At 65.7% G+C, this 55,734-nt stretch carries 55 protein-coding genes, 1 pseudogene and 1 riboswitch (2 of these 57 only partly in view); of the genes and pseudogenes, 22 read left to right on the top strand and 34 right to left on the bottom strand.

The window, feature by feature from the left end; translation table 11 throughout:
- A protein-coding gene (gene pxpA, locus OKW38_RS19590; protein WP_090802577.1) for a 5-oxoprolinase subunit PxpA crosses the window boundary here: on the top strand, positions 1-256 show its final stretch. The gene continues 497 nt to the left of window position 1, outside the view; the window shows 256 of its 753 coding nt (coding positions 498-753); the start codon falls outside the window, past its left edge; its stop codon occupies positions 254-256.
- 184 nt (positions 257-440) lie between these two features.
- On the opposite strand, the pseudogene OKW38_RS19585 reads toward pxpA, so the two are convergent.
- The 13 genes and pseudogenes from OKW38_RS19585 to OKW38_RS19525 all read right to left on the bottom strand — a co-directional run.
- Positions 441-563 (bottom strand): annotated as a pseudogene (locus OKW38_RS19585) (tlde1 domain-containing protein); the annotation flags it as partial.
- Between the two features lie 198 nt (positions 564-761).
- Positions 762-2,012 carry a TraB/GumN family protein gene (locus OKW38_RS19580; protein ID WP_090802570.1) on the bottom strand — a complete coding sequence of 417 codons (1,251 nt, stop codon included), beginning with the start codon at positions 2,010-2,012 and terminating at the stop codon, positions 762-764.
- Positions 2,005-3,024 (bottom strand): peptide ABC transporter ATP-binding protein, encoded by a 1,020-nt coding sequence (locus OKW38_RS19575; protein WP_429362763.1) that lies wholly within the window; start codon positions 3,022-3,024, stop codon positions 2,005-2,007. Before OKW38_RS19575 ends, OKW38_RS19580 begins: the two co-directional genes overlap by 8 nt.
- Positions 3,021-4,025: an ABC transporter ATP-binding protein gene (locus tag OKW38_RS19570; RefSeq protein ID WP_090802567.1), complete on the bottom strand. Its 1,005-nt coding sequence runs from the start codon at positions 4,023-4,025 to the stop codon at positions 3,021-3,023. Before OKW38_RS19570 ends, OKW38_RS19575 begins: the two co-directional genes overlap by 4 nt.
- 2 nt (positions 4,026-4,027) lie before the next feature.
- Positions 4,028-4,945: an ABC transporter permease subunit gene (locus OKW38_RS19565; protein ID WP_429362761.1), complete on the bottom strand. Its 918-nt coding sequence runs from the start codon at positions 4,943-4,945 to the stop codon at positions 4,028-4,030.
- 6 nt (positions 4,946-4,951) lie between these two features.
- Positions 4,952-5,962, bottom strand: coding sequence for an ABC transporter permease subunit (locus OKW38_RS19560; RefSeq protein ID WP_090802564.1), 1,011 nt, complete (start codon positions 5,960-5,962; stop codon positions 4,952-4,954).
- A 155-nt stretch (positions 5,963-6,117) separates the two neighbouring features.
- Positions 6,118-7,749, bottom strand: coding sequence for an ABC transporter substrate-binding protein (locus OKW38_RS19555; protein WP_429335444.1), 1,632 nt, complete (start codon positions 7,747-7,749; stop codon positions 6,118-6,120).
- Positions 7,750-7,954: 205 nt separating this feature from the next.
- Positions 7,955-9,613, bottom strand: a complete 1,659-nt coding sequence (locus OKW38_RS19550; protein WP_429362759.1) for an ABC transporter substrate-binding protein — start codon at positions 9,611-9,613, stop codon at positions 7,955-7,957.
- Positions 9,614-9,771: 158 nt separating this feature from the next.
- On the bottom strand, positions 9,772-10,602 hold the full coding sequence (metF, locus tag OKW38_RS19545; protein ID WP_176078847.1) for a methylenetetrahydrofolate reductase [NAD(P)H]: 831 nt from the start codon (positions 10,600-10,602) through the stop codon (positions 9,772-9,774).
- Between the two features lie 11 nt (positions 10,603-10,613).
- Positions 10,614-10,967 carry a phage holin family protein gene (locus OKW38_RS19540; RefSeq protein ID WP_090805530.1) on the bottom strand — a complete coding sequence of 118 codons (354 nt, stop codon included), beginning with the start codon at positions 10,965-10,967 and terminating at the stop codon, positions 10,614-10,616.
- Between the two features lie 173 nt (positions 10,968-11,140).
- A complete protein-coding gene (gene ahcY / locus OKW38_RS19535) occupies positions 11,141-12,559 on the bottom strand; it encodes an adenosylhomocysteinase (protein WP_090802559.1) in 1,419 nt (472 codons plus the stop codon).
- 33 nt (positions 12,560-12,592) lie between these two features.
- A riboswitch (S-adenosyl-L-homocysteine riboswitch) is annotated at positions 12,593-12,726 on the bottom strand.
- A gap of 65 nt (positions 12,727-12,791) precedes the next feature.
- Entirely contained in the window at positions 12,792-13,517 is a 726-nt protein-coding gene (locus tag OKW38_RS19530; RefSeq protein ID WP_429362757.1) for an LrgB family protein, read from the bottom strand.
- On the bottom strand, positions 13,514-14,005 hold the full coding sequence (locus OKW38_RS19525; protein WP_429362755.1) for a CidA/LrgA family protein: 492 nt from the start codon (positions 14,003-14,005) through the stop codon (positions 13,514-13,516). The genes OKW38_RS19530 and OKW38_RS19525 overlap by 4 nt, the downstream gene beginning before the upstream one ends.
- A gap of 112 nt (positions 14,006-14,117) precedes the next feature.
- Between OKW38_RS19525 and OKW38_RS19520 the strand changes: the two genes are divergently transcribed.
- Positions 14,118-15,086 (top strand): LysR substrate-binding domain-containing protein, encoded by a 969-nt coding sequence (locus tag OKW38_RS19520; RefSeq protein ID WP_429362753.1) that lies wholly within the window; start codon positions 14,118-14,120, stop codon positions 15,084-15,086.
- A 66-nt stretch (positions 15,087-15,152) separates the two neighbouring features.
- On the opposite strand, the gene OKW38_RS19515 is transcribed toward OKW38_RS19520, so the two are convergent.
- Entirely contained in the window at positions 15,153-16,814 is a 1,662-nt protein-coding gene (locus OKW38_RS19515) for a GMC family oxidoreductase (protein ID WP_429362751.1), read from the bottom strand.
- A gap of 313 nt (positions 16,815-17,127) precedes the next feature.
- Between OKW38_RS19515 and OKW38_RS19510 the strand changes: the two genes are divergently transcribed.
- On the top strand, positions 17,128-18,816 hold the full coding sequence (locus OKW38_RS19510; protein WP_429362749.1) for an isovaleryl-CoA dehydrogenase: 1,689 nt from the start codon (positions 17,128-17,130) through the stop codon (positions 18,814-18,816).
- 109 nt (positions 18,817-18,925) lie between these two features.
- Complete coding sequence (locus OKW38_RS19505; protein ID WP_429362747.1) at positions 18,926-20,344, top strand: coniferyl aldehyde dehydrogenase; 1,419 nt, start codon at positions 18,926-18,928, stop codon at positions 20,342-20,344.
- Positions 20,345-21,016: 672 nt separating this feature from the next.
- On the opposite strand, the gene OKW38_RS19500 is transcribed toward OKW38_RS19505, so the two are convergent.
- The 5 genes from OKW38_RS19500 to fliE all read right to left on the bottom strand — a co-directional run bounded on the left by OKW38_RS19500 (position 21,017) and on the right by fliE (position 24,196).
- Positions 21,017-21,376, bottom strand: a complete 360-nt coding sequence (locus tag OKW38_RS19500; RefSeq protein ID WP_429362745.1) for an EscU/YscU/HrcU family type III secretion system export apparatus switch protein — start codon at positions 21,374-21,376, stop codon at positions 21,017-21,019.
- Positions 21,376-22,791 (bottom strand): flagellar hook-length control protein FliK, encoded by a 1,416-nt coding sequence (locus tag OKW38_RS19495; RefSeq protein WP_429362743.1) that lies wholly within the window; start codon positions 22,789-22,791, stop codon positions 21,376-21,378. Before OKW38_RS19495 ends, OKW38_RS19500 begins: the two co-directional genes overlap by 1 nt.
- 106 nt (positions 22,792-22,897) lie before the next feature.
- Positions 22,898-23,224, bottom strand: coding sequence for a flagellar protein FliT (locus OKW38_RS19490; protein WP_090802544.1), 327 nt, complete (start codon positions 23,222-23,224; stop codon positions 22,898-22,900).
- Positions 23,221-23,655 (bottom strand): flagellar export chaperone FliS, encoded by a 435-nt coding sequence (gene fliS, locus OKW38_RS19485; protein WP_090802543.1) that lies wholly within the window; start codon positions 23,653-23,655, stop codon positions 23,221-23,223. The genes OKW38_RS19490 and fliS overlap by 4 nt, the downstream gene beginning before the upstream one ends.
- A gap of 205 nt (positions 23,656-23,860) precedes the next feature.
- Positions 23,861-24,196, bottom strand: coding sequence for a flagellar hook-basal body complex protein FliE (gene fliE / locus OKW38_RS19480; protein ID WP_090802541.1), 336 nt, complete (start codon positions 24,194-24,196; stop codon positions 23,861-23,863).
- Between the two features lie 236 nt (positions 24,197-24,432).
- On the opposite strand from fliE, the gene fliF reads away from it, so the two are divergent.
- From fliF to fliR, 13 genes are all read left to right on the top strand, one after another.
- Positions 24,433-26,229, top strand: coding sequence for a flagellar basal-body MS-ring/collar protein FliF (fliF, locus tag OKW38_RS19475; RefSeq protein WP_429362741.1), 1,797 nt, complete (start codon positions 24,433-24,435; stop codon positions 26,227-26,229).
- Positions 26,219-27,214 carry a flagellar motor switch protein FliG gene (fliG, locus tag OKW38_RS19470; RefSeq protein ID WP_018418745.1) on the top strand — a complete coding sequence of 332 codons (996 nt, stop codon included), beginning with the start codon at positions 26,219-26,221 and terminating at the stop codon, positions 27,212-27,214. The genes fliF and fliG overlap by 11 nt, the downstream gene beginning before the upstream one ends.
- On the top strand, positions 27,207-27,890 hold the full coding sequence (gene fliH, locus OKW38_RS19465; RefSeq protein WP_429335453.1) for a flagellar assembly protein FliH: 684 nt from the start codon (positions 27,207-27,209) through the stop codon (positions 27,888-27,890). Before fliG ends, fliH begins: the two co-directional genes overlap by 8 nt.
- The gene (gene fliI / locus OKW38_RS19460) at positions 27,884-29,527 is read left to right on the top strand and encodes a flagellar protein export ATPase FliI (RefSeq protein ID WP_429362739.1); all 1,644 of its coding nucleotides are present in this window, start codon (positions 27,884-27,886) and stop codon (positions 29,525-29,527) included. The genes fliH and fliI overlap by 7 nt, the downstream gene beginning before the upstream one ends.
- Before the next feature lie 17 nt (positions 29,528-29,544).
- The gene (gene fliJ / locus OKW38_RS19455) at positions 29,545-29,994 is read left to right on the top strand and encodes a flagellar export protein FliJ (RefSeq protein ID WP_018418748.1); all 450 of its coding nucleotides are present in this window, start codon (positions 29,545-29,547) and stop codon (positions 29,992-29,994) included.
- Between the two features lie 61 nt (positions 29,995-30,055).
- Positions 30,056-31,582: a flagellar hook-length control protein FliK gene (locus OKW38_RS19450; protein WP_429362737.1), complete on the top strand. Its 1,527-nt coding sequence runs from the start codon at positions 30,056-30,058 to the stop codon at positions 31,580-31,582.
- Between the two features lie 756 nt (positions 31,583-32,338).
- Positions 32,339-32,839, top strand: a complete 501-nt coding sequence (gene fliL, locus OKW38_RS19445; RefSeq protein WP_090802533.1) for a flagellar basal body-associated protein FliL — start codon at positions 32,339-32,341, stop codon at positions 32,837-32,839.
- Between the two features lie 58 nt (positions 32,840-32,897).
- Entirely contained in the window at positions 32,898-33,896 is a 999-nt protein-coding gene (gene fliM / locus OKW38_RS19440) for a flagellar motor switch protein FliM (protein ID WP_090802531.1), read from the top strand.
- Positions 33,889-34,353 (top strand): flagellar motor switch protein FliN, encoded by a 465-nt coding sequence (fliN, locus tag OKW38_RS19435; RefSeq protein WP_090802529.1) that lies wholly within the window; start codon positions 33,889-33,891, stop codon positions 34,351-34,353. Before fliM ends, fliN begins: the two co-directional genes overlap by 8 nt.
- On the top strand, positions 34,350-34,877 hold the full coding sequence (fliO, locus tag OKW38_RS19430) for a flagellar biosynthetic protein FliO (protein ID WP_429362735.1): 528 nt from the start codon (positions 34,350-34,352) through the stop codon (positions 34,875-34,877). The genes fliN and fliO overlap by 4 nt, the downstream gene beginning before the upstream one ends.
- Positions 34,877-35,686, top strand: a complete 810-nt coding sequence (fliP, locus tag OKW38_RS19425) for a flagellar type III secretion system pore protein FliP (protein WP_429362733.1) — start codon at positions 34,877-34,879, stop codon at positions 35,684-35,686. The genes fliO and fliP overlap by 1 nt, the downstream gene beginning before the upstream one ends.
- 34 nt (positions 35,687-35,720) lie before the next feature.
- The gene (gene fliQ / locus OKW38_RS19420; protein WP_429335459.1) at positions 35,721-35,990 is read left to right on the top strand and encodes a flagellar biosynthesis protein FliQ; all 270 of its coding nucleotides are present in this window, start codon (positions 35,721-35,723) and stop codon (positions 35,988-35,990) included.
- Between the two features lie 31 nt (positions 35,991-36,021).
- Complete coding sequence (gene fliR / locus OKW38_RS19415) at positions 36,022-36,804, top strand: flagellar biosynthetic protein FliR (RefSeq protein ID WP_184051828.1); 783 nt, start codon at positions 36,022-36,024, stop codon at positions 36,802-36,804.
- A gap of 68 nt (positions 36,805-36,872) precedes the next feature.
- On the opposite strand, the gene flgL is transcribed toward fliR, so the two are convergent.
- The 12 genes from flgL to flgB all read right to left on the bottom strand — a co-directional run bounded on the left by flgL (position 36,873) and on the right by flgB (position 49,409).
- A complete protein-coding gene (gene flgL / locus OKW38_RS19410) occupies positions 36,873-38,099 on the bottom strand; it encodes a flagellar hook-associated protein FlgL (protein WP_429362731.1) in 1,227 nt (408 codons plus the stop codon).
- A 9-nt stretch (positions 38,100-38,108) separates the two neighbouring features.
- Complete coding sequence (flgK, locus tag OKW38_RS19405; RefSeq protein ID WP_429362729.1) at positions 38,109-40,103, bottom strand: flagellar hook-associated protein FlgK; 1,995 nt, start codon at positions 40,101-40,103, stop codon at positions 38,109-38,111.
- A 233-nt stretch (positions 40,104-40,336) separates the two neighbouring features.
- Positions 40,337-41,110 (bottom strand): flagellar brake protein, encoded by a 774-nt coding sequence (locus OKW38_RS19400; protein WP_176078843.1) that lies wholly within the window; start codon positions 41,108-41,110, stop codon positions 40,337-40,339.
- A 355-nt stretch (positions 41,111-41,465) separates the two neighbouring features.
- Entirely contained in the window at positions 41,466-42,470 is a 1,005-nt protein-coding gene (gene flgJ, locus OKW38_RS19395; protein ID WP_429362727.1) for a flagellar assembly peptidoglycan hydrolase FlgJ, read from the bottom strand.
- A 12-nt stretch (positions 42,471-42,482) separates the two neighbouring features.
- A complete protein-coding gene (locus OKW38_RS19390; protein WP_429347383.1) occupies positions 42,483-43,652 on the bottom strand; it encodes a flagellar basal body P-ring protein FlgI in 1,170 nt (389 codons plus the stop codon).
- 2 nt (positions 43,653-43,654) lie between these two features.
- Entirely contained in the window at positions 43,655-44,353 is a 699-nt protein-coding gene (gene flgH, locus OKW38_RS19385) for a flagellar basal body L-ring protein FlgH (protein ID WP_090805528.1), read from the bottom strand.
- Between the two features lie 29 nt (positions 44,354-44,382).
- The gene (gene flgG / locus OKW38_RS19380) at positions 44,383-45,171 is read right to left on the bottom strand and encodes a flagellar basal-body rod protein FlgG (RefSeq protein ID WP_187612742.1); all 789 of its coding nucleotides are present in this window, start codon (positions 45,169-45,171) and stop codon (positions 44,383-44,385) included.
- 104 nt (positions 45,172-45,275) lie between these two features.
- Positions 45,276-46,034 carry a flagellar basal-body rod protein FlgF gene (gene flgF, locus OKW38_RS19375; protein ID WP_090802512.1) on the bottom strand — a complete coding sequence of 253 codons (759 nt, stop codon included), beginning with the start codon at positions 46,032-46,034 and terminating at the stop codon, positions 45,276-45,278.
- Positions 46,035-46,051: 17 nt separating this feature from the next.
- Positions 46,052-47,566, bottom strand: a complete 1,515-nt coding sequence (locus OKW38_RS19370; RefSeq protein ID WP_429362725.1) for a flagellar hook protein FlgE — start codon at positions 47,564-47,566, stop codon at positions 46,052-46,054.
- A 43-nt stretch (positions 47,567-47,609) separates the two neighbouring features.
- The gene (locus OKW38_RS19365; protein ID WP_090802508.1) at positions 47,610-48,344 is read right to left on the bottom strand and encodes a flagellar hook assembly protein FlgD; all 735 of its coding nucleotides are present in this window, start codon (positions 48,342-48,344) and stop codon (positions 47,610-47,612) included.
- 10 nt (positions 48,345-48,354) lie between these two features.
- The gene (flgC, locus tag OKW38_RS19360; RefSeq protein ID WP_090802507.1) at positions 48,355-48,780 is read right to left on the bottom strand and encodes a flagellar basal body rod protein FlgC; all 426 of its coding nucleotides are present in this window, start codon (positions 48,778-48,780) and stop codon (positions 48,355-48,357) included.
- Between the two features lie 128 nt (positions 48,781-48,908).
- The gene (gene flgB / locus OKW38_RS19355) at positions 48,909-49,409 is read right to left on the bottom strand and encodes a flagellar basal body rod protein FlgB (RefSeq protein WP_090802505.1); all 501 of its coding nucleotides are present in this window, start codon (positions 49,407-49,409) and stop codon (positions 48,909-48,911) included.
- 218 nt (positions 49,410-49,627) lie between these two features.
- On the opposite strand from flgB, the gene flgA reads away from it, so the two are divergent.
- The 5 genes from flgA to OKW38_RS19330 all read left to right on the top strand — a co-directional run bounded on the left by flgA (position 49,628) and on the right by OKW38_RS19330 (position 53,061).
- The gene (gene flgA, locus OKW38_RS19350) at positions 49,628-51,103 is read left to right on the top strand and encodes a flagellar basal body P-ring formation chaperone FlgA (protein ID WP_429362723.1); all 1,476 of its coding nucleotides are present in this window, start codon (positions 49,628-49,630) and stop codon (positions 51,101-51,103) included.
- 177 nt (positions 51,104-51,280) lie between these two features.
- Positions 51,281-51,640, top strand: a complete 360-nt coding sequence (gene flgM / locus OKW38_RS19345; protein ID WP_090802502.1) for a flagellar biosynthesis anti-sigma factor FlgM — start codon at positions 51,281-51,283, stop codon at positions 51,638-51,640.
- Positions 51,641-51,734: 94 nt separating this feature from the next.
- Complete coding sequence (locus OKW38_RS19340; RefSeq protein ID WP_018418771.1) at positions 51,735-52,181, top strand: flagella synthesis protein FlgN; 447 nt, start codon at positions 51,735-51,737, stop codon at positions 52,179-52,181.
- Positions 52,182-52,471: 290 nt separating this feature from the next.
- A complete protein-coding gene (locus tag OKW38_RS19335; RefSeq protein ID WP_013090886.1) occupies positions 52,472-52,654 on the top strand; it encodes a type II toxin-antitoxin system HicA family toxin in 183 nt (60 codons plus the stop codon).
- Positions 52,651-53,061 (top strand): type II toxin-antitoxin system HicB family antitoxin, encoded by a 411-nt coding sequence (locus OKW38_RS19330; protein WP_090802498.1) that lies wholly within the window; start codon positions 52,651-52,653, stop codon positions 53,059-53,061. The genes OKW38_RS19335 and OKW38_RS19330 overlap by 4 nt, the downstream gene beginning before the upstream one ends.
- 93 nt (positions 53,062-53,154) lie before the next feature.
- Here OKW38_RS19330 and OKW38_RS19325 read toward each other — a convergent pair whose 3' ends face one another.
- The 3 genes in view from OKW38_RS19325 to flhF are tightly spaced (at most 30 nt apart) and all read right to left on the bottom strand, a layout consistent with a single transcriptional unit that may run on beyond the window.
- Complete coding sequence (locus OKW38_RS19325; protein ID WP_429335464.1) at positions 53,155-53,889, bottom strand: RNA polymerase sigma factor FliA; 735 nt, start codon at positions 53,887-53,889, stop codon at positions 53,155-53,157.
- A 30-nt stretch (positions 53,890-53,919) separates the two neighbouring features.
- Complete coding sequence (locus OKW38_RS19320; RefSeq protein ID WP_429335465.1) at positions 53,920-54,789, bottom strand: MinD/ParA family ATP-binding protein; 870 nt, start codon at positions 54,787-54,789, stop codon at positions 53,920-53,922.
- Positions 54,782-55,734, bottom strand: the end of a protein-coding gene (gene flhF / locus OKW38_RS19315) for a flagellar biosynthesis protein FlhF (protein ID WP_429362721.1). 1,087 nt of this gene lie beyond the right edge of the window; the window shows 953 of its 2,040 coding nt (coding positions 1,088-2,040); the start codon falls outside the window, past its right edge — the gene reads right to left on this strand; it ends in the stop codon at positions 54,782-54,784. Before flhF ends, OKW38_RS19320 begins: the two co-directional genes overlap by 8 nt.

The raw sequence follows: 55,734 nt of genomic DNA, 5'->3' as shown, positions 1-55,734 counted from the left end.
CGCCGACGGCTCGCTCGTGCCGCGCAAGGAGCCGGGCGCGCTGCTCGACGACGAGGACGAAGTGCTCGCGCGCACGCTCGCGATGATCCGCGAGCATCGCGTGAAAGCCGTCGACGGACAGTGGGTGCCGTTGAACGCGCAGACCATCTGCCTGCACGGCGACGGCCCGCATGCGCTGGCGTTCGCGCGACGCATTCGCGGCGCGCTCGCCGACGCAGGCATCGAAGTGCATGCGGCGGCCGCCGCGCGCGTCTGAGCGTTCGCATCACCGTCGTCCCCGCCGCACGCCGATCCGATCCGGCGGTTCCTTTCATATCGACGAGGTGCTGGCCATCTGACGCAGTACCTCGTCGTCCGAAAGCTGCTGCTGTCCAATCAACGGTGGCGCGTCCGACGCAAATGACTAACGATCGCTAACAGAGCGACCGCCAATATCAACGATCTCCGAATCGTCCTACCGGGTGCAATCGCAAGCTACCGCGTCGCACACCGTCCACGAACATCCAGTCATCAATGTGTTGGTCGATGTGGTAAAGAGCAAACCATTGCGCGCGGTGCGTGTCCGCCAATAGGATCTCCTAAAAGTTCTGACGAAGCTAACAGCCACAGGATGCAACACGACTCGGACGCCGCCGAGAAATGCGCCAGAGATTCACGGCGCTGATCGCGATGGCCTGGCTCAGCACGGCGATCGCGCTATACGGTGGTCTGCAGTTGCCTTCTGATCGATCCCGCCGCTACGGCCGCAGTCTCGAACCGACTCAACCCGCCTCAACCACGAAGCCGTGCTGCCGCAACAACTGCAGCACGCCCTTCGGCCCACCCAGATGCAGCGCGCCGATCGCGACGAACAGCGGCTTGTTCGGCGCGGCGATCTGCAACATTCTCGCGACGAAGCGGCGATTGCGCTCGTAGACGATCCGGTTGTCGATCGAATTGGAGACGCGCAGGTCGCGCGCGAGCTTCTCCGATTTGGCAGCCTGCCACGCGGCGATCGCATCGGCATCGCCGACCCGCCACAGCCGGTGCAGCGTGCGCACGTCCTCGACGTTCTGCGCGGGCGTCTGCACCAGATCCTGCGCGAGCATCTCCCGCTGCTGCGCGGCCGACAGTCCGGTGAACGCGCGCATCTGTTGCGCGAGCGTTTCGAGTCCGACGATCTTGCCGCGCGTCTTCAGATAGACGTTCTGCAATTGCGCTTCGGTCCCGTATTCCGTTTGCAGCCCCGCGGACAGCGAGTCGTAGGTCTCGACCACCAGCGACGCGAGCCACGGCCGCATCTTTTTGATCGCATCGAGCGCGGCCGGGTTGCCGCGCAGCCGCAATGCGAGCTTGTGCCACAGCGGCTCGGGCAGCAGACCCGGCAGGCAGTCGTGCTTGCATACGCCGTACTTCGACACGTCGTCCTGCGACACCAGCAGCTCGTCGGGCGACAGTTCGAGCGCGAGCGTCGGCGACGCGGCGAGCGCCGCGAGAATCGGCGCGCGGAACGGCTGCCCCGCCGGATAGTCGGCGGGATCGCCGACGTGCAGCGTGCCGAGCACGTAGATCGTCGTACTGCCGCGCGTCGCGACATAGAACGGCATGCGCGCCGGTTGCTGGCGCACCGGGCCGCTCGCCGTGGTGCCGGGGACCGGGGGCGGCGCAATTGACGGCGGTGGCGGCCTTGGCGCCGTGACGGCAGGACGGGCCGCCTGGGCTGGCGCCTTGGCCGCCGCGCCGGCCGCGTGAGCGATGCAGGGTACGGCCGCGCCGACCGACAGCGCGCAGCCTACACGAAATAAAGCGGACAGCGACGCGGGAAGAAATACGGAGAAAAAGGCGCGCGCGAGCGCATGAACAAACGCGCAGAGAAACGTGCGAAAAAACTTGCCGGCGAACCTTCCAGCAAATGCGCCGCAGGGCGCGGCGCCTCCCAGCGCACGCGCCCCGCGGCGCCGCGCGAAGGCGGCTATCCAGCCGCCCTCACACAAGCGGCGCGCAAGACGACGCGCCGCCACCACATCAGGCATCCACGTCCCCCACCTCTTCAGCGCGGTGACAGGAGACCAGGCGGCCATCCACTTCTCGCAGCTTCGGCTCCTCGCTGCGGCAGCGGTCGATCACGTACGGGCAGCGCTGATGGAAGGTACAGCCCGACGGCGGATTCAGCGGCGACGGCATTTCGCCTTGCAGCTTGATCTTGATCGTGCGGTCGGCCTCGAAGATCGACGGGGTCGCCGACATCAGCGCGCGCGTGTACGGATGGCGCGGCTTCGAGAAGATGCGCTGCTTGTCGCCGAGTTCAGCGACGCCGCCGAAGTACATGACCATCACGTCGTCGGCGATATGCGCGACCACCGACAGGTTGTGCGAGATGAACACGTAGCTCGTCTTGAACTCGTCCTGCAGGTCCATGAACAGGTTCAGGATCTGCGCCTGGATCGAGACGTCGAGCGCCGAGACCGGTTCGTCGGCGACCACGATCTGCGGATCGAGGATCATCGCGCGCGCGATCGCGACACGCTGACGCTGGCCGCCGGAGAACATGTGCGGATAGCGCTTCGCGTGCTCGGGCCGCAGGCCGACCGTGCGCATCATCTGCGCGATGCGCTCGGCGCGCTCGGTCGCGCTCATCTGCGTGTTGATCGCGAGCGGTTCGCCGAGCGTCTGCTCGACAGTCTTGCGCGGATTGAGCGACGCAAACGGATTCTGGAACACCATCTGCACGCGGCGCCTGAGCGCCGCGATCTTCTCGTGATTCGCGCCGGCCACGTCCTCGCCGTCGATCAGCAGGCGGCCCGCGCTCGGCGTTTCGATCATCGTCAGCTGACGCGCGAGCGTCGACTTGCCGCAGCCGGACTCGCCGACTACCGCCAGCGTCTTTCCGCGCTCGAGCGCGAACGACACGCCGTTCAGCGCCTTCACCGTGCCGTGCGCGAACATGCCGCGCTTGACCGTGTAGTAGCGCGCGAGCTGGTCGGCGACGAGCACGTGATCGCCAGTACGATCCGACTGGCGACGGGTTTCGGGTACTGCGCTCATCGGGCGCCTCCTTGCGTGTGAACGTTGGCGTCCTTCTCGAGGTTCAGCGGCTTGATGCAGCGCACGCGCGTGAGCTCGGCGTGCGCGGGCAGCGGCGCGAGCGCGGGGCGGGCCTTCATGCAGTCGTCGACCACGTATTTGCAGCGCGGCGCGAAGAGGCACCCCTTGGGCCGGTCGTCGCGGCCCGGCACCATGCCCGGCAGCGCCGCGAGCCGCACCGCGCCGACGTTGTGCTCGGGAATCGCGGCCAACAGCGCTTCCGTGTACGGATGATGAGGCGCGGCGAAGATGTCCGGCACCTTGTTCGTCTCGATCACCTCGCCCGCATACATCACGGCGACGCGCTGCGCGACCTCGGACACCACGGCCAGATCGTGCGAAATCAGCACGAGCGCCATGCCGCGTTCCTTCTGCAGGCGCATCAGCAATTCCATGATCTGCGCCTGGATCGTCACGTCGAGCGCGGTGGTCGGCTCGTCAGCGATCAGCAGCTTCGGGTTGCAGGCGATCGCCATCGCGATCATCACGCGCTGGTTCATGCCGCCCGACATCTGATGCGGAAACGAGCCGATACGGTTCTTCGCGTCCGGAATGCCGACCTGATCGAGCAGTTCGAGCGCGCGTTTGTCCAGCGCGCTGCCGCGCAGGCCCTCGTGCAGCTTCAGCACTTCCTTGATCTGATAGCCGACCGTGTAGCTCGGGTTCAGGCTCGTCAGCGCGTCCTGGAACACCATCGCGATGTCCTTGCCGATGATCTTGCGGCGTTCCCTCGCGGAAGCCTTCAGCAGGTTCTTGCCGTCGAACGTGATTTCGTCGGCGGAGACCTTGCCGGGCGCGTCGATCAGGCCCATCAGCGCCATCATCGTCACGCTCTTGCCCGAGCCCGATTCGCCGACCACGCCGACCACTTCACCGGCCGCAACGTCGAGATTGATGCGGTCGACCGCCGGCAGGCCACCGAAGTTGACCGCGAGATTGCGGATGGTCAGTAAGTTGCTCATGGTCAGGCCATCCGTTTCAGTTTGGGGTCGAGCGCGTCACGCAGCCCGTCGCCGAGCAGGTTGATCGCAAGCACCGAGATCAGGATGGACAGACCGGGCATCGTGACGATCCACCATGCGCTGTCGATGTAATCGCGCGCCGACGCGAGCATCGCGCCCCACTCCGCCGACGGCGGCTGCACGCCGAGGCCGAGGAAGCCGAGCGCGGCGGCATCGAGAATCGCCGACGAAAAGCCAAGGGTTGCCTGCACGATCAGCGGCGCGGTGCAGTTCGGCAGCACCTGCGAGAACATCAGCCGCAACGTGCTCGCACCCGCGACGCGTGAAGCGGTCACATACTCCTTCTGCAACTCGCCCTGGGCGGACGCGCGCGTCAGACGCACATAGCCCGGCAGCGCGACGATCGCGATCGCGAGCATCGTGTTGACGAGACCCGGACCGATGATCGCGACCACTGCGACCGCGAGCAGCAGCGACGGCAGCGCGAGCAGCACGTCCATGATGCGCATGATCGGCGTGTCGGCCCATTTCTCGAAGAACGCGGCGACGAGGCCGAGCACGACGCCCGGAATCAGCGCGAGGACCACCGAGACGAAGCCGATCCAGAACGACAGCCGCGCGCCGTACATCAGACGCGAAAGGATGTCGCGGCCCGCTTCGTCGGTGCCGAGAATGAACTTCCAGTTGCCGCCGTCGAGCCACGCCGGCGGGATCTTCACGGTGTCGCGGTATTGCTCGATCGGGCTGTGTGGCGCGATCAGCGGCGCGAAGATCGCGATGAAGACCAGCACCAGCACGATGATGCCCGCGCCGACCGCACCGCGGTTGCGCGAGAAGTTCGCCCAGAATTCGCGTGCCGCGATGCCGCGGCCGCTCGGCGGGGTAACCGCTTGGGGGACGGTGTTTTGAATGTCAGCCATCGTGATTTACCTCGTATGGCGAATGCGCGGGTTGAGCACGCCGTACAGCAGATCGACGACGAGGTTCACGACGATCACCAGCGTGGCGATCAACAGGATACCGCCCTGCACGACCGGATAATCGCGCCGGCCGATCGCGTCGATCAGCCACTTGCCGATGCCCGGCCATGAAAACAGCGTTTCGGTCAGCACCGCGCCCGCAAGCAGTGTGCCGACCTGCAGGCCGATCACGGTGACGACCGGAATCAGCGCATTGCGCAGCGCATGCACGACGATCACGCGTCCCGGCGACAGCCCCTTCGCGCGCGCGGTGCGGATGTAGTCCTCGCGCAGCACTTCGAGCATCGACGAGCGCGTCATGCGCGCGACGACCGCGAGCGGAATCGTGCCGAGCACGATCGCGGGCAGGATCAGGTGACTGAGCGCGGATTTGAACGCGCCTTCGTCGGTGGACATCAGCGAGTCGATCAGCATGAAGCCGGTCACGTGCGGAATGTCGTATTCGACCGCGATGCGGCCCGACACCGGCGTCAAGCCGAGCTTGACCGAGAACACCATGATGAGGATCAAGCCCCACCAGAAGATCGGCATCGAGTAGCCGGTCAGGGCGGTGCCCATCACGCCGTGATCGACCACCGTGCCGCGCCTCAGCGCCGCGAACACGCCCGCCGGCAGGCCGACGATCAGCGCGAACAGCATCGCGCAGAACGACAGTTCGACGGTGGCGGGAAAGCGCGCGAGGAATTCGCCCATCACGCTCGTGTTGGTGATGATCGACGTGCCGAGGTCGCCGTGCACGGCGCGCACGATGTAGTGGAAGTACTGCATTGGCAAGGGCTCGTCGAGCCCGAGGCGGTGCATCGCGGCCGCATGCATGGCCGGATCGACGCCGCGCTCGCCCATCATCACTTCGATGGGGTCGCCCGGGATCAGGTGAATCAGCGCGAACGCGAGGATCGTGATGCCGATAAACGTCGGTATCACCATGCCGATGCGGCGCAAAACGAAGCGGAACATGGTTCGCTCCCATGGTACTGGTGATGAAAAAACGCAACCGGCGACGAGGGCTCGTGACCCCGGTCGCCGGACCATTTCGACCAGTTTTCTAACCGTGCGAAAAGTGTACTGTGTTGCGGCGTACTGTATTGCGGCCTACTGCGCGAACTTTACGATTACTTGACGCTGACGCCGTCGAAGCGCGCGTAGCCGAGCGGTTCGATGCGCATGTCGACCACCTTCTTGCTGACCGGCTGATAGACGGTCGAGTGCGCGATCGGCGAGAACGGCAGTTGCTGCGCGAAAATATATTGCGCTTCGCCGTAGATCTTCGTGCGCGTCGCCACGTCCGAAGTCGTGCGGCCCTTCTGGATCAGATCGTCGAACGGCTTGTAGCACCACTTCGAGAAGTTGTTGCCGTTGATCGCCTCGCAGCCGAGCAGCGTGCCGAGCCAGTTGTCCGGATCGCCGTTGTCGCCGGTCCAGCCGATCAGCATCGTGTCGTCTTCGCCCGCGTGCGCGCGCTTGATGTACTCACCCCACTCGTACGTGACGATCTTCGCCTTGACGCCGATCTTCGCCCAGTCCGCCTGGATCATTTCCGCCATCAGACGCGCGTTCGGGTTGTACGCGCGCTGCACCGGCATCGCCCACAGCGTGATCTCGAAGCCGTTCGGGTAGCCGGCCTTCGCGAGCAGATCCTTCGCCTTGGCCGGATCGTACGAGGCGGCCGGCAGGTTCTTGACGTACGACCATTGCGTCGGCGGCATCGGGTTCGTGGCCAACTGGCCCGCGCCCTGGTAGACCGACTCGATGATCGCCTTCTTGTTGATCGCCATGTCGAGCGCCTGACGCACTTCGAGCTTGTCGACCGGCTTGTGCGTCACGTTGTACGCGAGGTAGCCCAGGTTGAAGCCCGGCTGCGACGGCATGTCGATGTTCGGCTCGGCCTTCAGCGGCGCGATGTCGGCCGGGCGCGGATAGCTCATCACCTGGCATTCGTCGCGCTTGATCTTCTGCACGCGCACGCCGGCGTCCGGCGTGATCGAAAAGATCAGCTTCGAGATCTTCACCGCGCCCGGCTTCCAGTAGTCGGGATTGCCGTCGAAGCGGATCGTCGCGTCCTTCGTGTAGCTGCGGAAGATGAACGGACCGGTGCCGACCGGGTACTGATTGATGTCGGCGGCCTTGCCTGCCTTGAGCAGCTGATCCGCATATTCAGCCGACAGGATCGACGCGTATTCCATCGCCAGATTCTGGATGAACGGCGCGTTGACTTCCTTCAGCGTGAACTTGACCGTGTACGGGTCGACTTTCTCGACGCTCGTGATCAGCTTGTCGAGGCCCATGTCGGTGAAGTACGGGAACTGCACCGGATACGCCTTGCGGAACGGCTGGTTCGGGTCGAGCATGCGCTGGAACGAGAAGACCACGTCGTCCGCGTTGAATTCGCGCGTCGGCTTGAAGAACGAGGTGGTCTGGAACTTCACGCCATGACGCAGATGGAACGTGTAGGTCTTGCCATCGGGCGACACGTCCCACTTCTCCGCGAGGCCGGGCTCGACCTTGGTGCCGCCGCGTTCGAACTCGACGAGGCGGTTATAGACGGTGAACGTGTTGGCCGTGAAGTCGACGCCCGTCGTGTATTGGGCCGGATCGAAACCCGCGGGACTGCCTTCCGAGCAGTAAACGAGGGTTTTGTTCGGGATCCCAGCGGCCTGCGCGCTCGTGACGCCAAGCAGGGATGCCGCTGCGGCAGCGACGAGCGTGGACCTACGCGCGACGCGCAACAGATTGTTTTGCTTCATGTTTCCTCCAGGTTCAGGGCCGGCTTGCGCCGGCGTAGCGGGATATTACTTGAGCTTGGGCCGGCTACCAAGCGGAGCAAAATCCCTCTGTTGACGACAGGAAACACTTCGTGCAAACGTTTTGCCACGGTTTTGTCACGGGCCGGGCGGGCTCATTCGAGCCGCCCGGCGACGAATGCGGCGCAAAAAAGCGCGCCGCGCCCGCTTATTTCACCCCAACCCCCAGGAATTGCGTCGGCCCGAACGGATCGATCTTGAAGCCCGTCACGTTCTTGCTGATCGGCTGATAGACGGTCGAATGCGCGATCGGTGTGAACGGCACCTGGTCCTTGAAGATCTCCTGCGCCTGCGTATAGGCCTTGGTGCGATCGGCCATGTTGGTGGTGCTGCGGCCCTGCTTGATCAGATCGTCGTAAGGCTTGTAGCACCACTTCGAGAAGTTGCTGCCGTTGACCGCGTCGCAGCCGAGCAACACGCCGAGCCAGTTGTCAGGGTCGCCGTAGTCACCCGTCCAGCCGATCAGCATCGCCTGATGCTCGCCGGCGTGCGCGCGGCGAATGTACTCGCCCCATTCGTACGTGACGATATTCACCTTGACGCCGATCTTCGCCCAGTCCGCCTGCAGCATTTCGGCCATCAGGCGTGCATTCGGGTTATACGGGCGCTGTACCGGCATCGCCCACAGCGTCAGCTCGAAGCCGTCGGGGTAGCCCGCCTGCTTCAGCAGCGCTTTCGCTTTGTCGACGTCGTAGGGCGCGTCCTTCAGGTTCTTGTCGTAACCCCATTGCGTCGGCGGCATCGGGTTCGTCGCGAGCTGGCCCGCGCCCTGGTAGACCGCTTCGATGATCGCCTTCTTGTTGACCGACATGTCGAGCGCGCGGCGCACGAGCACGTTGTCGAGCGGCTTTTTGGTCGTGTTGTACGCGATATAGCCGAGGTTGAAGCCCACTTCGCTTGGCATCGCGAGCGACGCATCGGCCTTCACGGTGGGGATGTCGGCCGGGCGCGGATAGGACATCACCTGGCATTCGCCGCGCTTCAACTTTTGCAGGCGCACGGCCGGATCGACCGTGATCGCGAAGATCAGCTTGCCGAGCTTCGCGACGCCCGGCTTCCAGTAGTCGGGATTGCCGTCGAAGCGGATCGTGTCGTCCTTCGTATAGCTGCGGAAGATGAACGGACCGGTGCCGACCGGGTACTGGTTGATGTCGGACGCCTTGCCCGCCTTGAGCAGCTGATCCGTGTATTCAGCCGACAGGATCGACGCGAACGGCATCGCGATCTGCTGCAGGAACGGCGCGTCGACTTCCTTCAGCGTGAAGCGCACCGTGTACGGATCGACCTTCTCGATTTTGGCGATGTTCTTCGCGAGACCGAGGTCGTTGAAATACGGGAAATTGACCGGATACGCCTTGCGGAACGGGTTCTCGGGATCGAGCATGCGTTCATAGGTGAACACGACGTCGTCCGCGTTGAATTCGCGGGTCGGCTTGAAGTACGACGTGGTCTGGAATTTGACGCCGTGGCGCAGATGGAACGTATAGGTGAGGCCGTCGGGCGACACGTCCCACTTTTCGGCGAGTCCTGGCTCGATGTCCGTGCTGCCGTGCGCAAATTCGACGAGCCGGTTATAGACCGTGTACGAGCCGGCGCTGAATTCGACGCTGGTCGTGTATTGCGCGGTATCGAAACCCGCCGGGCTGCCTTCGGAGCAGAACACCAGCGTCTTGTCGGGCAGCGTGGCCGCCTGCGACGCGGCGGGCGCGAGGCCGCTCGTGGCGACCGCGAGCGCGGCGAGCGCCGGCAGGCAGAACTGGTGAAACGCGAACAGCCGGTGTGTCGCAGTCTTTCTTGTCACTGTCATATCGTCCTCCGCACAGCAGCCGGGTTAGCTGCGTTTCGATGATAGACAGCCCAAAAATGAGCTTCAACAGGGACTTACCACGCTATTTGGGACAAATTTGCGACCCATGCCAGACTGGCGGGGACCGCGCGGCCGTTGCGGCCGCGCGGGCATCGCAGTTACACGGCGAGCCGTTCGCAGATCGCCTTGGTCGACGCGGCCGCGTTCAGCGTATAGAAGTGCAGACCGGGCACCTTCGCATCGACGAGCCGTTGACACAGAGCCGTCACCACGTCGAGCCCGAACGCGCGGATCGACTCGCGGTCGTCGCCGAAGCTCTCTAGCCGGCGCGCGATCCAGCGCGGCACTTCGGCGCCGCACATTTCGGAGAAGCGCATCAGCTGCGAGAAGTTCGTGATCGGCATGATGCCGGGCACGATCGGCACGTCGACGCCGAGCTGGCGCGCATCGTCGACGAAACGGAAGTACGCGTCCGCGTTGAAGAAGTACTGCGTGATCGCCGAGTTCGCGCCGGCTTTCACCTTGCGCGCGAAGTTTTCGAGATCGTGACGCGGCGAGCGCGACTGCGGATGGTATTCCGGATAACCCGCCACCTCGATCCAGAACCAGTCGCCGAACTCGGCACGGATGAAGCTGACGAGCTCCGATGCATAGCGCAGCTCGCCGACCGCGCCCATGCCCGAGGGCAGATCGCCGCGCAGCGCGACGATATGGCGGATGCCGTACGCGCGGTACTCGTTGAGGATCGCACGCAGGCTGTCCTTCGACGAGCCGATGCACGACAGATGCGGCGCCGCCTCGAGCCCTTCCTTCGCCATGTCGACGACGGTATCGAGCGTGCCTTGCTGGGTCGAGCCGCCGGCGCCGAACGTGACGGACACGAACTTCGGTTTGAGCGACACGAGTTCCGCGCGCGTCGCGCGCAGTTTGTCGATGCCTTCCTGCGTTTTCGGCGGGAAGAATTCGAATGAGAGTTCGATCGGATTCATAGTCAAAAAGGTCAACCGAGACTGCGGTTGCCGAAAATGAGCGCGGACAGTAGCCACGACACGATGCTGTACAGGATCGAGCCGAAGAACGCCGACCAGAAGCCCGACACCTCGAAGCCCTTCAGCAGCGACGCGCACAGCCAGAAGCACAGCGCATTGACGACCAGAATGAAGAGTCCGAGCGTGAGGATCGTGACGGGCAGCGTCAGCAGGATCAGCAGCGGCCGCAGCAGCGTATTGATGAGGCCGAGCACGATCGCGACGATCAGCGCGGTACCAAAACTACGGATATGGATCGACGGAACGATGTAGGTGATGATCAGCAGCGCGAGCGCGTTGATGAGCCAGGTCAGCAGCACGGTCATGTAGAACTCCTTGTAAGCACCTGTGCGGAGAAGATGTCCAGCAAACGAAAAGCCGCGCTGGCGAACAAAGCGGCGCATTGCGCGCCGCCCCGGGATCGGACCGTCAAGCTTTTACCGCCGCCCGCGTGGCCGGGCGCGCGAACGCGCGCATCGCGCCGCGGACGGCCGCGTGCTTAATAGCGGTAGTGGTTCGGCTTGAACGGACCGTTCCTGTCGACGCCGATGTAGCCGGCCTGCGCGTCGGACAGCACGGTCAGGTTCGCGCCGATGCGCGCCAGATGCAGACGCGCGACCTTCTCGTCGAGATGCTTCGGCAGCACGTACACCTTGTTTTCGTACTTCGCGCCCTGCGTGAACAGTTCGATCTGCGCGAGCGTCTGGTTCGTGAACGAGTTCGACATCACGAACGACGGGTGACCCGTCGCGCAGCCGAGGTTCACGAGGCGGCCTTCGGCCAGCAGGATCACGCGCTTGCCGTCCGGGAAAATGATGTGGTCGACTTGCGGCTTGATGTTTTCCCACTGGTACTGACGGGTCGACGCGACGTCGATTTCCGAGTCGAAGTGGCCGATGTTGCAGACGATCGCGTTATGACGCATCGCCTTCATGTGATCGTGGTTGATCACGTGGTAGTTGCCGGTCGCGGTCACGAAGATGTCGGCCTTGTCGGCCGCGTATTCCATCGTCACGACGCGGTAGCCTTCCATCGCCGCTTGCAGCGCGCAGATCGGATCGATTTCGGTGACCCACACGGTCGCGCCCAGACCGCGCAGCGATTGCGCGCAGCCCTTGCCCACGTCGCCGTAACCGGCCACGACCGCGATCTTGCCCGCGATCATCACGTCGGTCGCGCGCTTGATGCCGTCGACGAGCGACTCGCGGCAGCCATACAGGTTGTCGAACTTCGACTTCGTGACCGAGTCGTTGACATTGATGGCCGGGAACGGCAGGCGGCCTTCCTTCTCCATCTGGTACAGACGGTGCACGCCGGTGGTGGTTTCTTCGGTGACGCCCTTGATTGCCGCGAGGCGCTTCGAGTACCACGTCGGGTCGATCTCGAGGTGCGCGGCGATCGACTTGTACAGCGCGACTTCTTCTTCGTTGGTCGGCCTGGCGATCACCGAGCGGTCTTTCTCGGCCTTCGAACCAAGGATCAGCAGCAGCGTCGCGTCGCCGCCGTCGTCGAGGATCATGTTGGCGAACTCGCCGTTCGGCCATTCGAAAATGCGGTGCGAGAACTCCCAGTATTCATCGAGCGATTCGCCCTTGAACGCGAACACCGGCGTGCCGGCCTGCGCGATCGCGGCGGCGGCATGGTCCTGAGTCGAGAAGATGTTGCACGAGGCCCAGCGTACGTCCGCGCCGAGCGCGGTCAGCGTCTCGATCAGCACGCCGGTCTGGATCGTCATGTGCAGCGAGCCGGCGACGCGCGCGCCCTTCAGCGGCTGCTGCGCCTTGTACTCATCACGGGTCTGCATGAGGCCGGGCATTTCGGTCTCGGCGATCGTGAGTTCCTTGCGGCCCCAAGCGGCGAGCGACATGTCGGCGACAACGTAATCCTGCTTCTGGGAATCGATGACTGCGGCGTTCATCACGCCCTCCTTTCTAAGAAATTGACTAGAAATGTGACGTGAGCGCGGTTTGAGGCAGCGTTCGGAATCGCGCAAGCGCGTTCCATGCTGCCAATTGAAGCCTTCGAGCCTGGCGGGCGGCCGGCGAATGCGGATTCGCGGTACCCGTCGCAACGCTCCTCGAAGACGAACGGCGATTGTAGCAAATCGAGATGACTTCGGCGCGCGCCGGATGGTGCGGCAGCGCGCTGGTTCAGATCGGCAGCAGCCCCAGCATCGGCGCGAGCAGCACCATGGCGAGACCGGCGATCATCATCGTCAGGCTGGACACTACGCCCTCCTCGCTGCCGAGCTCGCGTGCCTTCGCGGTGCCGACGCCGTGCGCGGCCGCGCCGAACAGCGCGCCGCGCGCGAGCCGCGTACGCAGCGGCACGAACGCGAGCACGATTTCGCCGAACAGCATGCCGCAGACGCCGGTCGCGATCACGAACAGCGCGGTCAGGTCCTTCGGCGCGTGAATCCTGTCGGACACCGCGAGCGCGAATGGCGTCGACACCGAACGCGTCATCAGGCTGCGCTGCAAGTCCGGCGACAGGTGCAGCAGCTTCGCGAGCATCAGCGAGCCGCCGACGCCGACCAGAATGCCCACCGTCACGCCGACGGACAGCGAGATCCAGTGGCGCTTCAACAGTGCGCGGTACTCGTAGATCGGCACGGCGAACGCGACCGTCGCGGGGCCGAGCAGCCACATCAGCCAGCGCGTGTCCTCGAAGTAAAGCGAATACGGAATGTGCGCGAGTACGACGATCGCGACGAGCGCGGCCGGCACCGTCAGCATCGGCGTGAGCCACTGCGAGCGCACGCGCGCATACAGCGCCTTCGACGCGAAGTACAGCGCGATCGTCAGCACGAGGCAGCCGGCCGCGATCAGGCGCGAGGCGTCGTCGGCCAACAGCGAAGCAAACGGGAGCGGGTTCATCGGCGCTCGCGCGACAGACTGCCTGCCTTACGCGCAACCCGCACGCGGCGCAGCGCGAAACGCCGTTCGACGCGCGCGGCCTGATCGACAGCGAACGCCACCGCGACCATCACCATCAGCGTGCCGGCGATCACCACCAGCGCGAGGCGCCAGCCGTCCGCGCGGAACAGGCCGCCGTATTGCACGGCGGCGACTGCCGCCGGAATGAAGAACAGCAGCATGTCGGACAGCAGCCAGTCCGCGCCGGCCTTGACCCAGCGCGGCGCGATACCGCCACAGAACAGCAGCGCGAGCAGCACGACGAGGCCGACCACGCCGCCCGGCACCGGCAGATGCAGCCGCCGCACGATGAAATCGGCGCCAATCCACAGCGCCGCGATCGCGGCGCTTTGCACGGCGATGCGTGCGACACGACCGAAGCCACGCGCGTCCCCACTTGAGCCGCCACCGGCGGGACGCACGGAACGGGCGAAAACTGGCGCGGACATGACATCCCCTGGCTGGCGTGGAAGGCACTTAGTATGGGGCCCGCCGCGCCATAAACAAAATGACTTACAATCATCGAAATCATTCCAAACTGGAATTCTGGAGACCACGCTCATGGAACTCCGCGCGCTGCGCTATTTCGTCGAAGTGGTCCGTCAGCAAAGCTTCACCGTCGCCGCTGAGCAGATGTTCGTCACGCAGCCGACCATCAGCAAGATGGTCAAGTCGCTGGAAGACGAAATCGGCTCGCCGCTGCTGCTGCGCGACGGCCGCCAGATGGTTCTCACCGACGTGGGCCGGATCGTCTATCAGCGCGGCCAGGACGTGCTCGCCGCGCACGCACAACTGCAGGCCGAGCTGAACGATCTCGACACGCTCGGGCGCGGTGAACTGGCAATCGGCATTCCGCCGATGGGCGGTGCGCTCTTCACCCCCGCAATCGCCGCGTTCCGCCAGCGCTATCCGAAGATCGAGCTGAAGCTGTTCGAGCAGGGCTCGCGCGCGATCGAAGCCGCGCTGATCAACGGTGAACTGGAACTGGGCGGTGTGCTGCAGCCGGTCGACCCCGACAACATCGACGTGCTGCCGATGTCACACGAGCTGTTGTGGCTCGTCGCGCGCGCCGGCTCGCGCTGGGATGCGTTGAGCGAGGTGCCGCTCGCCCAACTCGCCGATGAGCCGTTCGTGTTTTACGGCGAAAGCCTCGCGCTGAACGACGTCGTGTTGAACGCATGTCGCGCGGCGGGATTTGCGCCCGCGATCGTCGGACGCAGCGCGCATTGGGACTTCATGGCGGCGCTGGTACTGGCTGGCGTCGGCATCGCGCTGCTGCCCGCGCCCTATTGCCGGCGGCTCGATCCCGCGCAGTTCACCTGCCGCCCGGTCGTCGAACCGGAGATCCCGTGGGAGATGGCGATCGGCTGGCGCCGCAACGGCTATCTGTCGCACGCAGCGCGCGCGTGGCTCGACGTCGCGCGCGAAACGCTGCCGACACACGCCAGCGACGATTTCATACTCGGACCTGGGATCGGCTTTAACGGAATCACAGCGCCGCAAGGAGCTCTGCCACCCTCAGGCGAGTGACGGGCGCCGGCCGGCCGCCGGCCGCGTTACGCCGCTCGCGTTTGCCGACCTCCTTGCAAACGGCGATCAAACCGCCTGCGCCGGCATGTCACCTGGGTTCGGGGGCGTCACCGTCGCCGACCTCCCCGCTCCGTCTCGCCGGCTCGTCGCGATCAACTCCGCCGCCCGTTCGCCGATCATCACCGTCGGCGAATTGGTGTTGCCGCCGATCAAGGTCGGCATGACCGACGCATCGACGATCCTCAACCCCGTCACGCCGCGCACGCGCAATTGCGGATCGACGACCGAGCGCGCGTCGCCGCCCATCCGGCAGGTCGCGACCGGGTGATAGATCGTGTCCGCGCGCTCGGCGATCGTCTGGCGCAGCTCCGCATCCGATTGCCCTGGCCGCGTGTACAACTCCTCGCCGCCGTGCAGCGCGAGCGACGGCGCGCCGAGAATGCGCCGCGCCATCTTCGCGCCCTCGACGAGCAGATCGAGATCGCGCGCATCGCTCAGAAAGCGCGGATCGATCAGCGGCGCGGCACGCGCATCGGCGCTTGCGAGCGTCACGGTGCCGCGGCTATGCGGACGCAGCACGCATACATGCAGCGAATAGCCGTGGCCCCAGTGCATATGGCGGTTGTGATCGTCGACGATCGCCGCGCAGAAATGCAGTTGCAGATCGGGCCGCGCGAGCGTCGGCCGGCTCTTCAGAAAACCGCCCGCCTCGGCGACGTTGCTCGACAGCATGCCGCGCCCGTGTCGCATGAAGGTCACGAATTGCGGCAGCATCCGCGCGATGCCGCGCACCGAGAAACCGGTGGGCTCGATCGACCTCACGCGCTTGTTGATCGTGAAATCGATGTGATCGATCAGGTTCTGGCCGACCTCGGGCGCATCGTGAAGCACGTCGATGCCGAGCGAGCGCAGATGCGCGGCCGGCCCGATGCCCGAGCACATCAACAGTTGCGGCGAGTTGAACGCCCCAGCGGCGAGCACGACCTCGGCGCGCGCCGCGAGCGTTTCGGTGCGGCCGCCGCGCACGATTTCGACGCCGCTCGCGCGCTTGCGGTCGAACACGACGCGCAGCACGGTCGCGTCGGCCATCGTGTGCAGATTCGCGCGCGGCCGGTCGTAGATGTACGCGCGCGCGACGCTGCAACGGCGCCCGTCACGCTGCGTGACCTGATAGAAGCCGATGCCTTCCTGGTCCGCGCCGTTGAAGTCGTCGTTCGCTTTGTAGCCCGCTTCGAGCGCGGCCTGCACGAAGCGCCTGGAAAACGGATTCCTGAAGCGCAGATCGGACACGGTCAGCGGACCGGCCTCGCCATGCCACGCATCGGCGCCGCGCTCGTTGTCTTCGGCGCGGCGAAAATACGGCAACACCTCGGCCCACGACCAGCCGTCGCAGCCGAGCCGCGCCCACTCGTCGTAATCGAGCGGATGGCCGCGCGTGTAGATCATCGCGTTGATCGCGCTCGATCCGCCGAAACCGCGTCCGCGCGGCTGATAGCCCTGGCGACCGGCGAGCCCCGGCTGCGGCGTGGTCAGGTAGCCGTAGTTGGTCTTCAGTCTATTCGGCACCACGGCCGCGACGCCGACCGGCATGTTCACCAACAGATTGCGCCCGGTATGCGGACCGGCCTCGATCAGCGCGATGGTCGCGTCGGGACAGCTATCCGCGAGACGGCTCGCGAGCGTGCAGCCGCCCGAGCCCGCACCGACGATGATGTAGTCGTATTGCATGCGCCCTCCTGATGGGCCGCGTTGCTCGCGGACCCTGTCTCGTGCACACTTGTCTACGTGTGTTTTCTGCGCATTGTAGGGAGCGTATTGGGGCTGCGGCGGCTCCCTGACAGAACGATTCCTCTAAACGCCGGCGGCAACGCGCCCCTATGATGAAAGGCGCGTACGGCCCGCGCGCGGCTTCCAGACATGGCGCGACGCGCGCCCTCCTTCCGGCATGCGGCATCACGCGCGGCGCTCGAACAGATGCGACAAAGCGCATCGGGGATACCGTCGGCGAAGCGGCGCACAATAGCGATAAAGGAGACAGCAGATGGAACGGCACGGCTTCGGCCAGACTCACGAGGTGACGAATCAGGCACCGCCGCTCGCGGACTACAACCTGTTCTCGAGCGACGCCGCTTTGAGCGCGGCCGTCGATCGCGACGGCGCGAGCTGGCATCGCGAGGCGCTGCTGCGACACGGCGCGACGCTGACGACGCCCGACACGCTCGCGCTCGCGGAGCTCGCCAACCGCCATACGCCGGAGCTGGTCACGCATAGTCCGCGCGGCGAGCGCATCGACGCGCTCGAGTTCCATCCCGCGTGGCATGAACTGCTCGCGCTGCTGCGCCGCGAAGGGCTACACGCGCTGCCGTTCGCCGAGCCGCGAAGCGGCGCGATGGCCGCGCGCTGCGCCGGCTACTTCATGCATGCGCAGATCGAATCCGGCTCGCTATGCCCACTGACGATGACATTCGCGAGCATTCCGGTGTTGCAGCGCGAATCCACGTTGTTCGATACGCTGCGCGACCAGTTGTACACACGCGAGCACGATCCGCGCGACGTGCCGCTCACGCAAAAGCGCTCGGCGATGATCGGCATGGGCATGACCGAGAAACAGGGCGGCTCCGACGTGCGCAGCAACCGGACGCGCGCCCATGCGTTCGACGGTGCCGGCGGACGCGGCGGCGCCTACAGGCTCGTCGGTCATAAATGGTTCTTCTCGGCGCCGCAGTGCGACGCCCATCTGGTGCTCGCGCGCACCGACACGCACGAGGGACTGTCGTGCTTTTTCGTGCCGCGCTTCGCGCCGGACGGCAGCAAGAACGCGGTGCAGATCCAGCGTCTGAAGGACAAGCTCGGCAATCGCTCCAACGCAAGCAGTGAAGTCGAATTTCTCGACGCGTACGGTGTGATGATCGGCGACGAAGGACGCGGCGTGCCGACCATCATCGAAATGGCGAGCTACACGCGGCTCGACTGCGTGATCGGCAGCGCCGCGCTGATGCGTGCCGCGCTCGTGCAGGCGGTCCATCATGCGCGGCATCGCAGCGCGTTCGGCCGGCACCTTGCCGAGCAGCCGCTGATGCGCAACGTGCTCGCCGATCTCGCGCTCGAATCCGAAGCGGCTACGGTGCTGTTCATGCGTCTCGCGCGCGCGTTCGAGGAATCCGCCGACGCGTCGTCGGCTTCATTGGCCGAACGCGCCTGGCGGCGCATCGTTACGCCTGCCGCGAAGTACTGGGTCTGCAAGCGCGCGCTCGAATTCACCGGCGAGGCGATGGAAGTCTGGGGCGGCAACGGCTACGTCGAAACCGGGCCGATGGCGCGCTTCTATCGCGAGGCGCCGGTCAACTCGATCTGGGAAGGCTCGGGCAACGTGATGTGCCTCGACGTGCTGCGCGCGATGGAGCGCGAGCCGCAGGCCGCGCAAGCGCTGTTCGCCGCCTGGCAGGACGTCGCGCGCGCGCATCCGGCGTTGGGCGCGGCACTCGCGCGCCTCGCCGCGACGCTGAACGGACCGGCCGAACAGCGCGAGGCGTCGGCGCGACGTATCGCGCAGCAGATCGTGCTGATCGCGCAGGCGACGCTGCTCGCGCAGTACGCGCCCGCCGAGGTCGCCGACGCGTTCATCGCGACGCGTCTCGCCGACGGCTGCGGCGAAAGCGGCCGCGTGTACGGCACGCTGCCGGCCACGTTCGATCACGCGGCGATCGTCAAGCGCGCCTTTCCCGCGTAACCGCGGCGGGCGCGCAAACCCCGAGCGCACCGCTCGCAACTCCGACTCAACCTCACACCAATATAAGTGCGCTCGACGCGCACGGTCATCCATCTGGGAGTGGACTCACATGAAGAACGATGTGCCGGAGGTCGCCGCGCTCGAAGCACTGTTGCGCGATCAACGTCATGCGTATCTGCGCGCGCCGTATCCGTCGTGGGACACGCGCGCGACGCATCTGCGTGCGCTGCGCAAGCTGATGCTCGACAATCGAGACGCGCTCGCCGACGCGATGCACGCGGACTTCGGCAATCGCGCGAAGGAAGAAGTGCTGCTCGCCGAATTCCTGCTCGTGAAGGAAGAGATCGACGCCGCACTGCGTCACGGCAAGCGCTGGATGAAAGCGCAGCGCCGCCGCACCAACAAGTGGCTGCTGCCGGCGCGCGCGAAGGTGGTGCCGCAGCCGCTCGGCGTGGTCGGCATCATCGTGCCGTGGAATTATCCGGTGCTGCTCGCGGTTGGCCCGTTGATCAGCGCGCTGACGGCCGGCAATCGCGCGATCATCAAGATGTCCGAACTGACGCCGCGCACCTCGGCGCTATTCGAGCTGCTGATCGGTCAGACGTTCGCGCGCACTCACGTCGCGGTCGTCAACGGCGATGCGGCGCTCGCGGCCGCGTTCAGCGCGCTGCCGTTCGATCATCTGCTGTTCACCGGCTCGACGAAGGTCGGTCACGAAGTGATGCGCGCGGCGGCCGAGCATCTGACGCCGGTCACACTCGAACTCGGCGGCAAGTCGCCGGCGCTGATCGGCGCGCATGCGCGTTTCGACAACGCGGTCGACAATCTGATCGCCGGCAAGACGCTGAACGCGGGGCAGACCTGTGTGGCGCCCGATTACGTGCTGGTGCCGCGCGGCAGGGAGCAGGCGTTCATCGAACGGGCGCGCGTGCGGATGGCGAGGATGTATCCGGACTTCGCGCAGAACCCGGATTACACGTCGATCATTTCTTCGCGGCACTTCGAGCGGCTCGAACGTCTCGCCGACGAAGCGCGGGCTGCGGGCGCGCAATTGCATGCGCTGACCAACGCGACGCCCGATGCCGGGAGCCGGCGCTTTCCGCTGATCGCCGTGACTGGCGCGCCGGACGAATGCGCGCTGATGCAGGAGGAGATTTTCGGGCCGCTGTTGCCGCTCGTGCCGTACGACACGCTCGACGACGCGATCGCATGGATCAATGCGCGGCCGCGGCCGCTGGCGCTTTATCTCTATGCCGACGATGCGCGGACGATTGAGCGTGTCACGCATGAAACGATCGCCGGCGGCATGGCGGTTAACGAGACGCTGATGCATCTGGCATGTGAGAGTTTGCCGTTCGGCGGGGTCGGGGCGAGTGGGATGGGGGCGTACCATGGGTACGAGGGGTTCGTTACTTTTTCCAAGATGAAGCCCGTGCTCGTGCAGGCGCGCTTGAATGCGCGCGGGTTGATTTCGCCGCCGTACGGGAGACGCGTGAACGCGGTGTTGAAGTTGATGATGAGGTTTTGATTTTGCCCCTGGGCGGGGTGAGGCCTTTTTTTGTCTTTGTTCTTTGCGGTGTTGGCCTTTCCTTGCTGACTTATCGGTCTATTAGCGTTGCCCCTGTGCGGGGCGGCACCTACTTTCTTTGCTGCTGCAAAGAAAGTAGGCAAAGAAGACAGCTCAAACCGCAAGCTCATAAGCGGGTCCCCTGGCTTGGAAGGGGTAGTGGTGCATCTGGAATCCGGGCCGCCGCACATTCCCCGTTCGTGACAAAGCCGTCATCCCTCCCACTCCGCACTACGTGCGTCGCGGAGGGGTCTGCCTGGGAAACCAATGGTTTTGCCCGCGCAGCGGAGCCATCGGCTGCGCCTCGGCGATGCGCCGAAACAACCAGTGGGTTTTGAACGGGTTTTCGGCGCGCGTAGCGCCGCCGGAAGAATGACGGCCTTGTCACTGGCGCCGAATGTGCGGGAGCACGGATTCCAGATGCACCACTACCTCATGCGGACCGAGGGACCCGCTTAAGAGTTGGCGGTTTTAGCTGTCTTCTTTGCCTACTTTCTTTGCAGCAGCAAAGAAAGTAGGTGCCGCCCCGCACAGGGGCAACGCTAATAGACCGATAACAAAGCAAGGAAAGGCCAACAAAGCCAGAACAACGCCAAAAAAGCGCCCGCCCTGCCAAAGGGCAAACACACACCTTCAGTGATCCGCAGCACTAGCGCCGCCAGGCACATCAGTAGCAACAACATCAACCACATCCGGCGCGCCAGCGCCATTGCCCGTCTCAGCATCAGCCCCACTCTCGAGCCGATGCAACCAGGCCAGCAACTCGGCGACAGCCTGATAAAGCTGCGGTGGAATCCGCGCATCCAGATCGACTTGCATCAGCAGCGACACCATCTCGGGCGCCTCATGCACATACAGCCCTGCCTCCTTCGCGCGCTGCACGATCATCTCAGCGAGCAGCCCATACCCCTTGGCGACCAGACGCGGGGCGGGCTCGCCGCCATGAGCGTCATAAACAAGCGCAGCCGCGCTGCGACGTTGGGTGCGGCTCATCAGATATCCCAATCGAGGTCGTCGCGCGATGCGGCGCCCGACGCCGACGCCGTCGACGTGGCCACAGCCGCCGACGCCGACCGTGCATACGCGCCCGCGGCCTGCGCTCCCGCCGCCGAAGTGCCCGCCGCGGTAGTACCAGGCACACCGCCGCCGATCTCGCGAATCGTCAATCCCTGCAGCTCGAGCCCCGCCGCCGCGAGCCGCTGACGGAAACCGTCCCCCTGCATCGCGAGCCGCGCGGCGCCCCGCGGGCTCGCCTGCACGCGCGCGGTCAGCCGCGTGCCGGTCAGCGTCAGTTCGGCATCGACGGTGCCGAGCGTCGGCAGCGACAGCGTCAGGCGCGTGCGCCACGGCTGGTCGTCCTCGCTCGCGAGGCCGCCGCCGCTGCGGTCCCATTCGTCGCCATCCTGCTCGATCGTCCAGTCCAGACGCGCGCCGGGCCACGCCTCGCCGGTCCACCGGAACTGCCCGGTCGCAAGCAGATCGAGCTGCTGGCGCACGAGCGGCACCGTCGCCGGATGCACCGCCGCCGCCATCGCCTGCGCGCTCTGCGACGAGCCGGCATCGGCCGCCTGGGACACCGCGCTGTGCAGCCCCGCGTGTGTGGACTGGCCATTCAGGTCGGACACCGAGCTGGCCAGCAGCTCGCCCGCGACGAGTCGCGCGGCCTGCGCGGTCAGGATCGACGGCATCGCGTGCATGGCAGGGTTGTTCTCGGCAACGTTCGCCGTGCCGCGTGGCGTTGCCTCGGGGGCTCCGTTCGCCGCAGCGGACCGCGCGCCCGCGTCGCCAGCGTCGGCGCTCCAGTCGGGAGGCAATTGAGAATCTGCGACGAGCTGGTTCTGCGCCTCGTTCGCCAGTTGGGCCGGCGAACGCTGGCCGACCAGCCACGCCGCGAGATGCGCCTCGTAGAACAGGCCGCTGTCGGCGACCGTCTGTTGCAGCGCGGCCGCGAGCGCCGCGACCGGCACTTCGGTCGCCGCCACGCTCGCGGTGGCGGCCGCGGTTGCGCTGGCGGCAGCGTTGGGATTGGTATTGGTGTTGGCCGCAGCGGCGGAATCGCCGGCAGCGAAATTGACTGTCGCGGCGCCCGCCGCATCGGTCAGCGGCAAGCTTTCGATGGCGACGTCGAGCGCCGGCGCGGCCGCCCAGATCGGCGCGCGGCCGAGCACCGCCGGTGTGGCCTCGCCGCCTGAGTGCGCAATCGCATTCAGCGTCAGCGCGACGGCCGACAGCGCGGTTTGCGCGGACGGCTGGGGCGCGGGCGTCACGTTCGCAGGCGCCGCGGGAACCGCGGTATCGACGCCGGCCGCGCCGGTCTGCGAGGTGGTCGCGGTTCCCGGCGCGATGCTGAGCAGGCTGTCGATCCGGCTCGACAGCACCGAAGCGAGGGCCGAATCGATTCCGTTCATGCCGGTTCCTTGGTCGCATCGGCGGCAATGCGCGCGATGCTCTGATTGCTCCGATCCTTCAGACGCGTGCGGCGTAGCGCCAGCTCACGCGCGCGCCCGCTCGCGCTCAGCGCGCCCCGTACAACTCCTTCAGCACGCGCGTCGACCGGCCGGCGAACAGCGCCGACAGATGCGCCATGCGCGGATTCGCGAGGTCGCGGATCGCGGCGTCGTCGGCGAGGATCTGGCGGATCAGCGCGTACTTGCGCAGGCGTTCGGCCTCGTCGAGCTTGACGCCCACGTCGGCTTCGCGCAGCGCTTCGACCAGCTGCCGATACTCTTCCTGCAAGTGCACCAGGTCGTTCCACAGTGCACGACGGGCCGCCATCAGCATGCGGCAGGACAGCGCCGCGATCGCCTCGTAGCGGGCAAAATATTCTGCGTTCGATGTCATCTCAGGCTTTCCGCGGCTGGCTGTGCTGCCATCCGCGCGATCTCCGGGGCTATCCCGATCCATGCCTCTTCGAGCGTCGCGAGCAGACGGTCCACTTCCACGAGCATCGCCTCGCTCTGATTGATATTGGCTTGCAACAGTCGACGCGCCATATAGTCGTACAAAGCATTGAGCCGTTCGGCGATTTCGCCGCCCACCTCGAGGTTGAGCGACTGCTGCAGCCCGCTTTCGATGATCCGGATCGCCTTGCTGATCGCCATGCCACGCTCGGCCACGTTGCCCTGCTGCAAATGCATGCGGCTTTGCGCGATCGCCTGGCGTGCGCCCTGGTACAGCAACACGATCAGACGATGCGGACTTGCGCCCATCACGGATGTCTCGATACCGACACGCGCATACGCGTTGGCTCCAGCGTGCCCTTGGGAAAACATCGGCGCTCCTCCTCTTATACTGGCTGCGGTTAAGTCGTGGCGTGGCCGCGCGGCGCGTCGACGCGCCGCTCGCTGACCTGTAATTGGGTTATCGGATGCGCGACGACAAAGCTTTAGTCCGGTGTAAGGAGGATCGAAAGCGCCGCTGGGCGAGCCCGGGAAACACGGCACGAAGCCGCCGGCGCAAGCGCCGGCAGCGTCCCGCTCAGATCGACATCTGCGCGATGTCGTTGTACGCGGCGACCAGCTTGTTGCGCACCTGCAGGCCGAACTGGAAACCGATGTTGGCCTTCTGCATGTCGACCATCACGTCGTTCAGCGACACGTTCGACGCACCGAGCTCGAACGCCTGCGACTCGCCGACCGCCTTCTGCTGGTCGCCGCTGATCTTGTCGAGCGAAGCCTTCAGCGCCGCCGCGAAGTTGGTGGGCGTCGCCGCGCCGGATTGCTCCGCCGCCGGGGTCGCGTCGCCGGCCGCCTGCGCCGCCATCGCCTGCATCTGTTGCAGCGCCGACGATAGCGCGTTCACGGGCATGGTCATGTTTTCTCCGTTGGATGTGCGATCGGACCGCCGGACGGTGTACCGATCTGGACGAAAGCATAGCAGCGGCTCCTCGCGGAAAGTCCCGAAACTAGAGGGAAAACCCGGCTCTATTCAAGCAATCGGGTTCAGCGGCGCTGCGGATAATTTCAAAGGTGAAAGTCTCTGTCCGTCCGCCCAGCCCCGGCGCGGCATCACGACAGAACGCCAAGGCATTCCCCGGAGAAACCCGACGCATGGATTCGTCAGCCAACTCGTTGATCAACCCCGACGCCCGTATGGGGCTCGCCGGCGCGCAGGCCGCTGCCGGTCAGGCCGGTAGCGGCCAGGCCGGCGGCACGGCCGACCTCGGTGGCCTGGGCGGCCTGGGAGGTATCGGCGGCAATTTCGGCCAGCGTCTGTCCGGACTCGCGCAGATGCGCGGCAACCCGCGCGCGCCGCTCGTGTTCGCGGTCGCGCTGCTGGTGGCGGTCGTCGCCGGCCTGTTCCTGTGGTCGCGCGCGCCCAGCTACAAGGTGCTCTACAGCAATCTGTCCGACCGCGACGGCGGCTCGATCATCACCGCGCTGCAGCAGGCCAATATTCCGTACAAGCTGTCCGAAAGCGGCAGCGCGATCCTCGTGCCGGCCGAGCAGGTCCACGAGATGCGCCTGCGCCTCGCTTCGCAGGGGCTGCCGAAGAGTGGCTCGGTCGGCTTCGAGCTGATGGACAACCAGAAATTCGGCATCAGCCAGTTCGACGAGCAGATCAACTATCAGCGCGCGCTCGAAGGCGAACTCGAACGCACGATCGAAGCGATCTCGAGCGTCAAATCGGCGCGCGTGCATCTCGCGATTCCGAAGCCGAGCGTGTTCGTGCGCGACAAGGAAGCGCCGTCGGCGGCGGTGCTCGTGAACCTGTACCCGGGCCGCGTGCTCGACGAAGGGCAGGTCGTCGCGATTACGCACATGGTGGCGTCGGCGGTGCCGGAAATGCCGGTGCGCGGCGTGACGATCCTCGACCAGGACGGCAACCTGCTCACGCAGCCCACCAATGGCAGCGGACTCGACGCGACCCAGCTGAAGTTCCGCCAGCAGATCGAGCGCAACACCCAGCAGCGCATCGACACGATCCTCGCGCCGCTGTTCGGCGCCGGCAACGCGCGCTCGCAGGTCAGCGCCGACATCGACTTCTCGCACAGCGAGCAGACCTCCGAGAACTACGGCCCGAACGGCAATCCGCAGCAGGCCGCGATCCGCAGCCAGCAGTCGAGCAGCGCCACCGAAATGTCGCAAGGCGGCGCCTCGGGGGTGCCGGGCGCGCTGTCGAACCAGCCGCCGCAGCCGGCCTCCGCGCCGATCGTGGCGGGCAACGGCGCGAGCTCGGTCACCACGACGCCGGTCAGCGACCGCAAGGATTCGACCACCAACTACGAGCTCGACAAGACCGTGCGCCACGTCGACCAGCCGATGGGCGGCATCCGCCGGCTGTCGGTCGCGGTGGTCGTCAATTATCTGCGGGTCGTCGATCCGAAGGGTCACGTGACGATGCAGCCGGTCAGCGCCGACAAGCTCGCGCAGATCACCCAGCTCGTGAAGGACGCGATGGGCTTCGACGCGTCGCGCGGCGACTCGGTCAACGTGGTCAACAGCGCGTTTACCACCGAGTTCGACCCGAACGCCGACCTGCCGTGGTGGCGCACGCCCGACATGCTCGCGCTGTACAAGCAGATCGCGACGTACCTCGGCATCGGCGCGGTGGCCCTGTTCCTCTACTTCGTGATGGTGAAGCCGGCGTTGCGCCGCGCCTTCCCGCCGCCGCCCGAGCCGGTTGCCGCGCTGATGGCGCCCGACGAACCGGTGCTGCTCGACGGCATCCCGGCCGAGGAGCGCGATGGCGCGGTGGTCGAAATCGAAGCGGATAGCGAGCAGCTCGCGCTCGAAAACGCGAAGCACAAATACGAGCGGAACCTGGAGTTCGCGCGCAGCATCGCGCGTCAGGATCCGAAGGTCGTAGCAACCGTCGTCAAGAACTGGGTGTCCGATGAGCGCTGAAGGCGTAGTGAAGAGCGCGCTGCTGCTGATGTCGATCGGCGAGGAAGAGGCGGCGCAGGTGTTCAAGTTTCTGGGCCCCCGTGAGGTTCAGAAAATCGGCGTCGCGATGGCCGCGCTGAAGAACGTCACCCGCGAGCAGGTCGACGAGGTGCTGCAGGAGTTCGTGCGCGAGGCCGAGCAGCACACCGGCATGTCGCTCGATTCGAGCGATTACATCCGCTCCGTGCTGACCAAGGCGCTAGGCGACGACAAGGCCGGCGCGATCATCGACCGGATCCTGCAGGGCAGCGACACGAGCGGCATCGAAGGCCTGAAGTGGATGGACTCGGCGGCGGTCGCGGAACTGATCAAGAACGAGCATCCGCAGATCATCGCGACGATCCTCGTGCATCTGGACCGCGATCAGGCTTCGGAGATCGTCGGGTGTTTCACGGACCGGCTGCGCAACGACGTGCTGCTGCGGATCGCGACGCTCGACGGCATCCAGCCGGCCGCGCTGCGCGAGCTCGACGACGTGCTGACCGGCCTCTTGTCCGGCAGCGACAACCTGAAGCGCAGCCCGATGGGCGGTATCCGCACGGCGGCCGAGATTCTGAACTTCATGTCGAGCAACCACGAGGAAGGCGTCATCGAAAACGTGCGCCAGTACGACGCCGAGCTCGCGCAGAAGATCATCGACCAGATGTTCGTGTTCGAGAACCTGCTCGACCTCGAAGACCGCGCGATCCAGCTGCTGCTGAAGGAAGTCGAATCCGAAGCGCTGATCATCTCGCTGAAGGGCGCGGCGCCCGCGCTGCGTCAGAAGTTCCTGTCGAACATGTCGCAGCGCGCGGCCGAGTTGCTCGCCGAAGACCTCGACGCGCGCGGCCCGGTACGCGTGTCCGAAGTCGAGACGCAGCAGCGCCGCATCCTGCAGATCGTGCGCAACCTGGCCGAGAGCGGGCAGATCGTTCTAGGCGGCAAGGCGGAAGACGCCTATGTCTGATCCGAACGCCCCGGCAAAGGAAAGCCTCTCGGCCTACCAGCGCTGGGAGATGGCGTCGTTCGACCCGGCTCCGCCGGCGCCGCCGCCGGCCGAACCCGAGTTCGACGAGCGCGCGTTCGAAGCCGAACTCGAGCACCGCCGCGAAGCCGCGCATGCACAGGGCGTCGCGTCCGGTCATGTGGCCGGCCAGGCGCTCGGCTATCAGGCGGGCTATGACCAGGGGCACGCGCAGGGTTTCGCGCAAGGCCAGACCGAGGCGCGCGAGGAAGCGATGCGGCTCGCCGCGCTCGCCGAAACCTTCAAGAGCGCGCTCGATGGCGCGCAGCACGCGATCTCCGAAACGCTGATCGCACTCGCGCTCGACATCGCGCAGCAGGTCGTGCGCCAGCACGTGCAGCACGACCCGACCGCACTGATCGCGGCCGCGCGCGAGGTACTCGCGGCCGAGCCCGCGCTCGCCGGCGCGCCGGCGCTGATCGTGAGTCCCGCCGATCTGCCGGTCGTCGAGGCGTATCTGCTCGAAGAATTGCAAACGCGCGGCTGGACCGTGCGCACCGACGCATCGGTGGAGCGTGGCGGTTGCCGCGCGCAGGCCGGCACCGGCGAGGTCGACGCGGGCATCGACACGCGCTGGCAGCGCGTCGCCGCCGCGCTCGGCAAGGTGAGCACGTGGTGAAGCCGACGCTCGACGAGATCCGCGCGAGCGATCTGACGCCGCTCGAACGCGAGCTCGCGTTGGCGTCGTTCGGCGCCGAGGCGCTGGTCGATGTCGAGTCGGCCGGTATTCCGGAGCCCCCGGATGCGGCATGGCACGCTCCTGCGAGCGCACATCCAGCGACAGGCGCGGCGGCGAGCCGCGAGTCCGCCGCGACGGACCACGCCGCGCGCAGTGCTTGCGCCGCTCACGCTGCGCACGCGCCGTCCTACGATCCCGCGCTCGACATCAATCCCCACATGCAGGCATGGCGCGGCCAGCTCGACGCGCTGCGCGCGCGCAACGCGATCGCGAAGCCGCTGCGCGCGTGCGGGCGTCTCACACGCGCGGCCGGTCTCGTGCTCGAAGCGGTCGGCCTGCGTCTGTCGGTCGGCGCCGAAGTGATGATCGAGTTGCCGCCCGGCAGTTCGCTGCCGATGGCCGAAGGCGAAGTGGTCGGCTTCTCCGGCGACAAGCTGTTCCTGATGCCGACCACCGAAGTGATCGGCCTGTTGCCCGGCGCGCGGGTCTTTCCGCTCGAAAGCGCGCCGATCGCCGACCCGCTCGCGGGCGCGAAGCGTCTGCCGGTCGGCTGGGAATTGCTCGGCCGCGTGCTCGACGCATCCGGCCGTCCGCTCGACGGGCTCGGCCCGCTCGGCACGCAAAGGGACGCGCCGCTGTCCGCGCCGGTCATCAATCCGCTCAATCGCGAGCCGATTCACAAGGTGCTCGACGTCGGCGTGCGCGCGATCAACTCGCTGTTGACCGTCGGTCGTGGTCAACGGATGGGGCTGTTCGCGGGTTCGGGCGTCGGTAAATCGGTGCTGCTCGGCACGATGGCGCGCTACACCAGCGCCGAGGTGATCGTGATCGGCCTGATCGGCGAACGTGGCCGCGAAGTGAAGGAGTTCATCGAACAGATTCTCGGCGAGGAAGGCTTGGCGCGCTCGGTCGTGATCGCCGCGCCGGCCGACGTGTCGCCGCTGTTGCGGATGCAGGCCGCCGCGTACTCGACCTCGCTCGCCGAATACTTCCGCGACCAGGGCAAGCACGTGCTGCTGCTAATGGATTCGCTGACCCGTTACGCGATGGCGCAGCGCGAGATCGCGCTCGCGATCGGCGAGCCGCCCGCGACCAAGGGGTATCCGCCGTCGGTGTTCGCGAAGCTGCCGGCGCTCGTCGAGCGCACCGGCAACGGACCGGCGGGCGGCGGCTCGATCACCGCGTTCTACACGGTGCTCACCGAAGGCGACGACCAGCAGGACCCGATCGCCGACTCGGCGCGCGCGATTCTCGACGGCCACATCGTGCTGTCGCGCTCGCTCGCCGAAGCCGGCCACTACCCTGCGATCGATATCGAAGCGTCGATTAGCCGGGCAATGACCGCGCTGATCGACGATAACCATCTGAATAAAACGCGTATGTTCAAGCAGATGCTGTCGCGCTATCAGCGCAACCGCGATCTGATCAACGTCGGCGCGTATTCGAGCGGGCGCGACGCGGTGCTCGATCGCGCGATCGCGCTGTATCCGCGGATGGAAGCGTTCCTGCAGCAAGGCTTTCGCGAGTGCGCGAACTTCCAGCCGAGCATCGACATGCTGAACGCGCTGTTTGCCTAGGGCCGAGGAGGCTGACGATGTCGAAACATTTTCCGATCAAGACGCTGATCGGTCTTGCGCAGGACGACGTGGATGCCGCCGCGCAGCGGCTCGGCCGCGCGCAGCGCGAGCGCAACGACGTACAGGCGCAACTCGATGCGCTCGTGCAGTACCGCGACGAATACTACGCACGCTTCATGGAGAGCGCGCAGTCGGGCATGCCGGCCGGCAACATGCGCAACTTCCAGGCGTTCATCGACACGCTCGATGCCGCGATCGAGCAGCAGCGCAGCCTGCTCGCGGCGGCGAGCGCGCGCCTCGAGGCGGCGAAGCCCGACTGGCAGCGCCACAAGCAGAAGCTCGGCTCGTACGAAGTGCTGCAGGCGCGCGGCGAGGCGGCCGAGGCGAAGGTTGCGGCGCGGCGCGAACAGCGCGACGCCGACGAATATGCGGCGCGGAGTCTGCGCATGCGAGCCGACGGCGCGTGAGGCCTTGCCTCGCGGCTAACGCCCTACGGCACACCCGTTCGACCGACTCACAGGATTCTTTATGTCGCTTCTTTCACAGATCGGCTCCCAACTGAGCACGCTGCTCGACACGAGCGGCAATGGGTCGAGCAGCGCGTCCGCGAACGCCGCGGTCTCGAGCCCGTTCGCGCAGACCTTGCAGCAAAGCATCGACCAGCAGAACAGCGCGAATCAACAGCAGACCAGTTCAGCGACGGCGTCGCAAGCCTCGGCGCCGCGCGCGCCCAGTGCGCCGCCGCCCGCTTCCGCTTCCGCGTCCGCTCCCGCTTCCTCGCAGCAGAGCGCGAGCGGCAGCCAGAACGGCAACGGCACAGCGAGCAACGCGGCCAGCAGCAGCGCGTCATCGCCGTCGTCCACGGCGTCGACGAAACCAACGCAGCAGACATCGAACAGCCAGGCGACCGCGACGCAAGCCAGGCAGAAAGACACCAAGGCGCAAACCGACGCTGGCGCGCTCGCCGCGGCTGCGGCTGCCGCCCAGGCTCAGGCGCAAGCGCAGGCACAGGTCGTCGCCAACAACGCCGACTCGAACGCCACCACTACGACCGATGCCGCGAGCTCCGCCGCCGATGCGGTGAGCGCGCTGGCCGGCACGGCCGCGAGCGCGGCAAGCAGGAAAGGCGCGGTCGATCCGAAGTCGCTGCAGGATGCGTTGCAGCGTGCGCTGTCCGCGCTGTCGAGCGGCCAGGGCGCGGTGCCCGCGGCCGCGCTTGCTGCCGGCGCGGCCGCAAAAGCCACGAGCGTGTCGAGCGCGGCGGGCGGCTTGGGCAGCGCGAAAAACGGCCTGAACGGCACGTCGGACGACAAGACGCTCGCGAGCGGCCTGTTCGGCAACGGCAAGGGCGCCTCGACGACCCACACGACGTCGACGGCGACGGCTGCCGCGACCGCGCTGGCCGATCCGTCGGCAGCGAAGTCGGCCGCCGACGCGTTGAGCGCCGCGGCCGCGACGAGCGGCCAGGCGGACAACCTCGCATCGGTGCGCAGCGCGTCCGAGGCGGCGAACGCCGCGCTGGCCGCGACGCAGGCGGCAGCGAACGCCGCGAGCACGACGGCGGCAGCGCAGAGTACGGGCAATGCGAGCGCGGCCGCCGCCGCGAATGCGTTGACGCCGCAGGTCGGCACGAGCGACTGGGAAGACGCGCTGAGCCAGAAGGTGGTGTTTTTGTCGAATGCGCATTCGCAGAGTGCTGAGCTGACGCTCAATCCGAAGGATCTGGGGCCGTTGCAGGTCGTGTTGCAGGTGGCGGATAACCATGCGCATGCGCTGTTCGTTTCGCAGCACCAGTCGGTGCGGGAGGCGGTCGAGGCGGCGTTGCCGAAGCTTCGCGAGGCGATGGAGTCGAATGGGATTGGGCTCGGCAGCGCGAGTGTGAGTGATGGGTTTGCGCGGCAGAGCGGGCAACAACAGCAGGGCGCTGGCGCGGGTGGGGGGAATGGGAAGAGGGGCAGTGATGGTGGGGGCGCCCTTGCAGGGGACAGTTCCAGCGATGCCATCGGGAATGTTGCCGTGCGGCAGCAGGTTGGATTGGTCGATACGTTTGCCTGAAGCGAGGCGGGGCGCTTTTTTGTCGTTGTTCTGGCTTTGTTGGCCTTTCCTTGCTTTGTTATCGGTCTATTAGCGTTGCCCCTGTGCGGGGCGGCACCTACTTTCTTTGCTGCTGCAAAGAAAGTAGGCAAAGAAGACAGCTCAAACCGCAAGCTCATAAGCGGGTCCCTTGGCTTGGGAGGGGTAGTGGTGCATCTGGAATCCGGGCCGCCGCACATTCCCCGTTCGTGACAAAGCCGTCATCCCTCCCACTCCGCACTACGTGCGTCGCGGACGGGTCTGCCAGGGAAACCAATGGTTTTGCCCGCGCAGCGGGGGCCCTCGGCTGCGCCTCGGCGGTGCGCCGAAACCACCAGTGGGTTTTGAACGGGGGTTTCGGCGCGCGTAGCGCCGCCGGAAGAATGACTGCCTTGTCACTGGCGCGGAATGTGCGGGAGCACGGATTCCAGATGCACCACTACCTCATGCAGACCGAGGGACCCGCTTAAGAGTTGGCGGTTTGAGCTGTCTTCTTTGCCTACTTTCTTTGCAGCAGCAAAGAAAGTAGGTGCCGCCCCGCACAGGGGCAACGCTAATAGACCGATAAGACAGCAAGGAAAGGCCAAAAAAGCCAGAACAACGACAAAAAAAAACCCAAAAACCAGAAACAGCCAGAAATAGCCAGAAATAGCCCTTCTTTTCGACCCATAGCGCCGCAGGCAAATCAACAACAATCACCCTAACCCTTACTAGGCCAGCAACAAGCTGGCAAACCAAATGGCAACCACGACCGCCCCGCAACAAGCCGCGCCCGCCTCGCCGGGCCCCATGAAGCGCATCATCCTGATCGTCCTCATTGCGCTGATCGCCGCGGGCGCTGCCGGTGCCGGCGTGTGGTTCTTCATGTCGAAGCGCGCACCCGTCGCCGTATCGGCCGAAGCCGCGCCGGCGCAATCCGCCGTGCCGCTGTTCTTCCCGCTCGAATCGATGACCGTCAACCTGCAATCGGACGACGGCCAGCAACACTTCCTGCGCATCGGCCTCACGCTCAAGCTCGGCGATGCCGCCACCCAGCAGGCGCTCACCGATCACATGCCGGAAGTGCGCAGCCGCATCCTGCTCGCCCTGTCGAACAAGCACCCCGAAGAACTCGCGCCGCTCGAAGGCAAGCGCGCGCTCGCCGAAGAGCTGAAGACGCTGATCACCGAGCCGATTGACAAGGGCGCCGCACCGATCCGCGTGCAGGACGTGCTGTTCACCGAATTCGTCGTGCAGTGACGTGACGTTGTCAAGCGCTGCCATCATCAATCGCCAAGGGACGCACGAGGAATAAGCAATGGGCCACGAAGAGTTCATGTCCCAGGAGGAGGTCGATGCCCTTCTGAAGGGCGTCACCGGCGAATCCGACACGGAATCCGAGCAAACCGACCGCACGGGCGTGCGGCCGTACAACATCGCCACGCAGGAACGTATCGTCCGTGGCCGGATGCCGGGCCTCGAAATCATCAACGACCGCTTCGCGCGCCTGTTGCGCGTCGGCATTTTCAACTTCATGCGGCGCTCGGCGGAAATTTCCGTCGGCCCGGTGAAGGTGCAGAAGTACAGCGAGTTCACGCGCAACCTGCCGATCCCGACCAACCTGAACCTGGTCCACGTGAAGCCGCTGCGCGGCACGTCGCTGTTCGTGTTCGATCCGAACCTCGTGTTCTTCGTGGTCGACAACCTGTTCGGCGGCGACGGCCGTTTCCATACGCGCGTCGAAGGACGCGATTTCACGCAGACCGAGCAGCGCATCATCACGAAGCTGCTCAATCTGACGTTCGAGCACTACGCGGCGTCGTGGAAGAGCGTGCGTCCGCTGCAGTTCGAATACGTGCGCTCGGAAATGCACACGCAGTTCGCCAACGTCGCGACGCCGAACGAAATCGTCATCGTCACGCAGTTCTCGATCGAGTTCGGCTCGACGGGCGGCACGCTGCACATCTGCATGCCCTACTCGATGATCGAGCCGATCCGCGACATTCTCTCGTCGCCGATCCAGGGCGAGGCGATGGACGTCGACCGACGCTGGGTGCGCGTGCTGTCGCAGCAGGTGCAGGCCGCCGAAGTGCAGCTGAGCGCCGATCTCGCGCAGGTGCCGGTCACGTTCGAACAGATCCTGAACATGCGCAAAGGCGATGTTCTGCCGATCAACATCCCCGAGCACATCACCGCGAAAGTGGACGGTGTGCCGGTGATGGAGTGCGGCTACGGAATTTTCAATGGTCAGTACGCGTTGCGGGTCCAGAAGATGATCAGCGCAGCCGACACGATGAAGGAAGGTGGATATGAGTGACCTGAACGCAAAGCCCGAAACCGATCTCGCGGCAGCCGAGCAACTCGCCGCCGGCGAGCTGTCCGCCGTGGAAGACGACGCGGCGATGGCCGACTGGGCAAGCGCACTCGCCGAGCAGAACGGCAACGACGAAATCAACCCGGCCGCGGGCGCCGTGTTCCAGCCGCTGTCGAAGGCCGCGCCGACCTCGACGCACAACGACATCGACATGATCCTGGACATTCCCGTCCAGATGACGGTCGAACTCGGCCGCACCAAGATCGCGATCCGTAATCTGCTGCAGCTCGCGCAGGGCTCGGTCGTCGAACTCGACGGCATGGCCGGCGAGCCGATGGACGTGCTCGTCAACGGCTGCCTGATCGCGCAGGGCGAGGTGGTGGTCGTCAACGACAAGTTCGGTATCCGGCTGACCGACATCATCACGCCGTCCGAACGCATCCGGAAACTCAATCGATGAAACGTTTGGCAGGTCGCGGCGTGCTGCTCGCGTCGCTTTTCGCGTCCACCGTCGCGTCCACCGTCGCGCACGCCGCCGACATGAACGCGGTCAACAACGCCGCGAAGATCGCCTCCGGTGTCGGCGCGGGTAGCGCGGTGCCGGCGCTCGGCGTCGGCGCGGTCCTGCAAACCTTCGTCGGGCTCGCGGTCGTGATCGGCCTCGTGTTCGGCTGCGCGTGGCTCGCGCGACGCTTCGGCCTGCAACCGGGCCAGCGCGGCGCTCTTGTGAAGACGGTCGGCGGCGCTTCGCTCGGTGGCAAGGAACGCGTCGCGGTCGTCGAGATCGGCGATACGTGGCTCGTGCTCGGCGCCGCGCCCGGCAACGTGCGGCTGCTGCATACGATGCCGGCGGGTTCCGTCGCGGCCGATACGGTTGCCGCTTCGCCAACACCGCTTTCCGGCACTTTTGGTCAACGCTTTCGCGACGCCCTGAAGGGCGAAGTGGGCAAACGTTTCAACGCGCACGGCGGCGGGGATCGGTAATGCAGGTCAGTTTCAGGCAGTCAGCTTGGTTCTTCGCGCTTACGCGCCGTGCGGGGCGGGCGCTCCCCGCAGCGCTTCAACTCGCGCTGCCGGCACTGCTGTTCGCGCTACCGACGCTGTCTTTCGCGCAAACTGCCGGCCTGCCGGCGTTCACGACGAGCCCCGGCCCCAACGGCGGCACGACCTACTCGCTGAGCGTGCAGACGATGCTGCTGCTCACGATGCTGTCGTTCCTGCCCGCGATGGTGCTGATGATGACGAGCTTCACGCGCATCGTGATCGTGTTGTCGCTGCTGCGCCAGGCGCTCGGCACGACCACGACGCCGCCGAACCAGGTGGTCGTCGGTCTCGCGCTGTTTCTGACGCTGTTCGTGATGTCGCCGGTGCTCGATAAAGCCTATAACGAAGGTTACAAGCCGTTCTCCGAAGGCACGATGTCGATGGATCAGGCGATGGCGCGCGGCGTCGCGCCGTTCAAGACCTTCATGCTGCGTCAGACCCGCGAAAGCGACCTTGCGCTGTTCGCGCGCATCTCGCACGCGGCGCCGATGCAGGGGCCCGAAGACGTGCCGCTGTCGCTGCTGGTGCCGTCGTTCGTGACGAGCGAGTTGAAGACCGGCTTCACGATCGGCTTCACGATCTTCATTCCGTTCCTGATCATCGACATGGTGGTCGCGAGCGTACTGATGTCGATGGGCATGATGATGGTGTCGCCGGCGACGATTTCGCTGCCGTTCAAACTGATGCTGTTCGTGCTCGTCGACGGCTGGCAGTTGCTGCTCGGCTCGCTCGCGCAGAGCTTCGTCTGATATTTTTTGACTCCTTGTTCCTCAGGCACTCACGATGACACCCGAAGCAGTCATGACGCTGGCCCACCAGGCCATGTACGTCGGCCTCGTGCTGGCCGCCCCGCTGCTGCTCGTCGCGCTCGTCGTCGGTCTGATCGTGAGCCTGTTCCAGGCGGCCACGCAGATCAACGAAAGCACGCTGTCGTTCATCCCGAAGCTGCTCGCGATCGCGCTCACGCTGGTGATCGCCGGACCATGGATGCTGACCACGATGCTCGATTATCTGCGCCACACGATCACCAGCATTCCGACGCTCGTCAACTGAGCGCCGCTGGCACGCCTGCCCTCCCCACTCCATGTTCACGGTCACCTACGCGCAACTGAACGTCTGGCTGACCGCGTTCCTGTGGCCGTTCGCGCGCATCGCCGCGCTGATCGCGACCGCGCCGGTGCTCGGCAACATGTCGCTGCCCTCGCGCGTGAAAATCGGTCTCGCCGCGTTTGCGACGATCATCGTCGCCCCGACGATCGGCGCGCTGCCGCAGGTCACCGTGTTTTCCGCGGCCGGCGTGTGGATTCTCGTCAACCAGTTCCTGATCGGCATCGCGCTCGGCGTGACGATGCAGGTCGTGTTCCAGGCGATCGACGCGACCGGCTACTTCATCGGCCTCGGCATGGGCCTTGGCTTCGCGACCTTCTTCGACCAGCAGGCGACCGGCTCGGGCGTCGTGATCTCACGCTACATGACGACGATCGCGACGCTGGTGTTTCTCGCCGTCGACGGTCATCTGCAGATGATCGCCGCGCTCGTGACGACGTTCCAGTCGGTGCCGGTGTCGGCGAACCTGCTCGCGCCGCACGGTTGGCAAACGCTCGCGAACTGGGGCGGCTCGATCTTCTCGGCGGGGCTGCTGCTCGCGTTGCCGGTCGTCGTTGCACTGCTGATCGCGAACCTCGCGCTCGGCATTCTCAATCGCGCGGCGCCGCAGATCGGCGTGTTCCAGATCGGCTTTCCGCTGACGATGCTGGTCGGCCTGCTGCTCGTGCAGCTGATGCTGCCGAACATGATCCCGTTCTTCGTGCGCTTGTTCGATAACGGCATCGATGAGATGGGACGGGTCGCGGCGGCGCTGAGATAACGCCGAAAATCGCGGACATAAAAAAACCGGCTCGCGCCGGTTTCTTTATTGCGCCGCCGGGAGCGGCATCAGCTGTTGATGTACTGGAACAGCGACATGTTCTGGATCTGCACGAACGCTTGCTGCGAAGCCTGCAAGGCCGCCTGCTCCATCGAGTACTTGCTGATCGTCGAGACCATGTCGGTCTGGGTCAGGTCCGCGAGATCGCTTTGCGTTTGCAGTGAGTTGGTCTCCGTAACCGTTTGCAGCGCCTTGACTTCCTGCTCGCGGCCGCCGACCGATGCCTGCACCGCGGTGACGTTGTTCAGCGTGTTGCCAAGCTGCGACAGGCCCGTATTCAACGCGTTCTGCAGGTTCGCCGAGGCCGCGGGGTTGCCGCTCACCGGCTGCTGGAGCGCGGCGATCATCGCGTTCAGGTTCGCGAACACGTTGGTGCCCGCCTGGTTGGCCGGCTGCACCGTGAATTTGTCGTTGGCCGCCGGCGTGCCTGTGATTTCGACGGTCTGGCCCGCGATCGTGATGTCCGAGCCCGCCGTGTACGGCTGCGCCGTGCCCGCGACGTTGGTCGTCGTGTCAGTGACCGTGTAGGTGAGCGAGCTGCCGCTGCCGCTGAACTGGATCTGGTACGAGTCCGCGTTCCCCGCGTTGGTCGGATCCTTGACCGACACCGCGCCGATCACGCCGCTGCCGGTATTGGCCGGGTCGCCCGAGGCGATCGGCTGCGCGTTGGTCGCGCCGACGCTCATGAACACCGACAGCCCATTGTCACCGGTCGAGACCGCGTTGCTGCCGGTGACCTGCACGGTGCGCGTGCCCGTGTCGCCCGTATAGTTGACGTTGCCGGCCGCATCGGTCGTGAAGGCCTGGGTCGAATTCTGGAAACCGGCGAACAGCGCATTGCCCGAGCTGTCGGTCGCATTCGCGGAGGTGACGAGCTGGTCGCGCAGGGCGATCAGCTGCGCGGCGATCGCCGTGCGGTCGGCGTCGTTCAAACTGCCGTCGCCGGCGCGCAGGCCTAACGTGTTCGCGCTTTGCAACGTCGTAATGACGTTGGAGAGCGTCGAGTCCTCGGCCTGCAACGACGTGAGCGCCGCGTTCTGGTTCGTCGCGTACTGCGACAGCGCGGACGCCGTCGAGCTGAGCTGCACGGCCTGCGCGGCGCCGAGCGGATTGTCGGCGGGCGTGGTCAGGCTCTGGCCGCTCGAGATTTCCTGATAGATCTGCGACAACTGAGCCTGCTGATTGCTCATGTTCGCGACGTTCATGCTGAAGTACTGCTGGGTCGAAATTCGCATGGTTCCGCCTTACGAGAAGATGCCAAGCAAAGTCTGGAACAGCGTCTGCGCCGTCTGGATGACCTTGCTGTTGGCCTGATAGAGCTGCTGGTACTGAAGCAGGTTGGCCGCTTCCTCATTGATATTGACGCCCGACACCGACTGCTGCGCCGACGTGATCTGCGCGACGAGCGTGCTTTGCGCGGTCGCCGAGGTCTGGATCTGCGTGGTCTGGTTGCCGATGTTGTTGACGTAGCTCGCGTACGCGCCCGTCAGCGTCGAGGTGCCGCCGTTGAGCGCCTGCGCCGAAGTCAGGTTCGACAGCAGTTGCGCGTTGCGGCCGTCGTTGGTCGCGCCGGTGTTCGGTCCGATCGTGAACGAGTCGCCGTTGGCGGGCGTGCCGCTGATCGTGACCGTCACGTTGTTCATCACGCCCGCGCCCGTCGAATTGGTCGGGTTGGTGATCGTCAGCGTCGCGCCCGAGCTCGGCGAGTATGGCACCGCGGTCGTCGCCGAGCTGATCGTGTACTGCGTGGACGGCGAGCCGGCGACTGTCACCACCGTGCCGACCGGGAAGCCGGTCAGGCCGGTGCCCGCGGTGTAAGTGATCGTCGAGGTGCTGGTCGGCGCGCTGTAGCCGGCAGATACCGTGCCTTGCGTGATCGTCCCGGTGCCGGTGTTCGACGTCGACGCCGACGCGAGCACCGGCGCCGCGGCCGCGATTGCCGACGCCGACGTGGTGGTCAGCGCGAAGCCGTCGAGCGCGCCGCGGGTCGGTTCGACCGAGAACGAGTCGCCGGCCTTCATCGTGCCGCTCGCGACCGAGAACTGCAGGCCGCCGATCGGGTTGGTCAGGTTCGCCGCCGAACCGACGATGCTGCCGGTCTGGTTGTCGGTCAGCGTGTAGGTGCTGCCGTCGTACGACAGCGTGTAGTCGCCCGTGGTCGGCTGGGTCGCGTCGGCGAACGAGACGCCGAGCGTAGCGTTGCCGGTGTTCTGCGAGTTCGCGTACACGGTCGGCGAGCCGACCGTGAACAGCGCGCCGCCCGCGGTGCCGTTCAGCGTCAGGCCGAGTTCGTTCTGCGCATTGACCTGCGCGGCGAAGCTGGTCGCGATCGCGCCGAGTTGCGCCTCGGCCGGATCGAGCGTTTGCGAGCGGAATTGCAGCAGTCCGCCCAGCGTGCCGCCGGACACGCTCGTGTCGGACAGCGTCTGCGGCGTCGGTGTCGGCTTTGCCCCGGCCTGGCCGAGATACTGGACCGACAGCTCGCTCGGATCACCCGACGAAGTCGCCGTGCCGAGATTGAAGCTGTTGCCGGCCAGCACGAGCGGCTGTCCGCTCGACATGAACAGGCTATAGCTGCCGTTGTCCTGCACGACCGACACGCCGATCAGCTGGGACAGGTTCGACACCGCCTGGTCGCGTGCGTCGAGCAGCTGGTTCGGCGGCTGGCCCTGGTTGCTCGCCTGCGTGATCTGCGTATTCAGCGACGCGATCTGCGCGGTGTAGGTGTTGATCTGCGCAACAGAGTTGCTCAGCTGCGTGTTGACGCTCGAGCGCAACTGGTCGTACTGCTGGCCCGCCGCGTTGATCTGGTTCGCGAGCGTCTGCGCGTCGCTGATCGCGGTCTGCCGCGCCGACACGCTCGACGCGTTGTTGGCGACGTTCTGCAGCCCCGTGAAGTAACCGCTGATCGCGCTCGCAATCCCGGCGGTCGGACTGCCGACGAGGTTGTTGAGCTGGGTGATCATCGTGTTGTACGCGGTGAGCGCGCTGCTCGACGACTGCGCGTTGTTCAGCTGGGTCGTCAGGTACTGGCTGTACGCGCGCGTCACGGTGTCGGTGGAGACGCCCATCGGCAGGTAGCCGGAGCCGGTATACGTGCCGCCCGTCTCCGAATACACCGGGGTTTCCATCGTATAGCCGGGTGTCGACGCGTTGCTGATGTTCTCACCGGTCGTCGTCAAACCCCATTGGGCCGCGTTGAGTCCGCTAAGGCCGATATTCAACAGATTGCTGGACATGCGTCATCCTGAAGAGCGGCATCGCAGACATGCCACCGCGTTAGTGGAACATCCTCTTTAACGGCCCGACCTGCGAAAAATTGAGGGCCATTCCACTTCGTTTGCGCTCGCCGCGATGTGCGCGACGTTGCCGCGCTGTTGCCTCCGACGCGAGTGCAACGTTTGCTTCGTCGGCCAAAACGTTCGCGCGGTGCCGGGCGTCGCGCGCACGGCACCGCGCGTTGGCTCGCCGCTCAGCGCGCCAGCGAGCGGCGCTTCATTTCGAGCTGCGTGATCAGCCGCTGCAGCGTGTTTTCCGCGCTGCCCGGCAGCGACAGGAAACGGAAGCCGAGCTGATAGCGCTGCGTGCCGTTCGGCAGCGCGAGCGAGCGATGCGACACGAGCTGCAGATCGAGCGACAGACGGCCGAGCGCGCCGAGCGTGAGCTCGCAGTCCATCAGGCGCGCGCCCATCGGCAGCGCGGCGACGCGCAGGTCGGTCGTGCGCATCCCGACGCCGCCGAGCGACAGGTCGTGCACCTCGAAGCGGAACGTGTCGCCCTCGGGCAGGCGGCCCGTACACATGAACGGGTCGAGAATCGGCGCGGCGACGCGGAAGTACTCGCGGCGCTGCACGTAGAACAGCACCTCGGGGAAGTCGGCCTCGAACGCCGGCATTCCCTCGAAGCGCGTCTCGCGTGGCGTCGGGGTCGTGAACTCGACGCGCACGCCGTCGGGCGACGCGTGGAACTGGCAGCGCGGCGCGTTGAGCAGCCCGTTGTTCTGATCGGCAAGCGCGCCCCAATCGAAGGTGAAGGTGCGCTCGCGCACGTCGACGTCGAGCAGGCGCGTGACGATCTGCCCGCCCGCATATTCGACGGTGAGGAAATCGCCGCGATTGACGATATTGCGCAGCTGCACGCCGATTTCCAGCGGATTGCGGCGGCCGAAATCGGAAGCGCTCTCGTTTTGCGGGACGTGCGGCTGACCGTTCGTGTCAGTCAGGCCGTTCGACTGGTTCATATCCATGGGCTTGCCGGTAAGCATGTTCTTGCGGGCACGTGCCAGGGCCTAGTCATGGACTCTGAGGGTCTTCATGCAAAGCCGCAACACACGCGTTCGACCGGACCTTACAGCGCTATTCCGGTATCGGGTCTAACTCGTTAGCGGCAGCATCGAGCCAAAATTTAGGGGCTCAATTTAAATATTCGCCGGAAAATTTCGCGCAAACGTTAAAAGCGTATCTGCCCTATTTTTCCGCGACCTTGCTCGCCCCGGACCCTGCGGAGCTTTTTACCGATGCCGGTTTTTCTGCTGCCTTTATCGCCGCTTTTACCGACATCTTTAAAACCGCTTTAATGCCCGTCGCGTGCGTTATTTTTAATCAGCTCATTTTCTGCATGATCGACAGCAGCTTTTTCGCGTAATGCGGATCGGTTGCATAACCGGCGCGCTGCATGCCGTTCGCAAAACCGTTCACGTCGCGCGACGAATTGATCACCTGCGCGTAACGCGGATTGCTCTTCAACATGCCCGCGTAATCGGCCATCGCTTCCTGGTATGAGTCGTACGCGCGGAATTTCTCGACCGTGCGCTGCGGCTTGCCGTTCACGTATTCGGTCGTGACCGTCGACACGGTCTTGCCGGTCCAGTCGTTGCCCGCCTTGATGCCGAACACGTTGTGGCTCGTCGAGCCATCGGCCTTCTTGATCTCGCTCTTGCCCCAGCCCGATTCGAGCGCGGCCTGACCGATGATGAAGCGCGCCGGAATGCCGGTCGCCGCACTCGCGGCCTGCGCCGGCGCGGCGAGCTTGTCGACGAAGGCGTCGACCTTCGACGAGCTGCCGTCGCCGCGCACCGGCGGCGTCAGCGCGCTATTGGCCGAGTAGGCGCGGCCGAGCCCGAGCTGACCGTTGGCCTGGGCGTTGCCGTAGGCACGCGCGAGCGCGTTGAGCGCCGCGCTCTGGCCTTCGTCGCCGCCGCTACCGCCGCCGAGCGCGTTGGCCATCCCGGCGAGACCACCCGCCGCGCCCGCGCCGCTCGCGCCACCTACCTGGATGCCCTGGTTGCGCATCAGCTGCTTGAGCATCGCGTCGGCGACGCCGATGCCCTTCTTCGACAGCTGCTGCGCCATCTGCTGATCCATCATCGACGTGAACGTCGCCGTGTCGTGCGAATCGAACGGACCGTCCTGCGGCGTTGCATCGCGCATGCTCTTCAACATCATCTGCGTGAACACGGCGTCGAACTGCTGCGCGGCCATCTTCATGCCGGCTTGCGGCGAGGCCTTCGCCTGCGCGCTGAGTGCGCCGAAGCCCTGCACGTCGAGCGCGAACCGGCTGGTCAGATCGTTGGCGGAGTTGACGCTATTGGTCGTATCGGAATTCATCTCGCGTACTCCTTAGATGATTTCAAGGTCGGCGCGCAATGCGCCGGCTGCTTTCATGGCCTGCAGGATCGACATCAGATCCGCGGGCGTCGCGCCGAGCGCGTTGAGCGCTTTCACCACTTCGGCGAGGTTCGCACCGGCGTTCACGAGTTTCAGCGAGCCGTTGTCCTGCTTCATCTGGATCTGCGACTGCTGCGCGACCACCGTGCGGCCGTTCGAGAACGCGCCCGGCTGGCTCACCACCGGCTGCGTATTGATCACGACCGACAGATTGCCGTGCGCGACCGCGCAGTTCTGCAGCGTGACCATCTGGTTCATCACGATCGAGCCGGTGCGGGCGTTCAGGATGACCTTCGCGGCGGCCTGCCCGGGCCGCACTTGGAGGTTCTGCAATTGCGCCATGAACGAGACCTGCTGCTGCGGATCGGCCGGCGCGCGCAGCTGGATCGTGCGGCCGTCGAGCGCGGTCGCGGTGCCGCTGCCGAACGCGTTGTCGATCGCCGCGACGACGCGCTGCGTGGTGTCGTAGTCCATGTCGTTCAGGTCGAGCTGCATGGTGCCCGCCTGCGACACCGCCGTCGGCACCGAGCGCTCGACGATCGCGCCGCTGGTGATGCGCCCCGCGGCGAGCTGGTTGACCTGCACCTTGCTGCCGTTCGCGCTCGCGCCCGCGCCGCCCACGGCGACGTTGCCCTGGCCGAGCGCATACACCTGGCCGTCGGCGCCCTTCAGCGGCGTGAGCAGCAGCGTGCCGCCGCGCAGGCTTTTCGCATTGCCGAGCGACGACACCGTGATGTCGATCGCTTCGCCCGGCCGCGCGAACGGCGGCAGCACCGCGGTCACCATCACCGCGGCGACGTTCTTCAACTGGATGTTCGACAGCGACGATTGCGAGTTGCTGGAGCCCGCCGCCTGGTTGTTGATCGAGATGCCGAGGTTCGCGAGCATGTTCGCGAGCGTCTGCGTCGTGAACGGTGTCTGCGTGGTCTGGTCGCCGGTGCCGTCGAGGCCGACCACGAGGCCGTAGCCGATCAGCGGGTTGTCGCGCACGCCCTGGATCTGCACGAGGTCCTTCAGGCGCTCCGCGTGCGCTGGCGTCGCGGCCGGCAGCGCCGCGCAGGCGAGCGCGACGAACATCAGTGCGCGGCCCGCGCGCGACAGCGTGTTGAAGACGGTACCCATGATCACCACGGCGCCACGTTGAGGAAGAACCGCTGCAGCCAGCCCATGGTCTCCGCTTCGTTGATGTAACCCTTCGCGGAGTATTCGATTTTCGCGTCGGCGACCTGGGTTGAGTACACGGCGTTCAGACTCGAAATCGTGTTGGGATTCACGACACCGGAAAAGCGCACGAATTCATTGCCCTGATTGATCAGCATCTGTTTCTCACCGCTCACGATCAGGTTGCCGTTCGCCTGCACGCCGGTCACGGTCACGGTGATCGTGCCGTTGAACGTATTCGACGCGTTCGCGCCGCCGGTGCCGGTAAAGCCGTTGGCGCCGGTCGCGTTCAGGTTGGTCTTGGCGAACAGGCCGCCGAGAAAGCCCGCGGTCGGCACGCTGAAGTTCGTGCTGCCGTCGCGGCTCGCATTCGCGCCCGAGTTCTTCGTTGCGTTGATGTTCTCGGCGATCACGATCGTGATGATGTCGCCTACGTTGCGTGGCCGCTGGTCTTCGAACAGCGGCCGACCCGCGAAGCCCGGGTTGTAGATCGAGCCCGGCGCCTGCGCCTGCGGCGGCATCGGCGGCACCGCGTTCATCGGCTGCTGGGTGATAGGTTCCCTCGGCAGTTGGGCGCAGCCGCCGAGCGCGGCGAGCAGCGCGAGCTGCACGAGCGCCTCGGCCGTGCGCGAATGAACCGGAGTGCGAGTGGAGTGCGACATCATCGTTTACCGCCTTAAATTTCCAGTCCTCAAACCTGCATCTGGCTCAAGGTCTGCAGCATCTGGTCGGAGGTCGTCACGGCCTTGCTGTTGATTTCGTACGCGCGCTGCGTCTGGATCATGTTCACCAGTTCCTGCACGACGTTCACGTTCGACGCTTCCACGTAACCCTGGTTGAGCGTGCCCGCGCCGTTCAGACCCGGCTGCGACACGTTCGGCGCACCCGACGACGCCGTCTCCGAAAACAGGTTCTCGCCCTTGGCGTCGAGGCCGGCCGGGTTGATGAAGGTCGCGAGCTGCATCGTGCCGAGCTGCTGCGTATTGCTCGAGTTGGCCACGGTGATCGACACCGCGCCGTCGCTGCCGATCGTCAGCGAGGTGGCATTGGTCGGGATCGTGATCGCCGGAATCACCTGGTAGCCGCTCGACGTGACGAGCTGACCCTGCGCGTTGGTCTGGAACGAGCCGTCGCGCGTGTAGGCGGTCGTGCCGTCGGGCATCTGCACCTGGAAGAAGCCCCCGCCGTTGATCGCGACGTCCTTCGAGTTGCCGGTCTGCTGCAGGTTGCCCTGCGTGTACAGACGCTCGGTCGCGACCTGTTGCACGCCGGTGCCGAGCTGGATGCCGGACGGCAGTTCGGTTTGCTGCGTCGAGTTCGCGCCCGGCTGGCGGATGGTCTGGTACAGCAGATCCTCGAACACCGCGCGCGAGCCCTTGAAGCCGTTGGTGCTGACGTTCGCGAGGTTGTTCGAGATCACGTCCATCTGCGCCTGTTGCGCATTCATGCCGGTGGCGGCGATATACAGTGAGCGGTTCACTTATGGTTCTCCAATGTCGGGCGGAGTTGGCGCTTTAGCGCTTGCTCCGGGCCCATGCAAAGCGGTCTCGGAGCGCGCCTCGTAGGGCGCCCCGTGGCAATCCGTTAGCTGAAGCTGAGCAGCTGGTTGGCGGACTGATCGTTCTTGTCGGCGTTTTCCAGCAACTGCGTCTGCATCTGGAACTGGCGCGCGTTGGTGATCATCGAGACCATCGCGCTGACCGGATTCACGTTGCTGCCTTCGAGCGACGCCGGCGCGAGCGTCACGGTCGGATCGGCGTCGGCGGGATTGCCGTCGGCGGTGCGAAACAGACCGTCATCGCCGCGCGTGAGCGACTGCGGATCGGGATTGACCAGCTTCAGCTGATCGACGGTGACCACAGCGGTGGGCGGATCGCCCGGCGTCAGCGCCGACACCGTGCCGTCCTTGCCGATCGTGATCTGCGCGCCCGGCGGCACCGATACCGGCCCGCCGTTGCCGAGCACGACCTGATTGGTCGCGTTCACGAGCTGGCCGTTTTCGTCGATGTGCAGATTGCCCGCGCGCGTGTAGGCCTCGTTGCCGTCGGCGGTCTGCACCGACAGCCAGCCCGGCCCCTGAATCGCGACGTCGAGCGGATTGCCCGTCTGCTGGATCGGCCCCGGCGTGTAGTCGGCGCCCGGTGTCGACGACAGCACGAAGGTGCGGGTCGTGTCGTCGTTGATCGCGCTGCCGTCGCCGAACGACATCGGCACGGCGCGGTAGGTTTCGAGCTGCGCGCGAAAGCCCGTGGTCGACGCGTTCGCGAGGTTGTTCGCGACGATCGCCTGCTGTTCGAGCGCCTGCGCGCTGCCCGACATCGCGGTGTAGATCAGCCGATCCATGAAGAGGTCCCGTTCGCTTACAGGTTGATCAGGGTCTGGTCGACGGCCTGCTGGGTCTTGATCGTCTGCGCGTTCGCCTGATAGTTGCGTTGCGCGGTGATCAGGTTGACCAGCTCGCTCGTCAGATCGACGTTCGAGTTCTCGACCGCGCCGCCTTGCAGCACGCCGTGATTGGTCGAGCCCGGCGTCGAGATCTGCGCGACGCCCGAGGCGGCCGTCTGGCCGTACTCGTTGTTGCCGAGGTCGACGAGGCCGTTCTGGTTCGAGAAGTTCGCGAGCACGATCTGGCCGAGCGCCGCGGTCTGCCCGTTCGAGTAGTTGCCCGTCAGCGTGCCGTCGGAGCCGACCGTGAAGCTCGTCAGCTGGCCCGCCGCGTAGCCGTCGGTCGACAGGCTGTTCACGCCGTCCTTGCCGCCGTACTGCGTGGTGCCGGCCATGTTCAGCGTGACGTTCTGCGGCGTGCCCGAACCGTCGGTGGTCGGGATCGACATCGTGAACGCGCCGAGCGTCGCGGTCGCGAGGCCGGTCGTCGCGTCGGTCGTGCTGACCAGCGTGCCCGATGAATTGAAGTTCGCCGTGCCGATCAGGGAAGCGGTGCCGGTCGACGGGCCCGCGTACACGTTCCACGTGCCCGAGCCCGTTTTCGCGAAGTACATATTGACGGTCTGCGAGCCGCCGAGCGTGTCGTAGACGGTCGTGCTCGTCGAGTAGTTGTAGGTCGACGAGCTGTTCTGGTTGAACGTGGTCGGGTTCTGCGTGATCGTGTAGCTGTCGTTGGCCACCGGCGCGCCGCTGAACATGATGCTCTCGCCGTTGCCGAGCGTGATCGCGGTGCCGGCCGTGTAGGGCTGCGACGCCGTGGTCGTGCCGAGCGTGTTGTCCGTGACCGTGTAGGTGGTCGGGCTCGTGAAGTTGATCGTGTACTGGTCGGTGTTGGTGCCCGCTGCCGCGTTGGTGATCGTCGCGCCGGTCGTGTTCAGCGTGCCGGCGTTGGTGCCGCCCGGCGTCGCGGTCGGCGCGCCGAGCATGATGTTGTCCTGCGCGTTCAGGTTCAGGCCCGCGGTGATCGAGGTGGTCGCCTGCGGCGCGATGTTCGCGGTTGGCACCTGCAGCGGCACGGTCTGCGCGGTGTTGACGATGCCCGAGCTATTGGCCGCGTAGCCCATCAGATCGAGGCCCTGCGCGTTCGTGATGAAGCCGTTCTTGTCGAGCTGAAACACGCCGTTGCGCGAATAGGTCAGCGTGCCGTTGTTCGACATCTGGAAGAAGCCGTTGCCGTTGATCGCGACGTTCAGCGCCTGGTTCGTCGTCGTGAGCGTGCCTTGCGAGAATTGCTGCTGCACTTCGGAGAGTTGCGTACCGATACCGATCTGCTGGCTCGTCGCGGTCGCGACCGAATTGGCGTACATGTCGGCGAATTCCGCGGTGCCGCTCTTGAAGCCGACGGTGTTGGCGTTGGCGATGTTGTTGCCGATCACGTCGAGATCGCTAGACGACGCCGACAGACCGCTCAAACCTGTTTGGTAACTCATGACGTACTCCGTATCTGTAAAGTCGTAACTGAATGGATCCGGACTACAGGATCGCTGCGACGCCGGTCAGGTCGACCGTCGAGCCGTTCGACAGCACGAGGCCCGGCGTGCCGCTGCTCTGCTGGACGACGCTTTCCACCGTCGCGCCGGTGAGCGTGGTAGCCGTCGCCTGCTGGCCGTTGATCGTGCCTGTCGCGGTGATCGTGTAGGTGCCGTCGGGGAGCGTGTTGCCCGCCGAATCGGTCGGCGTCCAGCCAACCGGAATCGTGCCGGCCGACTGCTTGCCGAGATCGAGCGTGTTGACGATCGTGCCGGCCGAGTTCTTCACGACGATCTGCAGGTCGCTGACGGAGTTCGCGAGCGTGACGCCGAACTCGTTCGTCTTGCCGCTCGCCACGGTGATCGAGTTGCCCGGTGCGAGCACGGTCGAACCGATCAGCAGCGCGGCCTGCGACTGCTGGCCCGCCGACAGCTGCGTCGACAGCGAGGAGAGCGACGTATTGAGCTGGCTGATGCCCTGCACCGTGCTGATCTGGGCGAGCTGCGAGGTCATCTGCGAGCTGTCCATCGGATTGGTCGGGTCCTGGTTCTGCATTTGCGCGACGAGCAGCTGCAGAAAGGTGGTCTGCAGGTCCGCCGCCGACGTGCCCGACGTGCTGCTCGACGTGCTGCTCGTCGAGCTGGTCGCGCTCGAGCTGCTGCTCGTGCCGTTCATCGTGTCGAGCAGCGTCGGCGAAACGGTCGTGCCGCTGCCGCCGATCGTGGTGTTGGTGGTCAAGGCTCTCTCCTCAGGTTCCGATCGTGAGCGTTTTCAGCATCAGGGTTTTGGCGGTGTTCAGTGTTTCGACGTTGGCCTGGTACGAGCGCGAGGCCGAGATCATGTTGACCATCTCCTGCACCGGGTCGACGTTGGGCAGCGTCACGTAGCCGTTCGAGTCGGCGGCCGGATTGCCGGGTTCGTACGCGGTCTTCATCGGCGACGGATCGTCGACCACGCCCGTCACCTGCACGCCGCCGACCTGCTGGCCGGAGCGTGTGCGCGCGCCGCCGAGCGGGCTCACCGCGAACACGACCTGCTTGGCCTTGTACGGCTGACCGTCGGGGCCCGTCGTGCTGTCCGCGTTGGCCAGGTTCGACGCCGTCACGTTGAGCCGCTCCGACTGCGCCGACATCGCGGAACCCGCGACACCAAAAATGTTCATCAGGGATGGCATGTTTCCTGACCTCTCCTGCCGGTTCGCACCGGCTTTACGTTAAGTCCCGTAGCGTTTCTGTTCGTGCGTGCATGCTGCCTGTGTTCAGCTGCTATGCGCCCTGCCTGGGTGCCGTGCTCTTGCCCGGCTTACGACGAGCCCGACGTGATCGCCGACAGCATCGTCTTGATCTGGTTCGACACCACCGTCATACCCGACTCGAAGTGCACCGTGTTGTCGGCGAACTGCACGCGCTCGGTGTCGACGTCGACCGTGTTGCCGTCGAGCGCCGGCTGCAGCGGAATCCGGTATTGCAGGTTGCCGTAATCGTCGGGGCTGCCGCCCGTCGCCGTCAGCGTGGCCTTGCCGCTCATGTGGCCGGCCTCGGTCGTGTTCATCGACATGCCGCTCGTCACGCCCGCGGGTTGCGTCATCGCGAGCGTCGAGCTGTTCGATGCGCCTTGGCCCGCCGTGCTGCCGCCCGTCTTCTTCAGCGCGCCGGCGAGCGACGACGCGAAGTCGATATCGCGCGCCTTGTAGCCGGGCGTGTCGGCGTTCGCGATATTCGACGACAGCAGTTCCTGCCGGTATGCGCGCACATCCATCGCCTGCCGGCCGAATGCGAATTCGGCATCGAGCTTGTCCAGCATCGGAATCTCCCGAGAACGTTTCCAAGGCCGTCCCGTGTGCGCATCGTGAGAGACACGCGGCGGGCGCGAAGGCCTTTTTGCATGTGATGCATCTTATGGGCCGCGCGCAAGCGGCAATCGGACGAATAACCGGGAAAGGGGGCTTCTATTCAACGTTTGCGCGAAAGCGGGGCTCACTAGAATGCAAGGCGTACCGATGCATTCGATGGAGACCCGCGATGGACCAGCCCACCAACACCTTGCCGCAGCCGGCGAGCGGCACGACGATGCGTCGCGTGGGGGGTGGCCGGGTCGATGAACGGGGCGATGGTTCGGAGGGCGCGCTCGCCCAGCCGGTGCCGCGCTCTTTCTCGCGTTGCCTTGCGGATTGCCTGACGCGGGCGGCCGTCAACGTCGCGGTATGGGTTGCGGGCGGCATCGTGTTGCTGCCGGCTACGACCCAGGCGCAGGATGCGGGCGGCCCGATCGTGATTGCCGGGCCCGCCGAGAAAAATCCCGCCGCGCTGAACGATCTCGCGCAACGGATTCAGACGCCGGCGCAGCGCAGCGCGTCGGCGGCGTCGCTCTCGGCGGCGACCGCACAGTCGCTCGGCCGCGCGAGCGGGTCGCGCGACACCGATACGTTCGGGCGCGCCGCGAGCGCAAGCGGCGCGATCGTCATTCCGGGCGCGGGCGAGCCCGCTGCCGCCGCGCCGGCCATCATCCGCACCAACTTCAAACCGGACGCCAACGGCGTCGTGACGATTCCGCCGGCGGCCAGCACTGGGGCGTCAGGCGTCGCGCGCGTCAATGTCGAAGTGGGCCCGGCCGCCAGCGTCGCGAATCAGCGCGTGGTCGCGGCCAGTGCGCCGCAAGGCGACGGTTTCGACAGTCTCGCCGCGCGCGGCGAGCCGCCCGAGTTCGGCGCGAATGGCAAGCCGATCGCGGCCGCTGCGGCGCAGCCGGCGCATCCCGGGATCGCGAGAACACCCGCGACGTCGCCTGGCTCGCGCCAAGCGGCGGCCGTCATTGCACAGAGAACGCCGCAGACCGCTACCGCCGCGACGGCTGCGCAAGCCGCGCCGCTGCCTGGCCAGCAGGACCCGGAAGCGATTCACGCCAGCGCGCTCGCGTTCCTGCAACAGCAGGCCGTCGGCCTGCCCGGCAAGGCCGACATCACTGTCGCGTCCGCGTTTCCGCGCGGCCTCGCCGCGTGCGCGTCGCTCGAACCGTTCATGCCGACCGGCGCGCGCCTGTGGGGCCGGCTGACGGTCGGCGTGCGCTGCGCGGGCGAGCGGCCGTGGACCATCTATCTGCAGGCGCGCATCTCGCTGCATGCGACCTACTACCTCGCCGCCCGCGCGATGGCGCCGGGCGAAGTGCTCACGGCCGCCGACCTCGTCGCGCGCGAAGGCGACCTGACCGGCCTGCCGCAAGCGATCGTCACCGACCCGTCGCAGGCGGTCGGCTCGGTCTCGCTCGCGCGGATCGCGGGCGGCATGCCGCTGCGCCGCGACATGCTGAAGAGCGCGTCGGCGGTGGTGTTCGGCCAGACCGTGCGGGTCATCGCGGCCGGCGACGGTTTCTCGATCTCGTCCGAGGGCAGCGCGATGAACAACGCGTCGCCGGGCCAGCAGGTGCGCGTGAAGACCGCCAACGGCCAGATCATCTCCGGCATCGTCAAGGACGGCGGCACGGTGGAGATCCCGATGTGAGCGGGCTGGCGGCAACGAGCACCGTCGAAACGGTCGGCGCCCCGGTGGCCAGGGCAGACGGACGGGGATTGCAAGGGGTAGGTGGCCACCTGGCGGCGAGCCGGGTGTCGAGCGATTGCGCTAAAGTTTTGATCAGCGGTTGCCGTTATCAGGATCAAATCGTTAGGGAAGCCAATCGTGAAAGTCGATCCCACCACCTCTTCAAATCTGCCGTCGTTGAAAGACGCTTTGTCCCGTTCGCAACAGAGCGACGAAGCCACGCCGGCAGCCAGCACCACCCAGGGCGCGACGAGCACGGCCGCGCCGGCCGCGAGCAGCGCGTCGGGCGAAACGAGCGTGAGCCTGTCGGGTCTGTCGCAGCATCTGCGCAGCCTCGCGGCCTCCGGCTCGGCCGACATCGACACCGCGCACGTCGAGTCGATCAAACAGGCGATCAAGGACGGCAAGCTGCAGATCGACTCCGGCAAGATCGCCGACGGCGTGCTGCAGACGGCGCGCGACCTGTTGCAGAACAAAACCTCGTCGACCGGCAACTGATCGGCATTTCGCCGCGCGGTGATCTGCCGGGCGGCGTCCGACCAACCCGGTTCGCGCGCCGTTCGCGAGCCAGTGTGCGTAGCGAGTTGTTGATATGAAAGACGCCCTCGTTGCTACCCTGATCGAAGAATATTCGACCGTTGAGGCATTCGCCTCGATCCTCACTCTCGAAACCAAAGCGCTGACGGCGGTCTCGCCGCTGGAGCAGTTGCCGGCGATCGTCGAGAAAAAAACCGAACTGATCGGCGTGCTCGCGAGGCTCGAAGCCGCGCGCGACTCGCATCTGGCCGAACTCGGCTTTCCGACTGGCTGGTCCGGCATGGAGCTCGCGGCCAGCACCGACGCGCGCGTCGCGACGCAATGGAAGCTGCTGCAGAAAGCCGCGGATCGCGCGCGGCGCGTCAACACCAACAACGGCGAGCTGATCCGCGTGCGGATGGACTACAACGAGCGCGCGCTAAAGGCGCTGCAGGTCAACGTGCCGCGCAAGACGAATCTGTACGGGCCGGACGGGCGAGTTCCGGCTTATTCGGGACTTTGATCGGCCCGCCTGCCCGGCCTGCAATCGAGCAATCTACGAAATGAATGAAAAAGCCCGTCATCGACGGGCTTTTTCGTTTTCCGCCGCCGCTTGTCCACCCACTTCCCTGTCCGTTCCGCGCTGCGTTAGCCGTTCGGCTAGCTGGCGCTAGTCCACCTCGTCACGTTGAAATGGTGACTTCGTTCGAGCTTTCGCCAACGCCGCGGCTTCGACGCAGCCGCAATTCGACGGGCGGAAGCTTGTTTGCCCGTTAGTTTGTGTAGGCGTGTGTATAATGGAGGGTATGATGTATGAACAGTGCCGAGGTCGTCAAATTGATTCAAGCGAATGGCTGGCAGCTCGTCCGCATAGCGGGCAGTCACCATCATTTCAGGCACGCGGGAAAACGGGGGCTCGTGACCGTCCCGCATCCGAAAAAAGATTTGCCGGCCGGCACCCTGAACAGCATTCTGAAACAGGCGGGGCTCAAATGAAGCATCTGATCTTTCCGATCGCCATCGAACCCGGAGACAACACGCACGCGTTCGGCGTCGTGGTGCCCGATATTCCAGGCTGCTACTCCGCGGGCGACACGCTCGAACAAGCGTATGTGAACGCGAAAGAGGCAATCGAATCGCATCTCGAAACCTTGCTCGACGAAGGACTGCCGCTGCCCGAGCCTCTCACGCTAGGCGAGCATCGGCGCAATCCCGAGTTCGCGGGGTTCACATGGGGTTTCGTGACGACGCGCAATATTCCGGCGTTGAAGAAGGCGGTTCGCATCAACATCTCGCTGCCCGAGGTGCTGGTGCAGGAGATCGACGCGTATGCGCAGGCGCGCGGTATGTCGCGCTCGGCGTTTCTCGCGCTCGCCGCCGAGCATGAGATGGCGAACGCCTGAGCAACGGTAGGCGGCACAGGCGCGCATCGGCATCGGCGCACCGCCGCATCTGAAGGCGGCGTTTGAAAAACGGCGTCCGGCGCCGCGGTGGCGTCAGTTCGCTTCGGCGTTCGCCCAGGCCATTTCGCGCAGTCGGGCGCGCAGGCGTGCCACGGCCTGGCTATGCAACTGGCACACGCGCGATTCGCTGACTTCCATCACCGCGCCGATCTCGCGCAGATTCATGCCGCGCTCGTAGTACAGCGACATCAGCAACTTCTCGCGCTCCGGCAAGCGGTCGATCGCTTCGACGAGCGCCGAGCGCAGGCTGTCGTCGAGCAGCGCCGAGAGCGGATCGGAATGATCGACGCAGTAGCGGTCCAGAAAAGGTTCGTCGTCGGCGGAGCGGTCGAAGTCTTCGTAGTAGATCAGCTGGCTGCCATGCAGGTCCTGCAGCATCGACTGATATTCGTCGAGGGGCATTTGCAGGTGCTCGGCGACCTCCGCCTCGCTCGCCGAGCGGCCGAGGTTCTGCTCCACCTTGTGCACCGCGGATTCCACTTCGCGCGACGTGCGGCGCAGGCTGCGCGGCAGCCAGTCGTTGCTGCGCAGCTCGTCGAGCATCGCGCCGCGAATCCGCTGGCTGGCATAGGTCTCGAACTGCGCGCCCTGGTCTTCCTTGTAGCGGCCGGCGGCATCCAGCAAACCGATCATGCCGGCCTGGATCAGGTCGTCGAGATCGACGCTCGCCGGCATTTTCGCGACAAGCTGCAAGCCGAGTCGACGCACGAGCGGTGCGTACTTCGTCAAAACTTCGGCCTGAGAAATCTTTCCCTGAGCGTTGTACATCGTGCTCCCCTTGTCCTTCGTGCACGCCTTTCAAGCGTGATGCGCGGACGGTTGGTCGGCGTGGTGCGCCGCTGTAACTGTCGCAGGCGCCCGCCAGGGCGTTTGCGACGACATCGCTGGCCGCATCGGCCAGTACTGCAATTCGGCGGCGAGATGGCGGAAGTCGCGGGCGGCCGGTGTCGACGGAAACGCGTCGACCACGCAGCGCGACAGCTCGAGTGCCCGTGCGATGCGCACGTCGGCCGCAATGCAGCCGGCGCTTTCCAACGCGACGCTCAGGTAACGGCCGGCCACGCCGGCGAGATTCGCGAACGCGGCCTGCGCGTCGTTGGCGCTTTGCACGTGATTCGCGAGCACGCGCAACTGCGCGATCGCGTGCGCGTAATGCAAACGCTTGATGCACGCATAGGCCTCGGTGATCGCCTCGCCCGACATGCGCGCGACGACCATCACGTCATGCGCCTGCCTGGCGAGCGGCGACAGATGCCCTTCGTCGTCGAGCTGCGCGTCGATCAGCACGATATCGGCCGAGCCGCCGAGCAGCACACCGAGTTCGGCCTCCGTATGCCCCTCGCGGTTGTTGCGCGAGGCGGACAGCACCGAAAAACCGAGCGCGTGACGCGCGGCGGCGAAATCGACCGGGCTCTCGCCGCGCATCACCGCCGCGAAGTTACCCGCGCCGCGCAAGCCGCCAAGCATCGCGCTCACCGATTTCTCACCGACGCATTCGTCGATCACCAGCACGTCCTTGCCCTGCTGTGCGAGCGCCGCGGCGAGGTTGACCGCCACGGTCGTATTACCGACGCCCGACGACGCACCCGCCAACGCGATCACGCGCGCGCCGCCGCGCCCGAGCAGCCGCCGCAACCCTTCGGCTTGATCCGAAACGAACTTATCCAAAGCGAACCTCGTGCAGCTCGGCCGTCGAACGCGCGGACAGCGAGGACAGCAAAGCGGGGATGTCGTCGTCGTGCGGCACGAACGGCGAGCTGTCGCGCGGAATGCAGAAGGTGCTCTTGATCAGGAATTTCTTCGTCGCGACGTAAAGGTTCTCCGGCACCTTCTGTCCGGTCGATACGTAATGCACCGGCAGCTTGTAGCGGATCACCGTATCGAGCACGCCGCCGAGGTTGGTCGCTTCGTCGAGCTTGGTCAGAATGCAGCCGGCGAGCGGCTGCTGGTCCGGCGCGCGCTGATACGCCTGCACGACTTCGTTCAACGTGTCGCCGTGGCTCGTCGCGTTGAGCAGCAACAGACGCTGCACCGGCTGGCCGGCGCGGCTTAGCATCGCGATCTGATCGGACACGAGCCGGTCGCGCTGGCTCATACCGATCGTATCGATCAGCACGATGTGCTTGTTGCGCAACTCCGAGAGCGCGAGCTGCAGATCGGCGCTGTCCTTCACCGCATGCACCGAAACGCCGAGAATCTTGCCGAAGATGCGCAGCTGTTCATGACCGCCGATGCGGTAGCTGTCGGTCGTCAGCAGCGCCACCTTGCTCGCGCCGAAGCGCATCACGCAGCGCGCTGCGAGCTTCGCGGTGGTCGTCGTCTTGCCGACGCCGGTCGGCCCCATCAGCGCGAACACGCCGCCGCGCTCCATCAGCGCGTCTTCGTCCTCCATCACCGGCAGGTTCGACTCGAGCACCGAGCGCACCCAGTCCATGCCGCCGTCCATCGTGTCGACCTCTTCGGGCAGGTTGTCGACCAGCATCTGCACGAGCTGCGCGGAAAAGCCGGCGGCGAACAGGTGCTTGGTGAGCGCTGCGCGTGCGGGACTGCGCCGCTGTCGATCGCCCCACAGCAGACCCGCGAAGTGCTCTTCCATCATGTCGCGCATCGACG

Source organism: Paraburkholderia sp. MM5496-R1, assembly GCF_050436205.1.
Classification (GTDB): domain Bacteria; phylum Pseudomonadota; class Gammaproteobacteria; order Burkholderiales; family Burkholderiaceae; genus Paraburkholderia; species Paraburkholderia tuberum.
The sequence above is the reverse complement of the archived record's forward strand: the minus strand, read 5'-3'. Positions and strand labels throughout refer to the sequence as shown.

Coding starts and splice junctions, on each gene's coding strand:
- OKW38_RS19580 (WP_090802570.1), bottom strand. CDS start 2,012: ATGCCTGATGTGGTGGCGGCGCGTCGTCTTGCGCGCCGCTTGTGTGAG.
- OKW38_RS19575 (WP_429362763.1), bottom strand. CDS start 3,024: ATGAGCGCAGTACCCGAAACCCGTCGCCAGTCGGATCGTACTGGCGAT.
- OKW38_RS19570 (WP_090802567.1), bottom strand. CDS start 4,025: ATGAGCAACTTACTGACCATCCGCAATCTCGCGGTCAACTTCGGTGGC.
- OKW38_RS19565 (WP_429362761.1), bottom strand. CDS start 4,945: ATGGCTGACATTCAAAACACCGTCCCCCAAGCGGTTACCCCGCCGAGC.
- OKW38_RS19560 (WP_090802564.1), bottom strand. CDS start 5,962: ATGTTCCGCTTCGTTTTGCGCCGCATCGGCATGGTGATACCGACGTTT.
- OKW38_RS19555 (WP_429335444.1), bottom strand. CDS start 7,749: ATGAAGCAAAACAATCTGTTGCGCGTCGCGCGTAGGTCCACGCTCGTC.
- OKW38_RS19550 (WP_429362759.1), bottom strand. CDS start 9,613: ATGACAGTGACAAGAAAGACTGCGACACACCGGCTGTTCGCGTTTCAC.
- metF (WP_176078847.1), bottom strand. CDS start 10,602: ATGAATCCGATCGAACTCTCATTCGAATTCTTCCCGCCGAAAACGCAG.
- OKW38_RS19540 (WP_090805530.1), bottom strand. CDS start 10,967: ATGACCGTGCTGCTGACCTGGCTCATCAACGCGCTCGCGCTGCTGATC.
- ahcY (WP_090802559.1), bottom strand. CDS start 12,559: ATGAACGCCGCAGTCATCGATTCCCAGAAGCAGGATTACGTTGTCGCC.
- OKW38_RS19530 (WP_429362757.1), bottom strand. CDS start 13,517: ATGAACCCGCTCCCGTTTGCTTCGCTGTTGGCCGACGACGCCTCGCGC.
- OKW38_RS19525 (WP_429362755.1), bottom strand. CDS start 14,005: ATGTCCGCGCCAGTTTTCGCCCGTTCCGTGCGTCCCGCCGGTGGCGGC.
- OKW38_RS19520 (WP_429362753.1), top strand. CDS start 14,118: ATGGAACTCCGCGCGCTGCGCTATTTCGTCGAAGTGGTCCGTCAGCAA.
- OKW38_RS19515 (WP_429362751.1), bottom strand. CDS start 16,814: ATGCAATACGACTACATCATCGTCGGTGCGGGCTCGGGCGGCTGCACG.
- OKW38_RS19510 (WP_429362749.1), top strand. CDS start 17,128: ATGGAACGGCACGGCTTCGGCCAGACTCACGAGGTGACGAATCAGGCA.
- OKW38_RS19505 (WP_429362747.1), top strand. CDS start 18,926: ATGAAGAACGATGTGCCGGAGGTCGCCGCGCTCGAAGCACTGTTGCGC.
- OKW38_RS19500 (WP_429362745.1), bottom strand. CDS start 21,376: ATGAGCCGCACCCAACGTCGCAGCGCGGCTGCGCTTGTTTATGACGCT.
- OKW38_RS19495 (WP_429362743.1), bottom strand. CDS start 22,791: ATGAACGGAATCGATTCGGCCCTCGCTTCGGTGCTGTCGAGCCGGATC.
- OKW38_RS19490 (WP_090802544.1), bottom strand. CDS start 23,224: ATGACATCGAACGCAGAATATTTTGCCCGCTACGAGGCGATCGCGGCG.
- fliS (WP_090802543.1), bottom strand. CDS start 23,655: ATGTTTTCCCAAGGGCACGCTGGAGCCAACGCGTATGCGCGTGTCGGT.
- fliE (WP_090802541.1), bottom strand. CDS start 24,196: ATGACCATGCCCGTGAACGCGCTATCGTCGGCGCTGCAACAGATGCAG.
- fliF (WP_429362741.1), top strand. CDS start 24,433: ATGGATTCGTCAGCCAACTCGTTGATCAACCCCGACGCCCGTATGGGG.
- fliG (WP_018418745.1), top strand. CDS start 26,219: ATGAGCGCTGAAGGCGTAGTGAAGAGCGCGCTGCTGCTGATGTCGATC.
- fliH (WP_429335453.1), top strand. CDS start 27,207: ATGTCTGATCCGAACGCCCCGGCAAAGGAAAGCCTCTCGGCCTACCAG.
- fliJ (WP_018418748.1), top strand. CDS start 29,545: ATGTCGAAACATTTTCCGATCAAGACGCTGATCGGTCTTGCGCAGGAC.
- OKW38_RS19450 (WP_429362737.1), top strand. CDS start 30,056: ATGTCGCTTCTTTCACAGATCGGCTCCCAACTGAGCACGCTGCTCGAC.
- fliL (WP_090802533.1), top strand. CDS start 32,339: ATGGCAACCACGACCGCCCCGCAACAAGCCGCGCCCGCCTCGCCGGGC.
- fliM (WP_090802531.1), top strand. CDS start 32,898: ATGGGCCACGAAGAGTTCATGTCCCAGGAGGAGGTCGATGCCCTTCTG.
- fliN (WP_090802529.1), top strand. CDS start 33,889: ATGAGTGACCTGAACGCAAAGCCCGAAACCGATCTCGCGGCAGCCGAG.
- fliO (WP_429362735.1), top strand. CDS start 34,350: ATGAAACGTTTGGCAGGTCGCGGCGTGCTGCTCGCGTCGCTTTTCGCG.
- fliP (WP_429362733.1), top strand. CDS start 34,877: ATGCAGGTCAGTTTCAGGCAGTCAGCTTGGTTCTTCGCGCTTACGCGC.
- fliQ (WP_429335459.1), top strand. CDS start 35,721: ATGACACCCGAAGCAGTCATGACGCTGGCCCACCAGGCCATGTACGTC.
- fliR (WP_184051828.1), top strand. CDS start 36,022: ATGTTCACGGTCACCTACGCGCAACTGAACGTCTGGCTGACCGCGTTC.
- flgL (WP_429362731.1), bottom strand. CDS start 38,099: ATGCGAATTTCGACCCAGCAGTACTTCAGCATGAACGTCGCGAACATG.
- flgK (WP_429362729.1), bottom strand. CDS start 40,103: ATGTCCAGCAATCTGTTGAATATCGGCCTTAGCGGACTCAACGCGGCC.
- OKW38_RS19400 (WP_176078843.1), bottom strand. CDS start 41,110: ATGGATATGAACCAGTCGAACGGCCTGACTGACACGAACGGTCAGCCG.
- flgJ (WP_429362727.1), bottom strand. CDS start 42,470: ATGAATTCCGATACGACCAATAGCGTCAACTCCGCCAACGATCTGACC.
- OKW38_RS19390 (WP_429347383.1), bottom strand. CDS start 43,652: ATGGGTACCGTCTTCAACACGCTGTCGCGCGCGGGCCGCGCACTGATG.
- flgH (WP_090805528.1), bottom strand. CDS start 44,353: ATGTCGCACTCCACTCGCACTCCGGTTCATTCGCGCACGGCCGAGGCG.
- flgF (WP_090802512.1), bottom strand. CDS start 46,034: ATGGATCGGCTGATCTACACCGCGATGTCGGGCAGCGCGCAGGCGCTC.
- OKW38_RS19370 (WP_429362725.1), bottom strand. CDS start 47,566: ATGAGTTACCAAACAGGTTTGAGCGGTCTGTCGGCGTCGTCTAGCGAT.
- flgC (WP_090802507.1), bottom strand. CDS start 48,780: ATGCCATCCCTGATGAACATTTTTGGTGTCGCGGGTTCCGCGATGTCG.
- flgB (WP_090802505.1), bottom strand. CDS start 49,409: ATGCTGGACAAGCTCGATGCCGAATTCGCATTCGGCCGGCAGGCGATG.
- flgA (WP_429362723.1), top strand. CDS start 49,628: ATGGACCAGCCCACCAACACCTTGCCGCAGCCGGCGAGCGGCACGACG.
- OKW38_RS19340 (WP_018418771.1), top strand. CDS start 51,735: ATGAAAGACGCCCTCGTTGCTACCCTGATCGAAGAATATTCGACCGTT.
- OKW38_RS19335 (WP_013090886.1), top strand. CDS start 52,472: ATGAACAGTGCCGAGGTCGTCAAATTGATTCAAGCGAATGGCTGGCAG.
- OKW38_RS19330 (WP_090802498.1), top strand. CDS start 52,651: ATGAAGCATCTGATCTTTCCGATCGCCATCGAACCCGGAGACAACACG.
- OKW38_RS19325 (WP_429335464.1), bottom strand. CDS start 53,889: ATGTACAACGCTCAGGGAAAGATTTCTCAGGCCGAAGTTTTGACGAAG.